Here is a 57,671-nt window from a genome sequence, read left to right as displayed (position 1 = left end):
CTCACCTCATACCTTGCGCCATGCATTCGCAACGCATCTGCTCAATCACGGCGCAGACTTACGCGTCGTGCAAATGTTACTGGGTCATAGCGATTTATCTACGACTCAAATCTATACACATGTAGCACAAGTCAGAATGCAACAATTACATGAAAAACATCACCCTAGAGGATGATAAAGCTTTCAAGCTCCACTCAAGTATTTCATATCAATCGTTTGATTTCGTTCACAAAGGTTAAGAAAGTTTTAACAATACACATTAGATTTTTTGGTATGCTTAGCAACTTCTGACTATAAATACTGATGAAATAAGGGTTATCTATGTCTTTTACCCGCTCTCAAATTTTTCTTGCCTGTACTCTGGCATCTAGCCTTTTGTTCAGTGCTTGTTCTAAAGAAAACAAACCACAAAAAGAAGATGCGCTCACAGCGACTGCACCTGCTACAGGGGAAGCTTCAACCATTATCGAGCGTAATGCCAAGCAGCGTTTGATCGAAACTTTGCAAAAACAATTTAAGAATGCAAATATCAGCGCCAAAATTTTAGATATCAAACCGACTGAAGTTCCAAATTTATATTGGGTAAATCTAGAAGGGATGACATCAGTTTATACAACAAGTGATGGTAAATATTTAATTCAGGGTGATGTAATCCGATTAGGAGGCAAAGAGCTTCATAATATTGGTGACTCACTTCAAGCATCAGAAAATAAAAAGCATCTTGCCGCTTTAAAAAATGAAGATCTTATTGTCTACCCTGCAAAAGGCAAGGCTAAGCACGTGATCTATGTATTTACCGATGCAAGCTGTCCTTATTGCCATAAGCTACATGAGCACATACCCGAAATTAATGAAAAGGGTATTGAGATACGCTATATCGCTTGGCCACGCGGTGAACAATTTATGCCGACCATGGAAGCTGTATGGTGTAGTGCAGATCGTAAAGCTGCCTTTAATCAAGCAGTACAAGGTATCAACATCGCTCCTGCTCAATGTAAAAACCCTGTTCGAGAGCAATATCAACTTGGCTTGAATATGGGTGTAAATGGTACACCTGCTATTTACAATGCTGATGGCGAGTACTTGGGTGGATATCTAACACCAGATGAATTAATTAAACGTCTGGATAAATAACATCCTTTGATGTGATGAATGATTAATCATCTGTCTCTTAAGAAAAGCGCTGCACTTATTGCAGCGCTTTGTTTTTTCACTAATTAATACTTTATCCACCTATGTTTAAAGACTGATCTACTCTTCTTTTCCAAACATCGCACTCTAATTCATTGAACAGGCACTAAAAGCGCTAGAGTCTGGCGTTTTTTTTAGCTATGATCTAGCTTCAACTAAATGATTAAATGATGAATGGAGTGTGACGTGAAACCAGTTCGCCTGGCAATACTCGGTCTAGGAACCGTAGGTGGAGGAGCCCTTAAACTACTACAAGAAAATGCCGCTGAAATTAAACGTCGCACCGGTCGAGAAATTCAAATTACCCACGTTGGAACACGCCGCCCTCGTCCAGATCTCGAATTAGAAGGGATTAAACAAAGCGCAGATTTACTTGATATCGTTCGTCAACCAGATGTTGATATGGTTGTTGAAGTGATGGGTGGTATACACCCTGCTTACGAAGTCATCATGGAAGCGATCAAACACGGCAAACAAGTCGTTACTGCAAATAAAGCTCTACTCGCTGAACATGGCAACGAACTATTTAAAGCAGCTGAAGATAATGCTGTGCAAATCGCTTATGAAGCAGCAGTTGCTGGCGGTATTCCAATTATTAAAGTCATCCGTGAAGGTCTTGCTGCAAACCATATTCAATGGTTGGCAGGTATCATTAACGGCACAGGCAACTTTATTCTGACCGAAATGCGTGAGAAAGGTCGTGCATTTGATGATGTATTAAAAGAAGCTCAAGAACTTGGCTATGCAGAAGCAGATCCAACTTTTGACGTTGAAGGTATTGATGCTGCGCACAAACTTACCATTTTAGCGTCTTGTGCGTTTGGTATTCCGCTTCAGTTCGATAAAGTCTATACCGAAGGTATTAGCAAAATTACTGCACAAGATGTGAAATATGCCGAAGATCTCGGTTTCCGCATTAAACACCTAGGAATTGCGCGTCGTGCTGAAAAGGGTATTGAACTACGTGTTCACCCAACACTCATTCCAGATGAGCAGCTTATTGCTAACGTAAATGGTGTTAAAAATGCCGTTTTAGTTCAAGCACATGCCGTAGGTCCAACACTCTATTACGGTGCTGGCGCTGGCGCTGGTCCAACTGCTTCTGCTGTTGTTGCCGATGTAATTGATATTGTCCGTGATATTTCTTATACCGAAGATGGTGCTGGAACTATTCCTCAACTTGCTTTTGAAGCATTAACAAATGTGCCAATTTTAAGCCGTGAAGAAATGACCACAGGTTATTACATCCGCTTAAATGCAGAAGATCAAACTGGCGTACTTGCAGATGTCACTACAATCTTAAGCCGTGCTGGAATTAGTATTGATGCCATCATGCAACAATCCCGTTTAAAAGACCTCATTCCAATCGTGATTCTGACCGATCCAATCGTTGAATCTAAAATGGATGAGGCACTTGCACAAATTCAAGCCTTACCTGCAATTCGTGGCGAAATCGTAAGAATTCGTTTAGAATCGCTCGATAGTTAATCAGGTTGAGGGAAAGATTCCCTCTCCCGCTTCACCTCTAATTGGAACACCATCATGTCTAATGCCAATCGTTATACTGGTCTTGTAGATCGTTATCGTGACCGTTTGCCAGTTTCGGCAACTACTCGTGCTATCTCTTTGGGGGAAGGCAACACCCCACTCATTAAACTAGAGAATATTCCACGTATTATTGGCAAAGATGTTGAAATTTATGTGAAATATGAGGGTTTAAACCCAACTGGTTCATTTAAAGACCGTGGTATGACCATGGCTGTAACCAAAGCGGTTGAAGAAGGCTCTAAAGCGATTATCTGTGCATCTACTGGTAACACTTCTGCTGCTGCTGCCGCTTATGCTGCACGTGCAGGTATCAAAGCGTTTGTTTTGATTCCAGAAGGCAAAATTGCAATGGGTAAAATGGCGCAAGCGATGATGTATGGTGCGATCACTATGCAAATCCGCGGTAACTTCGATGATGGTATGCGTCTTGTAAAAGAAGTCGCTGATCAAGCGCCTGTAACGATTGTAAACTCAATCAACCCTTACCGTTTGCAAGGTCAAAAAACCATTGCTTATGAAATCGTTGAAGCTTTAGGCCGTGCACCTGATTATCACTGCTTGCCTGTTGGTAACGCGGGTAACATCACAGCTCACTGGATGGGTTATACAGAAGCAGTAGCAAATCAACCTGCTGATCAGTTTGAACAAGTTATTTATGATGCAGCAACAGATCAGTTTACTGGTCCAAAACCTGAAGGTTTACCAACAATGGTAGGTTATCAGGCTTCTGGCGCAGCTCCATTCTTACGTGGTGCTCCAGTTGAAAACCCAGAAACAGTTGCAACTGCAATCCGTATTGGTAACCCACAAAGCTGGAACCATGCTAAAGCGGTAGTACGCGACTCTAAAGGCTGGTTTGATGAACTTCAAGACAGCGAAATTTTAGAAGCTCAGCGCTTACTTTCTATGTACGAAGGCGTATTTGTTGAGCCAGCATCTGCTGCTTCTATCGGTGGTGCGATTCGTGACATTAAAGCAGGTAAAATTGCTGAAGGTTCTGTAATTGTATGTACAGTGACTGGTAATGGCTTGAAAGACCCAGATACTGCAATCAAACAATGTGCTGATGCAGTCATGTTGTCAATTGATGCAACAATGAGCCAAGTAAAAGATTCGATTTTATCTAACATGTAAAATCTGAGTTTTCATAAAAACGGCTGTTGAACACAGCCGTTTTTTTATGCAAATTTTTTAATAGTCATAAAAAAACGCTTCTTGATAGAAGCGTTTTTAGAATAATTAAATTAAATACGTTTTGGTAAATTACTTAACCAACTCAATAGGTTAGTTGCATCATTATTACGTGCTTGCGAACTTGGCTCACCAAGCAATACAATCACTGCTGGACGTGAGTTTACAGTCGTATGCATCACAACACAGCGACCTGCTTCATTGATATAACCCGTTTTAGACAAGTTAATATTCCAACCACCATTACGCACTAGAGCATTGGTATTGTTAGATTTCAATACGCGATAACCCAAGTTAAAATCATAAGTTGGTGTGGTTGAAAATTGACGAATTAATCCATATTGAGATGCCGTACTCGCCAAAATTCCTAAGTCACGCGCAGAAGATACATTACGCGGATCTAATCCTGTAGATTCATAATAATGAGTTGCGTTCATACCTAAAGCACGTGCTTTAGAGTTCATTGCAGCAACGAATGCAGGACGACCACCCGGATAAGTACGCGCTAAAGCCGCTGCTGCCGGATTTTCAGACTTCATTAAAGCAAACAACAACACTTCTGCACGGTTCATCTTGTCGCCAACACGGAGTGTTGAACTTGAATTTTTACCGTTTGCCCCCGCAAAATCAATTTGCTCAAGCATAATTTCTTCTGACATGTTTAAACGAGCATCTGCCGTTACAACCGCTGTCATTAACTTGGTAATAGATGCAATTGGCACAGAAGCGTTCGTATTTTTACTAAATAACACTTCACCAGTTTGCGCATCCATCACTAACGCAGCGCGAGCACTTACACTCGGCTGAGCATTGTAACCAGAGGTATCGCGGATTTGAGCAAATTTTGGGGCAGATGCTACAACTTTCGGTGCATTACCACCACGTAAAGTTGTAGTTACAGATGTTGACCCTTGTATAGTTGGCTCATCATCTTCATCATTCAAAAGTTGACTAGCGTCAGCTGAAGACCAATTTAAACTTGCACTCCCACCACTACCTGAGGACGGGTTATTGACGAGTTCTGCAAAGCTTGTTGAACTCAAACTAAGCAAAATAGACATGCTTAGCACATGTATTAAAGACTTTTTAGAATTTTTCACGGCACAATACTCGACTCAGGGTGATACACATTTGCGCTTACTATAATTATGCCTTACATTTGAGGTATAAGGTATAACGCTTTTACCGACACAATTGTGCACAACTATTCGCTCACTATATAAGAATAGGATTGCTAATTTTGTCATTCCATTGCAAGCTAATTTTGCTTTATGTAACAAAAAACTTGTTTTTTGAAAGAAAGGAGGTCTTCTTGATTACAGTTTTAGTTGTGGATGACCATGAACTTGTACGTACAGGCATTTGCCGTATGTTAGAAGATCATGCCGATGTAGAGGTCATTGGACAAGCCGAATCGGGTGAAGAAGCAATTGCTATTGTTCGTCAGAAACATCCTCAAGTTGTGCTACTTGATGTCAACATGCCAGGCATCGGGGGCGTAGAAACAACGCGTCGTTTACTACAAACCGCACCAGATACAAAAGTTATTGCTGTAAGTGGTTTATCAGAAGAACCGTACCCTTCTCTTTTGCTTAAAGCAGGAGCTAAAGGCTACATCACTAAAGGTGCTCCAATTACAGAAATGGTTCGAGCAATCAACAAAGTCATGCAAGGTGGTAAATACTTCAGTGCAGATATTGCTGAGCAGTTGGCAAGTTCTTATCTATCGGACACACAACAATCACCTTTTGACGCCCTATCCGAGCGAGAAATGCAAGTTGCAATGATGGTTGTAAATTGTATTAGCGCTCAAGAAATTGCGGACAAACTTTTTGTAAGTGTCAAAACGGTGAATACTTACCGCTACCGTATTTTTGAAAAACTCGCCATCGATAGTGACGTTAAACTAACTCATCTTGCGATCCGGTATGGTCTGATCAAACCATAATCAAACTTATATGCAATTTCCCCTAAACTCATCGTTGTCCAATACGATTTTTCGTTTGGGCACGTGGTATGGTTTATATCGTCTTATTATTGCGGTTAGCCTCAATATTATTTTGGTTTTAACCGATGCTCAAATCGACAATAGTCTACAACAGCCCACATTATATTCTTACACACTGCTTGGCTATTCCATATTAAGCCTTCTTCAGCTTTTGTGTTTTAAGTTTATTGCAACTCAAGCAACAAAGCAGCTTATTTTATTTTTTGTAGTTGATGTTATCTGTCTGAGTTTACTTACATTTTCTGTAGGTGAACCAAATCTACAACTCAGCTTGCTGTATGTTATTGCTATATTCACCTCGGCAATTTTACTCAGCGCAAGAATGTCTTTACTCATTACATTACTTGCAGTCATTGCCGTTATTTACCAACGCTTTGTCGGTAGTTTATTTGACTACAATAATCTAAATACAATTGGTAATAGTGCCTTATTGGCCTTCTTATTTTTTGTGGTGCATGGGATTGGGCAAATTGCTGTTCAGCGCTTTAAATTACTTGAGGCACTTACCTTCCACCAATCAATAGAACTCTATCAACTACAAAATATTAACCGCTATATTCTGGAACAAATTGAAGAAGGTTACCTTGTTCTAGATGAAAACTACGACATTGTTCTAAGTAATCCGGCTGCCTGCTCTCTGTTAGGCATTCCGCCACAATTTGCCAGTGAAAAATATCCTTTAGCTAAGTGGCACCCCGATTTATTTGAAATTCTTAAGTTTGACAACCTACAAGAAGGTGATCGATTTATTTTTGAGTCTCGGCTGTCGGCTTACTCTATTAACATTAAAGTGCAGCATCTTGTGGTGCCGCAACAAGCATTGACGCTGCTCATTTTACAAGATGCACAACACATTAATCAGCAAGCTCAACAACTCAAACTTGCTGCTTTAGGGCAACTTTCAGCCAGTATTGCACATGAAATCCGTAATCCTCTGGCAGCAATTGTTCAGGCAAATGAATTACTTAAAGATAGTGATTTAGAGCAGCAAAATGCTTTACGCTATATGATTGGTAAGCAAACGAAACGCATTGATAGTATTGTTCAAGACACATTAGGACTTGCCAGCAGCGAAAGAACTCACCCAATCCAGATTGAATTAAACGACTTCATAAAGACATTATTAGATGAAGATTTATCGGATGTTAAACATTCTATACAGCTTAAAATCTCTGATTCATTCTTAAAATTATTATTTGACGAGAAACAACTCAGACAGGTGCTGATTAACCTTGTCAGAAATGCTTTACAACATAATGCACCCGATTCACCCCATGTTCTGATCAACATTCACTCACAGACAAATAAAATCTATATTGATGTGATCGATTACGGCGAAGGTGTTTCAAAACGTGATATATCTCAATTATTTAAACCATTTTTTAGTACCGAAATTAATGGAACTGGTTTAGGATTATATTTGTCTCATAGTTTTTGTGAGGCAAACCATGCAAAGCTCACGTATGTAGAGCAAAAACAAGGGGCATGCTTCCGAATGGAATGCCCAATAATATATTGATTTTTTATTAGGTTTTTGGGGAAATGGCAGAACAGCAACCACTAGTTTTGCTTGTAGACGATGAAGAAGATTTGTGCCTTTTAATGCAAATGACTCTTGCGCGAATGGGGATTAAAACACATCTTGCTTATCGGGTTGAACAGGCCAAACAACTCTTTACTCAGTTTCATTACGATGCATGCTTAACCGATTTAAACCTACCCGACGGTAGCGGTTTAGAATTAGTTAAACATGTTTCTCAAACTTATTCTCACACACCAATTGCAGTTCTAACTGCGTACGGCAATATGGATATTGCAATTGCAGCATTAAAGGCGGGAGCTTTTGATTTTGTAAGTAAACCTATTAACCAAATTCATTTAGATCAGTTATTAAAAAAAGCGCTAAATCAGCCAAAACCAGAGCATGAATTCGGTGAAACAACGTTGGAGAATGACCTATTAATCGGACGTTCTCCACCGATACAAAACTTACGTATTGCTATAAAAAAAATAGCTCGTTCCCAAGCTCCGGTGTTTGTGACAGGCGAGTCTGGTACAGGTAAAGAAGTTGTTGCTAATCTTATTCACCGTTTGAGTAACCGCAGCGAAGGTCCATTTATTGCGATTAACTGTGGAGCAATTCCAACTGAGCTCATGGAAAGTGAACTTTTTGGACATAAAAAAGGCAGTTTTACTGGAGCGACCCAAGACAAACAAGGCCTTATTTTGTCTGCTCATGGCGGCAGCTTATTTTTAGATGAAATTGCCGAATTGCCTTTAAGTATGCAAGTCAAATTACTTCGGGCAGTACAAGAGAAAAAAATTCGTCCAGTAGGTTCAGATCAGGAAATCGATGTTGATTTTCGGGTGATCAGCGCCAGCCACCAAGATTTAGAGTTATTAGTCCGACAAGGTAAATTCCGTCAGGATTTATTCTTCCGTATTCATGTTATGGATATCATGTTGCCGCCACTGCGTGAGCGCGGTGGAGATATTTTGTTATTAGCCAATCATTTTATTCAAAAGGTTTGTATGGAATGGGGAATTTCAAGCAAACAATTAACCACTACTGCTGAAACTTATTTATTGCAGCAAGATTTTCCAGGTAATGTTCGTGAATTAAGAAATATGATTGAACGAGCTATTACCTTAAGTGATGATGAATGTATTGATTTAACACACTTAGCACCTCCTCTCAGAGGCAGTAGCGTTAACTCTCAAATCACAACTAAACAAGTGAATGACACATCAACTGCGATTACTCAGAATCGGCCAAAATTACCAATGGAAGGCTTAGAACGCTACTTAGAAAATATTGAAAAAGATATTCTACTGAACGCGTTGGACATGACACATTGGAACCGCACCTTAGCAGCTAAAAAGCTAGGAATGACCTTCCGCTCTTTACGCTATAGACTGAAAAAGTTTGGCTTAGATACCGAATTAGGAGAGGAAGTATAAAAGACTATTTTTTCTTTAGAAATAAGTCTGCAACACGATCTAAATATACGTCTTCTTTCATTTCTGGGGGCAAAGGATAGCTCTGATTAGGCTGAATACCTTGCCCTTCAATCATATTGCCGTTTGGCGTGTAATAGTGTGAGACAGTCATTTGTAGTGCCGCACCACTTGGCAAAGGAAACAGTTTCTGCACTACGCCTTTCCCATAACTTTTTTCACCTATCACCCAAGCACGCTGGTGTTCTTTCATGGCCGCGGTAAAAACTTCTGCTGCCGATGCAGAACGATGATTAATTAATATACCTAATTTTATATTCTGAAATTCATTGCCGGGCAGAGCCTGAAATTGCTGATTACCTTCCGAACGGCTTTTAGTTGAAACGATAATCCCACTATTTAGAAATAAATCTGCCGACTCGACTGCTGCTGATAACAACCCACCCGGATTGTTTCGTAAATCGATTAAAACGGCTTTTAAACGTGGTGAACTATTTTCTTCAATTAACCGTTTAATTTCATTTGCCGTGTCTTGCTGGAATACTCTAATTTTTAGCACCAAAACCTGATTATGTAGCATTACAGGTTCTATATCGGTTTCTATTTTTTTATTACGAACTAAGTTGATGTTTCCATTTAAATCTTCTGCTTGTACTTGAAGCGTACTTCCGATAGAGCCATAAAGCAGTCCAAGCACCTGATCTTGGTTTAAATTTTTTAAGTCTTGATTATCAATCTTTAGAATCGCTTGACCATTTCTCAAACCTAATTTGTATGAGTCTGAACCAGTTTTAAGATCACGAATCATCCATTTATGGACATGCAATTCAGGGCTTAAAGCAAAATCAACCGAGGCGAGGTCACCTTCGGTATATTGAATCAATTGACGATATTCTTCTGCCGACAAATAACGCGAATAACGATCTAGCCCACTCACCAGCCCTTTAATAGCTTGTTGAAATAAGGCATCGTCGGACTTCACGTCAACGTAATTATCTCGAACGATTCCATAAATTTGAACAAACTGTTGAATCGACTCAATCGGTACCTCTGCATAACTATGTTCCGGTTCTTCCGAATCCGAATGCAAAGGTGACAATTTCTCTTTTACAACTGGCGCCGCAAAAGCAAATTGGCTGCAACATAGCAACATACTTACAATAAGTTTTTTATATTTAATGTGTTGCAGCATCCAATCACCTTTGGCTTATGCAGATAATGTAATCAGATTACGCCCTTGCATTTCAGCAGGAACAGGAATCTGCATTAAATTGAGAATCGTAGGTGCTACATCGGCAAGCACACCACCTTCTGCAATTGTTGCTTGTGTTGGGCCAACATAGATAAACGGTACAAGTTCCGTTGTATGTTGAGTGTGAACTTGACCACTTTCGTAGTCTTGCATTTGTTCTACGTTACCATGGTCAGCAGTAATGAGCATATGGCCTTTTTTCGCCATTACCGCTTCATAGACACGCCCTAGACAAAGATCGACTGCTTCAACTGCTTTAACTGCAGCATCAAAAATACCTGTATGACCTACCATATCACCATTGGCATAGTTCACAACCAATAAATCGTATTCACCAGAATTAATGGCTTTAACCAATTCATCAGTTACTTCATAAGCACTCATTTCAGGCTTAAGGTCATACGTCGCAACGTTTGGAGATGGAATCAAAATACGCTTTTCGCCCGGATATTCATCTTCACGTCCACCACTAAAGAAGAACGTTACATGAGCATATTTTTCAGTTTCGGCAATACGTAGCTGAGTTTTTCCAAGAGAAGATAAATATTCACCCAATGAATTTTTTAATGCTTCTGGCATGTATGCAACTGGCGCATCAATGCTAGCCTGATAACGCGTAAGCATCACAAATTTAGAAAGGTTTGGTACAACTTTGCGTTCGAAACCAGCAAAATCTTTTTCTACAAATGCACGAGTAATTTCACGAGCTCGGTCAGCACGGAAATTCATAAATACAACGCTATCGCCGTCTTCTACTTTAGCAACATCACCAATACGAGTCGCTTTTACAAACTCATCGTTTTCATTGGCTGCATAAGCTAACTCTAAGCCTTCCACTGCTGTTTGCGCAGTACGAAGTGCCTCACCTTCAGTCAACAAGCGATAAGCTTGCTCAACACGATCCCAACGGTTGTCACGGTCCATTGCAAAGTAGCGGCCAATCATGGTCGCGATACGGCCTTGACCTGAGTATTGAGCAAATAATGCATCAAGTTTTTCTAAAGACGGCTGAGCACTGCGTGGAGGTGTATCGCGGCCATCAAGGAAAGCATGTAAATAAACTTTTGCACCACGCTTTAATGCAAGCTCACACATCGCCACAATATGGTCTTCATGTGAATGAACGCCACCGTCTGAAAGCAACCCCATGATATGAACAGCACCACCAGCGGCTTTGGCTTTTTCAACAGCATCAATCAACACTTCATGTTTAAAAAAGTCGCCCGTACGAATATCTTTAGTAATACGGGTAAAGTCTTGATATAACACACGGCCTGCGCCAAGGTTCATATGGCCAACTTCAGAGTTACCCATTTGTCCATCAGGTAAACCAACATCTTCACCAGAACCAGAAATTAGACTATTTGGATGCTTTGCTGTCATTGCCGCCAAATTCGGTGTTTTTGCTGCAAGAAAAGCATTATCTTCAATCGCTTCACGGTGACCAACACCATCCATAATGACCAGAACGTGAGGGATCTTGCCAGCAGTTGCATCCGTCATAATCTATTTCTCTTTTGTCTACAATTTCGTCACGATATCTTACCGAATTTTCGGTCAAGACTCTATTTATTCCTATGGCTTTCACCAATATCTACGATTGATGAAAACCATGAATATCAATTATTACTAGCGAGCGCGGTAAAGCAAATAACTTCCGGCACCAAACATTAATAATATAGGTACAAGTACAAACCAAGCTGGAGATGGGGCATAAACCAAGCTGGCATAACCCAAGAAATCTTGCAAATAATAGAAACTCAAACCAATAAACAATGCGATTACCAAACGGAAACCCATCGATTGTTGGCGTAATGGTCCAAAAATAAATGAACATGCCACGAGAACCAGAGCAATCAACGAAAATGGCGAGGCAACTTTTTGCCAGAAAGCCAATTGATAGGTCTTTGGAACCTGACTATATTCATCCATATAGCGCATAAAGCTAATAAGTTGGCTTGGTGATAAATCCTCAGGATCTAAAGTCACCATGTGCACATATTTAGGCTGTAATGCTAAAGAAAGCGATTGTTCGTCATGGTCAGTCTTGATGGCATTGCCTGTCGCCAAAATATCCATTTGTTGTGCTTTCTTCAAAGCCCATTGACCATCTTTTACGAACTGTCCTTGCTGAGCATTGATTAATGATTGTAAGTAATAGTTCTGGTCAAAATCGACCACTTGAATATCTTTTAAATTGCCCTGAGAGTTAGCATAGTCGATATAGATAAATCGCTGCCCTTCACGTGACCAATAACCTTTCACTTCGCCTAAAGCAGCTACAGAGCGGTGACTTTTAACACTTTCTGCTTTTTCATTGGTATATGGAATAACCCACTCACTTAAAGCAAACGACAAAATAATAAGCAGTAAAGCTGAGCGCATCACCCAACCAACAATACGCCATAAGCTAATACCAGCAGAGCGCATAACAATAAGTTCGCTGCTGGTTGCTAGTGACCCTAAACCAATTACAGCACCAATCAAGGCAGAAATAGGCAAAATTTCATATAGATAACGAGGAGCACCCCACAACACATAGATGAGAGCTTGCCATGCGTTATAGTCTGGTTTGAGTTCACCCAACTCACCCAAGTATGTAAATAAGATCTGTAAAATCGACAAAACAACTGTGGTGCCAAACATTGCAAGCGCAGTGGTTTTCGTCACATATTTGGCGACTATTCGACGTGCTAACATTATAATTTCACTCGCTTGATCTGTTTCTTGATTTTAGGTGCCAACTTCTGTTTACGTGAAAATAAGGCAGCTGCAACGCCATAAACTACCAACACGGCAGGATAAGCCCAAATATCGAGTTCTTCTTTACTAATACGAGTCTTGATTGCAATCATTAATACAATCAGACTGGAAAAAATAAAAACCGCCGGAATAAGACGATAATAACGACCTTGTCTTGGACTCACCTCAGACAATCCCACAGAAAGCATTAAAGCAATAAGAATGGTGAATGGTCCAAACAAACGCCATCCCAACTCACTTCTTATGACTGGATCATTCGTTTTTGAAAAGAGTTTAGTCGTTGATAATGCTTCTACATCGCCACTTTCAAATTTAACATCTTTGTCATTTTCTAAACGTAGACGATAAGACTGAAACTCTGCTTGCGTATATTTTGGTTGTCCCGGAAATATTTCATAACGACGGCCTTGCACCAGATCAACCACATTGGCTGTATCATTTGCAACTTCTACACGAGTCGCTTCTTTTGCCAAGATCATGACATCTGGCTTATCTTCTTTAGTCGCACGTTGATAAAAGAAAATGTCTTTTAGATTTTTTCGATCTTCAGATAGTGAACCCGCATAAATCGTATAGGGTCCAGAAGAAATAAACTCTCTTGGGCGAACTAAATCGAAACCTGTACGAACAGCTTGGGTGGTGGTTAATTTTTCAAACTCACGCAGTCCCCACGGCGTCATCCAAAGCATAAGCACAGACTGACAAACCATATAAACCAGTGTCATTGGAATGAGTAATCGTGCTAATTGATGACGGCTCACACCACTACCGTTTAGTACTGCCATTTCATGGTCAACATATAAACGACCAAACACCAACATTAAACCAATGAAAAAACCCAATGGTAAAATAAGTGTTAGAAATTCAGGTAAACGATATCCAATGATGCTAAACAAGATACTGGCATCTAAACGCCCCTGCGCCGCCACACCAAAGTATTTGATCAGACGACCACCCATCATGATTAAGGTCAATAAAGAAATGACCACCAATGAGGTAGAGACAACTTGCTTGACGAGATAACGCCGAATAATCAAAGTAATACTTCCAAAAGGCTAATCGGGACGACTGCTAGTTTACCCGAATGTTAAAAATATAAAACCGCACATTGCAACGCTATGCTTGAAAGTGTTTCAATGTTTTAATTCATCATAACTTTCTATAGGCAATCACGACAGCCATGAAATTTACAACTTATACAACTTTTCCCGAACAGACATCTAATGAATCTTTGTGGGTTTTAGTTGATTCAGAACAGCTACAAAGCAACGTCAACACATATCAAATCAATAACCTAGAAAGCGTTCTTACTGCTACCCAATTTAAAGGCAACTTCAATGAAACTCTGCCTTTATTTGGTCAGATTTCAAATCAGCCTCACAGCCAATTACTTGGCTTAGGAAAAACAGCCGAACTTCAGACAGTTAAGCTCGCTAAACTTGCCCAAACGATTATCAAATCGACACAAAATAAATTTAAGCATATCGCAATTGATATTGCTGCGTTACCTGTCGAGCACCATTATTTATTTGCTTTAAGCTTAACTCAAGCAGCTTATGGTTATGATGAGTTTAAATCGAAAAAAAATGAATTTGTGTTACAACAGGTTGATTTAATTAGTTCAACGACTAGCCTAGATGAAAAACAACTGGCTTTAGTACATGCGGTACAGTCTGGTCAGTCTTATGCACGCGACCTTGGCAACCGTCCGGGTAATATTTGTTTCCCTGAATATTTGGCAGAACAGGCTCTAGCTTTAGCGGCAGAATTCCCTGACTTACTTAAAGTCACTGTTTTAAATGAGCAGCAAATGGCTGATTTAGGCATGTATGCTTTTCTTGCAGTAAGCAAAGGATCTGAACGTCCGGGCCGTATCGTAACTCTCGAATATCAAGCACAGATTGATCAAGCTCCGGTTGTTCTAGTCGGTAAAGGCGTAACTTTTGATACAGGCGGGATTTCTTTAAAACCAGGCCTTGGCATGGATGAAATGAAATTCGATATGTGCGGTGCAGCTTCTGTACTGGGTACCATTCGTGCATTATGCGAAGCAAAACTTCCTATTCATGTGGTAGGTGCAATTGCAGCAGCAGAAAATATGCCTTCTGGTAAAGCAACTCGTCCAGGTGACATTGTGACCACCATGAGCGGGCAAACTGTTGAAATTTTAAATACAGATGCTGAAGGCCGTTTGGTGCTGTGTGACACATTGACCTATATCAAACGCTTCAATCCAGCAGTAGTGGTTGATATTGCGACCTTAACAGGTGCATGTGTAGTCGCTTTAGGTAAAGTACTCAGTGGTTTGTTCTCACCAGATGATGCTTTGGCAGCCGAACTCCAACAAGCTGGCGAGCAATCTTTTGACCGTGTATGGCGCATGCCAGTCATTGAGGATTATCAAGAGTTACTAGATTCACCATTTGCAGATATTGCGAACATCGGTGGACCATATGGCGGCGCGATTACGGCTGCATGTTTCCTTGAACGCTTTACACGTGAGTATCGTTGGGCTCATTTAGATGTTGCAGGAACAGCATGGTTATCTGGTCCAGCTAAAGGCGCAACTGGTCGTCCAGTACCACTCCTCATGCAATTTTTAGCAAATCGTGTAAATACGAATGGCTAAAGTTAGTTTTTATCTGTTTGAAACCAGTGAAGAACGGCAAGTCGATAGTGCTTGCCGTTTATGCCGAAAAATTTTACAGAAGCATCCTAAAATCTGGTGGTATTGCCCAGATGTACAACTACAACAGATGCTTGATGAAAGATTATGGGAATTTGACCCAGTCAGTTTCATTGCGCATGGTGTTGACCAGACTGATGCTGCTGTATGTATTTCGGCTAAACAACCGCTTGAACAAGGCTTGTTAGTATTTAATTTTAACAATCATGCACTTGATCAAGTTGATCATTTTAGCCACATTATAGAAATTGTTGAAAATAATGAAACAGCCAAGCAAATTGGTCGAGAAAAATTTAAAATGTATCGCCGTTTGGGTATAGAACCGCGGACCTTTAAATTATAACGCGCTAAAATGTAAATACTGTTGATCAAGGAGAACCATGGTGGCATTAAATGTCGGGCAAGATTTTAAAAAAAGATGGTTAAATGCGCCTGAAGCTGTCCGTCATACCTATCAACAGGATCTGGCACGTATTTGCGATCTACTCGAACCCCAAACCCCTATTCAGCTTTGGGTTTTAAACGACGAAAAAGCGCAGTTAGAATCACAGCAAAAAATTGAACAAGCCTACGCAGACCTTAAAGCAGAGCTCATTGAGCAAGCACGTATTCGTCGTCAACTTGCTTTAGAAAAAGCACTTGCTGACAAACGTGCATCAGAAGCTGCTTATGCTGCGGAGTTGCAAGCAGATGAAATTCGTAAATTTAATGAACAGACTGAAACCTTACATACATTACGTAGTCATTTAGAACAAGAAGTTGCAGAACAAACTGCACGTTACCAAAAGAATCCGGAAACACCAGCCGTCAATTACTCTGCTGGCGTAAAACTTAGCATTACCGATGATCAAATCTTATCTGAGCTTGAAAGTTTACGCATTCGTTTAGAACTTGAAGCTGAAAGCTTAATTGAACAGTCTGTAACGGCTTTCCGAGCCAAGCTACATTCGGCAGCTCAAGAAGAAATTGAATACATTTTAAAGAATTCTAAGTTTTCTGATGAAAAAATAGAAAAGTAAATCTTTAAATATTTCTTTTGTCATAAAAGTGACACGTATATGTCACAGAATAGACATATAGATTATTCTTATAGATCAATTAATTATAAGAATGAAAAGTAGCTATTCAAGATAATTAATGAGGATAAGAGATGGACATTCTGCATCAGATTTCAAAGCAAGTTGAACAGCTAAATCAGGGTGAGCAATGGACGTTTTCAGCACAAGAATTTTATATGAGTCATAACGACTTTAACTCTTTATCTATCTTACTTACACGTGAGTCTGAAACCCGTGATTTTACAATTACTCGCACTCAGCATAACAAGCCATGGGTCGGCACACACTCGGTTACTCTAACCAAGCATTAAGTTTTCAAAATAAAAAAACCGGAACATGTGTCCGGTTTTTTATTTTAACGATCTAGCTTTTTATTTTAAAAAGCCATTCTCTGCTAAAAAAGCCATACTAATATTTGACTCTGTTTTTTGTTCAGCAGCTTTGTCACCTAGCAATAAACGCTCGATATAACGCGCTAAAACATCGACTTCAATGTTTACTTTACTGCCGACTTGCCACGTTCCAATGTTAGTACGTTCTGCTGTATGCGGAATTAAGTTCAAGCTTAAAATATTTCCACGTAAGTGGTTAATCGTTAAGCTAATCCCATCTACGGTCACAGAACCTTTTTCCGCTAAATATTTAGCAAGTTCTGCGGGTGCCGTCACTTCATAATAGATTGAGCGAGCATCTTCACGTACTACGGTAATTTCACCCACGCCATCAACGTGACCACTTACAATGTGTCCACCAAAGCGTGTTGTCGGTAACATTGCTTTTTCAACATTGACACGTTGCCCAACTTTCCAGTGACCCAAAGTCGTTCGGTTTAAACTTTCACGAGAAACATCAGCCGCATACCAATTATCGCCCCATTCAATCACGGTGAGACAAATTCCATTGGTTGCAATTGAGTCACCCAAATGCACATCTGACATATCCAGATCAGTCTGAATACGTAAACGCACATCACCACCTACGCTTTGCAGGCTTTCAACTTTTCCTAAACTTTCAATAATGCCTGTAAACATGGCTCAATCTCCAAATCTTTTTACACTGCTTAAATTGCAGCGCTTACCAAAGTGCGAGCTGTGTGCTATTACCTGAAGTATCTACACCACCTAGTTCGGCGAAGTGGTAAAGCTGGCCTAATAACTGACGTAATGGTGGTCCTGACTTGGCATGAGTATCAGTAATCACAATAAACTCAAGCACGCGTGCACGTTCAGACTGTCGCTGTTTACTTACTCGATAGCGCGGAACATCTTGTGTTAACAAGGTCACTTTACCCCGCTCCAGATTGGCCATAAGCAAATCTTTCGGCTCGATATTACCATCAGTTGAATAACTGGTCAGAATATAGCGGGCATTGATGGTTGAAAGTAGTTTTTCATACGCATCTTTCGCATATTTAGAAGAGTTATATGGGCTTGGACGTTCTTTACGCCAAGCTCTATCAATTCCACTCTTATAACCTTTGGTATCTGGTGAAGGTAAATCGACCTGATCCCATAAAGTTAATGCATTCAACACATGGTAATTACTACTATATGCATGCTGGTTATACGGTGGATCGAGATAGGCAACATCGACTTCAAAACCACTCATTTGATTTGCTAGATGCTGTGAATCTACACACCACATTTCAGCAGCCGGACGTTTACGGTCACCAATCTCGCAAAAACGGCTTGGTGTTAACCAAAGTAATGATTCAATTCGTTCTAACGCAGTTTGTGTACGTCCGCCCCACCCTTGGTGGAAGCTTTTAAATACGCCACTGGTGTTACTAACAAAACTTGCTGAATAGAGCAATGGTGCGAGCAATGCACTCATCTCTACATCATTAATTGCGCCTTGAGATTGCCATGTTGCAATCTGCTGGCGAATCGCATCAATACGCATACCATTACGGCGTTTAAAGAACAAACGGTCACGAGCTGGATCATAAATATCATCATTACGTGGACAAAGGTTATGTGTTACCCAACCTTTAACTTCAGGTAAGCGATTTAAATAATCGATTGCCTTCTGATACCCGCCTAGCTCTTTAAAAGCAGGAGCATCAATACAAGCTAAAATCGCATGATTTAACGCATGGCTATAAGGTTCCCAGTCATTCGCAATCACTCGGTAACCATTTTGACGCGCCAAACGAGATACTACGCCACTGCCGGCAAAGAAATCGGCAAAAATCGGAGGATTCTTTTTCTTGCTATTCAGCGTCCCTGTAATTTCAAGGGCTTCTAAAATTAGATGGAGCAATCGGCGCTTATTACCCAAGTAAGGAACAAGCTGATGGAAAAGATATTCGTCTGTCGTACGGGCTGCATGACGACGTTTGTGATAAACCGAAGGCTCTGGATTCATACTTTCTCTTGCGTAGGGATTAACCTTAAGCGTATATCTTGATCAAGTTGTGTCACATCAAGAAGTGTAAAACGAAGTTGTTGTGCCATATATTCAAACTCTGCATTGAACATGGCTCTTGCACTTTTCCCCAATAATGTCGGGGCAATATAACTGATCAACTCATCTACCAAACCTTCTTGTAAAAAGGCAGTAGATAATGTTGCACCAGCTTCTACCAATACATCATAAATTTGATATTGCTTAGATAGGGTCTGTAACAGCACTTTTAAAGGCTGAACTTCTAATTGTATCACGCCTAAATCGGCAAGTTCTTGACGATATGGCCCCATCACCATCACAGTTTCAGGGTTTTCTAAAATTTTAGCAGCAAGCGGCAAACGACCTTGGCGGTCTAAAATAATCCGTTTTGGCTGTGCAATTGTCTCAATATCAACACTGCCCAGAGTTCGCACATTAAGCTGACAGTCATCTGCAATCACAGTATCAATCCCTGTAATCACTGCTCCTGATATGGCACGCCAATGCTGTACATCTTGACGCGCAATTGCACCAGTAATCCATTTCGATTCACCAGATGCCATTGCAGTACGGCCATCTAGGCTTGAAGCTACTTTTAAGCGTACATAGGGCATGCCCGTAGACATCGCCTTTAAGAAACCCTGGTTTAATTTTTCTGCCAAATCTTCACAAATGCCAACTTCTACTTCAATTCCGGCATTTTTCAGAATCTGAACACCCTTACCCGCAACAAGTGGGTTTGGATCAGGACATGCCACAACTACCTTTTTAACCTGTGCCTTAACCAATGCTTCGGCACAAGGAGGAGTTCTCCCATAATGTGCACATGGCTCAAGCGTCACATACGCTGTTGCACCTTGAGCCTGCTTAGCTGCCTGACGTAAGGCAAAAACCTCTGCGTGTGGTTGACCTGCCCTAGGATGAAAGCCCTCACCGATTAACTGATCATCTTTGACAATGACACAACCAACATTTGGATTAGGCTTAGTCGAATATAGACCCCGTTTGGCAAGTTCAATAGCTTGCTGCATCCAATATTGATCTTTTTTCAACTCAGACATAAAAATCTCAAATAATTATTGTTCACGTTGCTGCATTTGCTCAATTTGTCGGCGAAAAGCTTCAACATCCTGAAAATCTTGATAAACAGAAGCAAATCGAACATAAGCGACATGGTCGAGTGCAAATAGAGATTGCATGACGACTTCACCAATTGTTCTAGACTTCACGTCACGCTCACCTAAACGGCGAATCTGCAATTGGATATCACTTAAAACAGTTTCTATCTGTTCTTGGGTGACCGGACGTTTTTGCAATGCATGCATTAACGAACGGCGTAGCTTGGCCTCATCGAAAGGTTCATTCTTTCCATTCGATTTGATCACACGGGGCATCACCACTTCATAGCTTTCAAAAGTGGTAAAACGTTCACCGCAACTTACACACTCACGACGTCGACGAATCTGACAGCCTTCGGCGGCTAAACGTGAATCGATGACTTTACTATCTGCGGCGTTGCAAAATGGACAATGCATAGCGGATTTATAGGGTCGATTACTTTGACCTAGTGTAGCAAAATTTCTACACTTACAGAACCAGCATTCTATAAGACAAAAAAAACAGTCCTGAGCAAGATCAAAGCATTGCTTTGATCACAGCGCAAGACTGTTCTTTTAAAACAGCAGATATATTACGAATTATTCAATACGTTCGCCATGTTGGCTTAAATCCAGACCCATGCGTTCATCATCAGCGTTAACACGGATACCAATCACAAGATCAATCACTTTAAGAATTACAAAAGTCGCTACACCACTGTAAATCATGGTTGCCAATACGCCCTCAAGCTGTACCCGCAATTGACCAGCGAAGGTTGGAGCTAAGGTAACGTTGGCTGCTTTAATAATTTCATCACTGTAAAATACGCCAGTTAAAATCGCACCGACAATACCACCTACAGCATGTAAACCAAACGCATCCAAAGCATCATCGGCTTTAAGTAAGCGTTTAAGTGCAGTAATACCCCAGAAGCACACTACGCCACCAATAAGGCCCATGACTAAAGCACCGCCTACACCGACGAAACCTGCTGCTGGCGTAATCACAACCAAACCAGCGACAGCACCAGAAGCACCACCTAATACAGACGCTTTACCACGAATCATACGTTCAACTACTAACCAAGAGAACGCAGCAGCAGCGGCAGCAACTTGAGTCACTAAAATTGCCATACTTGCACGAGCACCAGCGCCTAGAGCACTACCGCCGTTAAAGCCGAACCAACCTACCCAAAGTAAGCTTGCACCCACTACAGTTAAAGTCAGGTTATGCGGAGCCATGGATTCACGGCCCAAACCAATACGTTTTCCAAGCATGTAAGCAGCAACTAAACCTGCAACACCTGAGTTAATATGTACAACTGTACCACCAGCAAAATCTAATGCGCCTGCTTTAAATAACCAACCATCTGCCGCCCAAACCCAGTGAGTAATTGGTGCATAAACAACGAGTACCCAAACTGCAATAAAAACCATGAAAGCTGAATACTTCATGCGGTCTGCAATAGAACCACTTAGAATTGCAACTGTAATAATGGCAAAGGTCATTTGGAAAATAACAAAGAGACTTTCAGGAATTGTCCCACTCAATGCATCAAACGCGACTCCGTTTAGCATTGCTTTAGACAAATCACCAAAAAATGCACCTGTGCCAGAGAACGCGATTGAATACCCAGCAATCACCCACACTAAACTGACTAAAATTGCAGCGGACAGGCTGAACATCATCGTACTGAGTACATTTTTCTTACGTACCATACCGCCGTAGAATAGTGCCAACCCCGGAATGGTCATTAATAAAACCAATGCGGTTGAAACTAAAATCCAAGAGGTATCACCCGTATCAAGAGTAGGTGTCGGTGCTGGAGCTGCCGGAGTTTCAGCAACTGGTGCTTCTGCAGTGGTTGCAGTAGCTTGAGATGTTGATGTAGCCGCAACTTCCGATGTAGGCGTTGTTACAGCTTCTTCTGCCCAAACGGCAGTACCACCCAAAAGAGCGCCTGATAGACTCAGCGCCATAAGCATTTTTTTCATTCGTGTCCCCCAACCTCATTTGCGAGTTATTTTCTACTCAGCAAGCTTTGTGCCAATTAGACAGCATCTGGTCCAGTTTCACCCGTACGGATACGGATTACTTGTTCCAGGTTAGTCACAAAAATCTTACCATCGCCAATTTTTCCTGTGCTTGCTACACGTGTAATTGATTCAATTACCGCGTCGACCATTTCATCACTAATCGCAATTTCGATTTTTACTTTAGGTAAGAAATCAACCACATACTCCGCGCCACGGTAGAGTTCTGTATGTCCTTTTTGACGACCAAAACCTTTAACTTCAGTTACGGTAATCCCTTGTACACCAATGTCAGAGAGCGCTTCACGCACATCATCCAATTTAAACGGTTTTACAATTGCAGTTACAAGCTTCATGTTTGTTTCCTTCGGCTTCTTTTCACCAGTAAGGTTTTATGTTCAATTTTCATGCCAATATTTCAAAGGTTGAGGGAAATGAATCTATTGCATGAACTTTCTTTATAACCTATTTAGTGATCAAGATGTAGATGAGCTATTAAAAATAAAATGAATTTTCAGTATGTTTACATGCTGATTTAATGTTCTATTTGTACTAAAAGAATTGAAACCTATATCCCACCTTCAAGCAGTGGTAAACTGTAAACCATAAGGTAATACAACACTTTGGATATTTCATGCTAGAAACTTTATTACAGGCCATTCTGGAACAAATTGATGAGCCTAAAAAAGATTTGGAAAAAAATTTACGTGCATTATTAAATGAAGCAGTCGAAAAGTTAGATCTTGTTTCCAGACAAGAAATTGACCGCCAAAAGACCGCCCTTCAATCGGCCAACCAACGTTTAGCAGAGCTACAAAAACAAGTGGAATTATTAGAAGAAACTTTAAAGAATAAAAAATAAGCACCAATGTAGCGCACTTATACTTTACAACGATTAAAAATGAAGCACCATAATGGAACAACAAGATGTCTTTTTCTAAAATTTATACACGGGGACTTTTGGGTTTACATGCACCTCTCATTGAAGTAGAGGTACATGTGAGTCAAGGCTTACCTTCTCTTACCATTGTAGGCCTAGCCGAAGCGGCAGTAAGAGAAAGTAAAGACCGAGTTCGCTCGGCGATTATTAACAGTGGATTTCAATTTCCGACTAAACGACTGACCATTAATCTTGCACCAGCAGATTTGCCCAAAGATGGTTCACGTCTAGATTTACCAATTGCTTTAGGTATTTTAATTGCCTCTGGTCAGCTCCCAGAAAACTGTGCCGAAGATTTTGAATTTATTGGAGAGTTAGCACTTGATGGTCATGTAAGGCCAGTGTCAGGTACTTTAACTTTGGCAATGGCGTGTCAACAAGCCAAGCATAAAATGCTTTTACCGCTTGATAATAGTCAGGATATTAGTCACTTACCTGACTTTAAATGTTATCCAGTGAGCCACTTAAAAGAAGTTTGTGAACATTTTCTGGGCACAAAGTCTCTATCTTCGGTTGAGCCTACGGCCACTTCAAACCAAATGCCTTATAAATTTGACCTTGCAGATGTAAAAGGTCAGCTACGCCCACGCCGCGCACTCGAAATTGCTGCTGCTGGGGGGCACTCCTTACTTTTTAAAGGACCACCTGGCACAGGTAAGACGTTACTCGCCTCAAGGCTTCCCTCAATTTTACCGCCTCTATCTAATCAAGAAACGCTTGAAGTTGCTAGCATTTACTCTATTTCAAATACATCACATACTTTTGGTCAGCGACCATTTCGAGCGCCCCATCATACAGCATCAGCGATTGCACTCGTTGGGGGCGGTTCTCACCCTAAACCGGGCGAAATCACATTATCGCATTTAGGAGTACTTTTTTTAGATGAGCTCCCCGAGTTCGATAGAAAAGTACTAGAAGTCTTACGCCAGCCGCTTGAGTCAAAAGAAATCATTATTTCACGAGCAGCTCGGCAAATTACTTATCCGGCTAACTTCCAACTGATTGCGGCGATGAACCCATGTCCATGTGGTTATGCATTTAATCAAGATAGTCGTTGTCAGTGTTCACCTGAGAGTATTAAGCGCTATCAAAACCGTATATCTGGGCCATTACTTGACCGTATCGATTTACATATTGATGTACCACCGTTAAAGGCCCAAGAGCTACAAGATCCAACGCCTGTTGAAGATTCGAGTAGTGTTCGACAACGTGTGATTTATGCTTATGAACAACAGATTCAAAGACAAAATTGTTTAAATCAGGCACTTTCGCCGAAACAGCTAGAACAACATGCTGTACTTGATAGTACTTCTCAACGAATGATTGAAATGGCTCAACAACGTTTAAATTTATCGGCCCGCGCTTATCATCGTGTTTTACGCGTTGCTCGTACGATTGCCGATTTAGCTCAAAGTGAAGTGATTCAAAGTTCTCACCTTACAGAAGCATTATCGTATCGAGGAAATAGTTAACAAATGAAAAAACAGCGGATCGTGAGTCCGCTGTTTTTTCATATTTATATGAGTTGTTAATTAAAGAATTTATTACTGCCTATATAAAAAGGCAAAGAGGACGCTATGAAAATTTTGGCTATCTCCGGTAGTGCAAGAGAGGCATCTACAAATACAGCTCTATTGCGAGCAATGAAAGATATCGCACCGTCCAGCATTGAGTTTTCAGTTTTTGATCAAATTAATACTTTGCCTATCTTTTCTCCGGATGATGAGGGAGAAAAAACGCCTGCTGTAGTTGAAGAATTTATCAAATCTGTTTCTGCCTCAGATGGCATTATCATCTCAAGTCCTGAATATATCCGTTGTATTCCAGGCGGTCTCAAGAATGCAATTGACTGGATGGTTTCACGCACTGAAATCATAGATAAACCTATTGTTCTAGTTCATGCATCTAGTCGCGGCGACGATATGCTGGTTTCTTTAAGAAGAGTACTTTCGACAGTGAGTAGCAATTTTTTTGAAGATTTATTTTTACGCTTCTCTCTTCTCAGCAAATCTCCTGAACAAATTTTTGAAATACTACATACTGAAGAATATAAGTCACAAATTACACCGTTCCTACTTAGCTTTGTCTCAGAGATTCAAAAGTATCAAGATCAATTAGAGTGAACTTTTCATCGTGTTTTACAAGTAGTGCAGATCATTGCCGACTTGGCTCAAAGTGATGTAATTCAAAGCTCTCATCTTACAACAGCGCTGTCTATCAGAGATAATCAGCACTAAGATTAGAACAAAGGATTATGAGTCCACTGTTCTTTTATTAAGAACCTCATTTAACTTCTCGATTAAAGAAGTAATTTCTTGCTCGGATAAAGCTGCAAAGCCAAAGCGAATACAACGATTAGAAGAATCATCCTGTCTAAACTTATGCTCTGTATCCATGTTGAGTTCGTCTAATTTTAAGGCTTGCTCTTTAGTAAAAGATTTCTGGAATTTCACCCATAAAGCCATTCCGCCTGCTGGAGGTTGAATCTGGACATCACCTGAAAAAACTCTGCTAAATTCAGTTAAGGTATGGTCACGTCGTAACTGATATATTTTTTTCATTTTACGAATGTGTCGTTTGATTTCACCGCGCTGCATTAAATCTGCTAAAGCAAGTTCCGTAATGTTATTACCTTGTCGATCGATCAATAAAATATCTTCGGTAATGGATTGAATGACTGATGCAGATGCCACGATGTATCCCAAGCGAATACCGGGTGCAAAAACCTTAGATAATGAGCCAACATGAATGACCAGCTCAGAATGAGGCAAACTCGCTAAGGGTGGCATAGGCCGACTGTCATAGTGGAATTCATGATCATAATCATCTTCAATAATATAAAACCCCCATTTTTTTGAAAGCTCTAAGAGTTGAAGACGGCGACTCATTGGCATCGTGACAGTTGTGGGATATTGATGATGCGGAGTTGTATAAATGGCAGCAACTGAATGCTCTTGTAAAATCCATTCCAGATCTTCAATGACAATACCTTGTTCATCTAATTTGACAGAAACGACCTGAAACCCATTTGACTGAAACGCTTTAAAAGCAGAGGGATAATACAGCTCTTCAACTACAATCACTCCCTGTCGATTTGGCAATGCACGGGATGCAAGAAAAATTCCCATCTGGCTGCCACGTACAATACAAATCTCATCTTCGGCAACACTCATAAAACGTTCCATCGACAACATTTTTTGTAAGGCTTGTCTTAACTCAATCATTCCCCGTGGGTCACCATAACCCATGTACTGGTTTTGGGTAATTTTAATCAATGCATGCCGATAGGCTCTTGAAAATAACTCATACGGAATAAGCCTTGGGTCAGGCACACCATCGTTGTGTGGATATAAAGTACCTTCTTGAATAGTTGGCTTATGATTAACTTTTCGCTCATTTACAGACTCTATTTTTAGCTGCTTTTCCGGCAAAATATCTGCCACAAATGTGCCTTTTCGAGGACGAGTCACAAGCCAGCCTTGCGCCTCTAATTCTTCATATACTGCTTGTACGGTTTTTCTATTAATTCCCAATTCTTTTGACAAGCTACGAGACCCGGGCAACATAGTCCCTTGCACCAAGCGACCACTTAAAATCTCCTGACTAATCAAGTTGGTCAGTTTTAAAAAAACTGTTTTTTCTTCTCTTTCATCGATACGAAAATGTATTTGCCAAGGTCTTAGCATATTCGCCCCATCTGGACCATATAACTTGTAAAAACTGGATGTATTGATTCACCCAGTTGTTTTCTATTCTGCCTTCACCTACTTAATTTGGTCAACTGGACTGGAGAAGAGATGAAGACTGCTTCTGTAAACAAACAAGATCTGATGCAGCATGCACAGCAAGACATGCAAAAGTGGATTAGCGATTCAGATTTAACTGACCGTCAAAAGCTCGCACTCACTTGTCGTATTTTATTTGATCATGGCCATGATGTTGGTTTAGCGGGCCAAATTACATGTCGTAGTGGAAATAAAGATTCCTTTATTACTCAACGTTTTGGTTTAGGCTTTGATGAAATTACTGCCTCAAACTTGCTTGAGGTTAATCAAGATTTAGAACCAATCAATCGAGAAGGAATGGCAAACCCAGCCAATCGTTTTCATACGTGGATTTATAAAGAACACCCAGAGGTGAACTGCATTATCCACACGCATCCTACCCATGTAGCAGCACTCTCCATGCTTCAGATTCCGCTCATGATTTCTCAAATGGATGTCTGTGCACTCTACGAAGATTGCTCATTTGTAGGCCATTGGCCGGGTGTTCCTGTAGGTAATGAAGAAGGTATTTTGATTTCTTCTGCTTTGGGTAAAAACCGTGCTGTTTTGTTGTCTCATCATGGTCAACTGGTCACAGGAAAAACCATTGAAGAAGCATGCAACTTGGCTCTTTTAATTGAGCGTGCAGCTCAACTGCAACTGCTAGCGATGTCTGCTGGACAAATTCAGCCTATCCCCCATGATTTGGCAACAGAAGCTCATGACTGGGTATCTACCGACAAACGTAACAAAGTGAACTTTGCTTATTACGCACGTAAAGCTTTGAAAAAACATTCCGACTGCATTTAAAAAGAGACTTCTACCATGAAACTAAACGGTATTATTGGCTACCCTGTCACCCCATTTTCTAATGACAACACCATTAACCTTCCTGTTCTAAAGCAAATGTTGGATTTGCTTATTGAAAATGGCTGTGATGCGATTGCACCTCTAGGCAGTACTGGCGAAAGCGCTTATCTTGAATGGGATGAGTGGTGCTTAGTTGCCAAAACTTCAATTGAAAGTATTAATAAACGCTTACCTGTCATTATTGGGATTTCAGAACTCACGACGGATCAAGCCATCAAAAAAGCGCAGATTGCGCAAAGCTATGGTGCAGATGCACTGATGATCATTCCTGTATCGTACTGGAAGCTAACAGATCAAGAGATTTTTGAATATTATCAAGCGATTGCTGAAGCAACGACTCTACAAATTATGGTGTATAACAACCCTGCAACCAGTGGTGTTGATATGTCTCCAGAGTTAATCGTGCGTATGTTTAATCAGATTCCAAACATTACGATGGTGAAAGAAAGTAGCGGTGATATTCAGCGTATGCATCAAATTTATGAGCTATCAAAAGGAGAACTCCCGTTTTATAACGGCTGTAATCCTCTAGCTTTAGAAGCCTTATGTGCAGGAGCTAGCGGTTGGTGTACAGCAGCGCCTAATCTATTAGGTCAGCTCCCTCAACAACTTATTCAGCATGTGAAAAATGGTAATTTAAATCAGGCTCAAAAATCATTTTACCAGCAACTTCCTCTACTACGCTTTATCGTAAGCGGTGGTTTACCTAAAACGATTAAAGCAGGTTTGCAGCTAAAAGGGGTTTCTGCGGGTACGCCACGTAAACCTCTAATCAAAGCAAATGATGTTGAGCTTAGTCAATTAAAACATTTACTTGCTCAAATAGAGGACTAATTAAAAAAAGCGGGCAATAAACCCGCTTTTTTTACCGCATAAACTTAGAATGTTTTAGTTAAACTAAACACTAAGCCTGTGTCATAAGGTTTTTTACCAGCATCAGTCATACCAGAAGTGCTAATGTCTGTACCAACGACGTCTAGCTCAGCGACAATACCCAAAATGTTATAATTCACGCCCACTTTATAATCGATATAGCTATCGTCTTCACCTGGTCCACCCGCAACTACAAGTAAAGAGTCTTTATTTTTGAGTTTGTTATATCCAACTGAAGCGAGTCCAGTGAAGCCTGTGTCTGCAATTGGTGCTGAATAACCTAGGTTAAAGTACCAGAACTCATCAGAGTGCCCCCAATAATCATCTGAATAGCTTACGCCCACACTAAGTGCATCACCTTTAAATAAAGAATCAGCAAAAGTTAATTTTCCGTAAAATTCATTAAAGTCAAAACCCGTATCCCCATTGTATGGGTTAGTAAATTTTGAGTCAGAACCAATATAGCCGTAATGAATTACACCCACGTCATAGGTCGGTGCCAGCTTATCTGACAGTTTTAATGTATTTGTATAACCTAAAGAGATATCGGTTTCAGTTGAAACGCCAGGTGTATTAAAGTCAACGCTTGAACCCCACAGCGCGACATAGGCACCTGACTTATGAGAAAAAGTAAAACCACCTTGAATTGCTGGGTTATTTGACGATTGTGTAACACCGCGGAAGCGGTAGTCTGTAGTTGCCGCTACACTACCTGTTGCAGTGATACCATAAAAAGATGGTGCTTCTTCAGCCATAGCCATGGTTGAACCAGCTGCGAAAATACCAAGACCTAAGGTCTTAAGTGCAAATTTCATCATTTTGATCTCCCCCATAATGAATGCACGATTTATGTATATAAAACACATTGTGTTACTTAAGCTTTAGCAATTGCTGTGCCAAGTCCATATTCCCCTTCGCTGCATATCATTAATATTGAAATCAAAATATCTCTACAATAAAAATTCCATTTTATTTTTATAAAAATATATTCATAAAAAACAATATTATAAAATAAGACATCTATCCAATTAGAAACGAGCAACATGAGAAAACACCTTGTCGGAAATAAATTAGCGACGTCAGCAGTATCCATTTACTCAATGTAAAATTTCTATTTAAACTTAAATAAGAGATATAAAAATTACGTAAATTTCTTAAAGCCGAGCTTGTAATGGTCTGTGAATGGGCATTTCTTTTAATTAGATTTCTTTATTTTTTTCTGTTTTAAAACTTATGAACTATTTTGGGTCTTTTTTAAGCAATAATATGAGCAAAAAGAGTAATGCACAAAATTTACGCAGAATATCGCACTAAATTTGATCAAATCAACTAAATTCCATTAGCTTATTATAGTGATCTCTTTTTGCACATCATGCATTAAAAATAATGTTATATAGTAACATTTTAGAGAGCATTGAAAATAAACCGTTAAAAAAATCAACTTAAGAGAAGATTAAAAAGTAAACATATCCACCAAAAAAGAGTAAAAAATGAACACAAGAATCAACTATTTTTTGAGCTTAGAATATAAAATAAATGGTAAAAATCCACTAAAAAATAAATTACTTTTTTTATTTTAAACAATACATTAAGTATAAAAGCTTAATAGTAAATTTAGTAAACAACCAGTAACACATTAATCAATTTCTGCATAGCATATATAAAATAAAATCAACAAAAATATATCTTTTTTATAGATTACTTATACAATTGATTCAAATCCTAGGCCCTGAACAATAACAAGGCACAGGATTTATCGTTTTTATGAGGTTCTTTAAATATGCTAAATGCACAAAAACTTACATTAGCAGTTCTCATTTCTGCGGCAATAATTTCCTCAGCTCAGGCAAGTGAGCAAAGTGAGGCAAAAGGATTTGTTGAAGATGCGAACGGTTCTATTCTCTTCCGTACAGGTTATATCAGCCGTGATAAAAAAAATGGCGTGGATGACACCAGTTCATTTGCTCAAACAGCAATTGTAAATATCGAATCTGGCTTTACTCCCGGTATTGTTGGTTTCGGTGTCGGCGTTCTTGGTGATGGTTCATTTAAGATCGGTGAAAATAAAAACGCCGGCAATAACATGATTCCAAAATACAACGATGGTTCAGCTTACGATCATTGGGCTCGTGGTGGTGGTAGCGTTAAAGCACGTTTCTCGAATACAACAGTACGTTACGGTACTCAAGTACTCGATATTCCTGTACTCGCAAGTAACACAGCTCGTTTAGTGCCTGAATACTTTACAGGTACTTTATTAACCAGCCATGAAATTAAAGATTTAGAAGTAATTGCAGGTAAATTCACTAAAGATCAGTATTCTGACCAAGTGAACACAGACGGCCGTCATCTCGACCGTGCAATTGTTTGGGGCGCGAAATACAAGTTTGATGATAATTTAAATGCTTCTTACTATGGTTTGGATAGTAAAGATAAACTTGAACGCCATTATGTAAATTTAAACTATAAACAACCATTGGCTAATGACAGCTCATTAACTTATGATTTTAGTGGTTATCATACTAAGTTTGATGAAGGTGCTTCTACTTATTCACAAACTACTGATGACCTATCTAATCGTAAAAACAATATTTGGGCAATCTCTACAGCCTATAATACTGGCCCACACAACCTCACGGTTGCTTACCAACAAAACAGCGGCAATGTTGGTTATGACTATGGTGAAAATGCTGACGGTGGCCAAAGTATTTATTTGCCAAACTCTTACCTGTCTGACTTCATCGGTAACGATGAAAAATCTGCACAAATCCAATACAGTCTTGATTTTGGTAAGTTAGGTGTATTACCTGGTCTAAACTGGACAACTGCATTTGTATACGGTTGGGACATCAAAGTTAAAGGTTTAACTGATGATGCTGAAGAACACGAATTCTTTAACCAAGTGAAATACACAGTTCAAAGTGGTTTCGCTAAAGATGCGAGCCTTCGTATTCGTAACTCTTACTACCGCGCAAGCGATGCTTACCAAACGAATGCTTACATCGGTGACACGAATGAATGGCGTATCTTCCTTGATATTCCTGTGAAATTATTCTAATTCATAGATCTATCAAGCATAAAAAAACCTACGTCTGGCAACAGATGTAGGTTTTTTTATTAGGCTCAGAATCTCAATTAAGAAACTCTGAGCCTTATCAATTAAAGCTTATTTAGCAGCTTCAATTGCTTTTAGTACTTCAGCTTTAGCAACATCAGCACCTTCCCAACCACTGATTTTTACCCACTTACCTGGTTCTAAATCTTTATAGTGACTGAAGAAATGCTCAACTTGGCTAATCAACAATGGAGGAAGATCTGTATATTCCTTCACGTCTTTATAAAGTGGAGACAATTTTTCGTGTGGAACAGCGATTAATTTCGCATCGATACCACCGTCATCTTCCATTTTTAATTTGCCCACTGGACGGCAACGAATTACAGAACCAGCAGCAACAGGATGTGGAGTTACAACAAGTACGTCTAACGGGTCGCCATCTTCAGACAAAGTATTTGGAACATAACCATAGTTCGCTGGATAGAACATTGCTGTGCCCATGAAACGGTCTACAAACAATGCATCAGAATCTTTGTCGATTTCATATTTAATTGGTGCTGCATTTGCAGGAATTTCAATGATGACATAGATGTCATTTGGGGCATCTTTACCTGCTGGGATATCGCTGTAACTCATATCAATACTCTTTCGTTATGAAGTCAGATGTAAAATCCACTCGATTATAGCGTGGATATCATCAAAATGATGCCGATTATACAATGCGCACACGCGAAAGTTGATATGAATGATGACAGAATGACACTCAAGTCAGTTTAATCGTGACCACTAATAAGAAGATTGGACACAATATAGATAAGAACCAGACAATCGAGCGTAAAGTTGCCCAATTACTTAAATAGCAGATCCCATAAATAACTCTTAAAATAATATATGCCCAACCTAATCTCAGAATAAAATATTCTGGAACAACCATATATTCAGCCATTAAAATAGCCGTTAAGAATAAAGGTAGGCTTTCAAAACTATTTTGTTGTACGGCATTAGCGCGAGCAGCCAGACCAGTTGTTTTGGCAAAAAAAACTCTCGGATTTTGATTATCGGCAGGCTGAAAACCACCTGTAATTTTTGCAATTGCGGTAAATGCGTATGGCAGTAAACATGCCACTAAAATAATATAGATAATGCCGCTGATGCCCTGCATAGTGCCATCCATCACTGAAAATACTGTTGATCATGCTATCATAACATTGCGTTTTTACCTGAAATTTTATGCAATCACTTGTCAACACTGATGAATAGGGCCATGTATGCAACAACCTGATCAAAAAGAATTGTTTGAAGTCTTGGATAAGCAAAAACAGAATCAACTTCAGATAGATCGCATATTAAAGATCGTACTCCCTATTGTCGCTTTTTTACTGAGTGTGATTTGTGCAAATTTGAATTGGCAATCTACACTTGGTACCTTTGTTATTTTAACAATTACCTTTATTGCAGTCGGTATTAAACGACTTCCTTTGTGGCACTGGCTCATTGTGATTACCGTATATTGCTTAGCAGATAATTATTTAAGTTATGGTCAGCTTGATTTAACTCACATACGCCTGCAACTCGGCACAATGCTTGTTTTTGTGGGGATGGTCGGAATTGGACGCCCTTATATAGACCGCTGGTTTATGAAAAGTCATAAAATATAGAATAAAAAAAGCGCCCTAAGGCGCTTTTTTTATTAACTGATTAGGCTGGTTTACGTAAGTCTTTACGTAAAATTTTGCCTACGTTTGATTTTGGTAATTCATCCATAAACTCAACATAACGAGGACGCTTATAGCCTGTTAAGTTCTCTTTAGCAAAGCTCAAAACTTCTTCTGTAGTCAAGCTTTGATCTTTTTTCACAATAAAAAGTTTTGGCACTTCACCTGATTTTTCATCTGGAACACCAATCGCTGCAACTTCCAATACTTTTGGATGTTTAGCAATAACTTCTTCGATTTCACTTGGGTAAACGTTAAAGCCAGAAACCAAAATCATATCTTTTTTACGATCTACAATTTTTGTATATCCACGGCTATCCATAACACCGATATCGCCCGTACGGAAGAAACCATCTGCTGTCATGACTTTAGCTGTCTCATCAGGACGTTTCCAGTAGCCTTTCATGACTTGAGGTCCACGAATCGAGATTTCACCTTGCTCACCTAAAGCAACTTCTTTACCGTCATCATCTAAAATGGCAACTTCAGTTAAAGGTAACGGAATACCAATTGTGCCACTAAATTCAGTAGAAGCAGGTGGATTTGCAGTTGCTACCGGTGAGGTTTCTGACAAGCCATAACCTTCAATGATGGTTGTGCCCGTAATTTTCTTCCAAGCTTCTGCTGTAGAAGATAAAACAGCCATACCACCGCCCATCGCCATTTTTAACTTGCTATGGTCAAGTTGTCTGAATTCTTCATTATTGACTAAAGCATTAAATAATGTATTTACTGCTGGGAAGAATGATGGTTGATATTTACGCAGCTCGTTAATAACAGCTGGTAAATCACGAGGGTTCGGAATCAAGATATTTGCCTGACCTTTATACATACCGTACATAGCGCAAACCATGAACGCAAAAATATGATAAAGTGGTAATGCACAAACAATACGGTCACCTTTAGCGCCATCGTTTGCACCAAATTTACTTTGGAAAATACCATCACACTGAAGTAAGTTTGCGACAAGATTGAGATGAGTAAGCTCTGCACCTTTTGAAACACCAGTAGTACCACCAGTATATTGAAGCACAGCCGTATCACTTAAGGTTAAAGTCGGACGCTTGTAATTACTTGCATTTTCTTTATTTAATGCTGAATTAAATTTAACGTGTCCCGGAATATTCCAAGCTGGAATTTGCTTACGTACTTTACGTAATACAAAGTTCACCAGAGTACCTTTGAGTGTACCGAGCATATCTCCTACAGTAGCAATTACAACATGCTTCACTGGAGTTTTACCTAAAATGCTTTGATACACACTAGCGAAGTTTTCAATAATTACGAGTACTTCTGCACCTGAGTCATTTAATTGATGCTCAAGCTCACGTGCCGTATAAAGCGGATTAACATTCACTAATACCAAGCCTGCACGTAACACAGCTAATGCAACTACAGGATACTGCAACACATTCGGCATCATTACTGCAACACGAGTTCCTTTTGCTAACCCCAAATTTTGCAAATAGGTCGCGAACTTACGGCTTGCAAGTTCTAACTCATTAAATGACATCGCCTTATCCATGAAGATAAAGGCATCACGAGAACCAAATTTTTGGAAATTACTCTCAAAAATATCAACAAGTGAGGTATTTTCTGCAGGCAATTCTACTGTTTCTGGAATCCCTGTCTTTTGGTATTCTGCAAACCAAATTTTTTCCATAATGCCATTATCTCCGATTCGTAATCCTTAGTAATAACTGTTATTCAATGCCCCAGCTATTCTTTAGCTTCTTGGTGCCAGAACATATTTAAAACTTATTGGCACATTCATGACACTTTCGAACAAGATTATGAGACAGAAATTTTGACAATTTGACCCTGTCAATTTTTTTTGCATGGAGTACAAATTACGTACTCCAAATTGCTGTCCTTTTAATCATTATTCAATACCAACAAGTTCAGTTCATTGCTTGAACATGTTGCCATATATAGCGTATTTATGTTGCCAGACGCTAGCTTTATCTCTGAATCAACAGTTTATTTGCTTTTTGATATCCACGTGGTAAGAGCTGACCTTTTGAAGCTCGTTTACCTATGTATTTTTGTAGATCATCACCTTTTAATTTTAAATGTTGTTGACCTGCAACCACCTGAATTATTTCATCTAAGTTCAGGGTTGTCATGGATAAAATTTGCTCTTTCGCTTCAAGTTGTATCAACTTATTACCTTTACCCTTATTTAAGTTCGGCAGTTCAGCCAAATCAATAATTAAGAGTCGCCCTGCTGAACTGAGCACAGCCAAATGTGTCATATTTTGAGCAGATATTAATGGTAAAGCTTTTGATTTTTCAGGCACCGACAAGAATGTTTTACCGGCCTTAGCATTGGTATCTAGCTGTTTGGCTTGAGTTTTAAATCCATAACCTGATGTACTCGCAGCGATAAGTTCAGACGCTTCATCTTCTAGATAAACCTGAATAAACGACACGCCACTTGCAGGAGCAAGTTTGGAACTTAATGGTTCACCTAAACCTCTTGCTGATGGCAAGCTGCTGATAGGTAAAGCATAACTACGCCCTGTCTCATCAAGGAAATAAATCCGTTGATTGGTTTTGCCCACAGCGTGACTTAAATATTGGTCGCCAGCACGGTAGTTTAAATTTTCTGCATCAACATCTGCACCTTTTGCAGCACGAATCCAACCTGCTTCAGATAAAACAACCGTTACTGTTTCTGCAGGTACAAGGTCTTGCTCTTTAATCTGGACAGCTTCAGCACGCGCTACAATTGGAGAACGGCGCTCGTCACCAAACTTTTTCGCATCTTCTTTTAATTCACCGATAATCAGATTCTTTAAAGATTCTGGATTTTCTAATTGTTCACGAATAATGGCTGCTTTTGCTGCAAGTTCATCCTGCTCTTGACGGATTTCCATCTCTTCGAGTTTTGCTAAATGACGTAACTTGAGTTCTAAAATTGCTTCTGCCTGTATCTCATCAATCTTGAAATGTTCCATCAATACAGGTTTAGGCTGATCTTCTTCACGAATAATACGGATGACTGTATCAATATCAAGGTAAGCAATTAAAAGACCTGCCAAAATATGCAGGCGTTTTTCAATTCGGTTTAAATGATATTCCAAACGGCGAGTCACCGTTTTTTTACGGATCTCAATCCATTCCAGCAAAATACGACGAATCGATTTCACCTGAGGACGTCCATCCTCACCAATCATATTTAAATTAACACGATAGCTTGACTCTAAGTCCGTCGTTGCAAATAAGTGGCTCATCACCGCTTCAGCATCAATACGATTTGAACGAAGTACAATCACTAATCGTGTTGGATTTGCATGATCCGACTCATCACGTATATCCACCACCAATGGTAGCTTCTTAGCCTGCATTTGATCGGCAATTTGAGTAATGACCTTAGAACCCGATACCTGATAAGGCAACTCAGTAATCACGATTTCATTTTTTTCGATGGTGTACACCGCTCGCATGCGGTAACTACCACGACCAGTGGTCTGGATTTTGAGTAATTCTTCTGGTGGAGTAATAATTTCAGCTTTTGTTGGTAAATCTGGCGCTGGAATATATTCAGCCAATTTTTCATCTGAAGTTTGCGGATTACGAATTAAGGCAATCGTTCCTTTAATCACTTCACGTAAATTATGCGGCGGAATATCTGTCGCCATACCAACAGCAATCCCCGTTGTGCCGTTGAGTAGAATATTAGGAATACGTGCTGGCAACGTAATGGGTTCTTTTAATGAACCATCAAAGTTATCTTGCCAGTCAGTTGTGCCCTGCCCTAACTCATTTAACAATAACTCACTGTAGGCAGAAAGTTTTGCTTCGGTATAACGCATCGCAGCAAATGATTTAGGATCATCTGGCGCTCCCCAGTTACCTTGTCCTTCAATTAAAGGATAACGATAACTAAACGGCTGTGCCATCAATACCATGGCTTCATAACATGCCGAGTCGCCATGAGGATGGTATTTACCGAGTACATCACCGACTGTACGAGCTGATTTTTTTGGCTTACCACTATTTTTCAGCCCTAATTCGCTCATGGCAAATACAATACGGCGCTGTACAGGCTTTAAACCATCACTGATATGTGGCAATGCACGGTCCATGATGACGTACATGGCATAATTCAGGTAAGCCTGTTCAGTAAATTCGGCTACAGAGCGGTTTTCTGTCGCTTGATGCGCAAGGCTGGTCATAGTCAGCTTATCTTCCAAATCAGTCGTTATTTTAAATGAGTCTTATGCTAAGTGGGCTATGTTACAGACACAAGAGGGAGTCTGTCACCTGAGCGTCAAATTATGTCTCATCTCTCGATATTTTTAGTTACTTGCTATAAAGTTAGGCAAAACTAAAGCCCTATCGACTCTAATCTTTTTCCTTGGGTTTCTTCACCCAATATCAAAATTACAGCAGCAACCAAAAGCAAAACAACTGTAAACATCATAAAAACGTGGCTAAATCCGTTCTTAGCCACCATCATATGTGTGACAACGATCGGCGCCAAAATCCCGCCTAAACGCCCCATTGCGGAAGCCCAGCCAGAACCAAAAGCTCGAATATTGGCTGGATATTGCTCTGGCGTATAGGTATATAACACTCCCCATGCTCCTAAATTAAAGAATGACATGAGGCAGCCCCAAAACATAATGCTGTTCACACTGTCGGCTTGTCCAAAGAAATATGCAGACAATGCACAAAAGCCAATAAAAGAAGCCAGTGTAATCTTTCTTCCCAAGCGCTCTACAAACCATGCAGCTGCCAAGTAACCAGGTAGCTGTGCCAAAATCATAAGAAGAACATATTCAAACGATTTAACAATGTCATAGCCTTGTTTCACCAATAAACTCGGTAACCAAGTAAAAATACCGTAGTAGGAATAGACAATCCCAAACCAAATGAGCCAGAGCATTAAACTACGGCGTGCAAAAGGACCACTCCAAAGTTGTTTAAAAGAAACCTTTTGTCGTATAGCTACAGGCATGACTTCAATATGATGAACAATTTGAACACCCGCTTGAGCTTCTAATTTTTGAACTAATGCATGCGCTTCTTCAATACGGCCACGATTAATGAGATACGGTATCGACTCAGGGAGTTTTTTCCAAATCACTAAAATATAAATCAGTGGGAGGCCACCCATAAGAAATGCAATATGCCAACCAAACTTAGGAATAATAAAATAAGAAATTAATGCAGCAACTAACCAGCCTAAACCCCAAAAACTTTCAAGGAGTACAATAAAACGACCACGTACATGTGCGGGTATATATTCGCTAACCAGTGTTACAGCAACAGGCAACTGTCCACCAAGACCAACACCAACAATAAAACGAAAAATTAATAACCACTTTAAATCTGGCGCAAAAGCACATAAGGCCGTCGCGATACTATAAATTGCCATGGTAGTGGCAAATATTGTCTTACGGCCAAATCGATCAGCCAAAGCTCCCGAACAAACTGCTCCAATCGCCATTCCCACAAAGCCAATACTCACAATCCAGCCACTTTCGGCTGGAGTTAGCGCCCAGTCTTTGACTAAGGTTGTCATGATAAAAGCAATGATTCCTGTGTCCATCGCATCAAACATCCAACCTAGACCAACCACCCACAATAATGTGTAGTGAAATTTGCCGATTGGAAGATTTTGTATACGTGAAATCAGGTCCATAGGAATGACTCTACTGGAAAAAGTAAGTGAGCAAGACAATTATTTAATTGTTATAGCATGCTCACATAGCATTCTGCATGATTAATGTTCATCGGTTGAAGAAGCCGACTCTGCATCATCATCTTTATAAATAAACTTAGGCATTTCTAAACCAAAATAGATGGCAATCAAACGAAGGGTAAAACCGAAAATTAAGGTTGAAATGACGGTTAACTCTAAACTTAACCCTAAATCCTGACATACCCAGTAACAGATGACCGCCACCAAAGAAATACTCGCATAAAGTTCGCGACGGAAAACAAACGGGACATCGTTACATAAAATGTCACGTAAAATACCGCCAGAAACTCCGGTCAATACACCAGCTACAGCGGATACGACAAAACCGTGCCCCATCTGCAAGGCAATCTGGCAACCAATGATGGTAAACCCGATTAAACCTAAAGCATCGAGCACCAAAAAGATGTTATGTAAGTGACGCATCCATTTGGCAATAATGATTGTGACAAATGCAGCGCAACAAGTCAGAACCAAATATTCAGGATGTTTTACCCAAGTTAAAGGATAGTGGCCGAGTAGTACATCACGTACAGAGCCACCACCCAAGGCCGTCACACAGGCAATCAGTACGACACCGAACCAGTCCATACTCCGTCGCCCAGCAGACAATGCACCTGTCATAGCTTCCGCAGTAATCGCAATAATATAAATAACGGTGAGTAACATCGCCCTTTCCCTCAGGCCAAACGGTGGGCGTATTTTAAGGTAAAGTTATAGGAATTGTGCACAGCATTGTTTAAATTTTTTTCCAGAGCCACATACACACGGTTGTTTCATCGTGACATGCATATCTACCGTGGGGTCAAGAAAAAACCATTGTTGTTGCTGATATACAAAATGTGAAACCTCATGGTGAACCTGAGCTTTTTGTCCATCATGATAATGCGCCTTGAATTCAACCTGCGCATGCGTTTCGTCTAATTTTTCTTTGGCCTGAATAACTTCTAAACTCAACCATTGATTTTGTTTGCTCCAGTCTGCAATAGCCTCTTTATCAAGCGCAGCTTGCTGACCTAAAGCAGTTGTTTTCACAATATAGTCAATTTGTTGTAATGCAAAAGCACTATAACGCGAACGCATAAGCTGCTCTGCTGTTAGGGCTTTTGCTGTGCCTAAATGTAAAGGCTCACAACATTCTGCATAGCTGGCTTTTCCACATGGACAAGTGTGTTGAGTCATTCTGTGTTTCTCAAATAAAAAAATAGCTCAGATTTGAGCTATTTTATGATGTTTCTAGACTTGAAATGTCATTTAATCTTTTGATTCATCTTGTTCGATAGAAACAATATGAACTTTCTCGATTTTATGGCCTTCCATCGTCACTACTTCAAAGCGATAACCATCTGCTTCAACAGTTTCACCATTTTCAGGCAAGCGACCTAAATGGAATAACAAATAGCCCGATAAAGTAGAATACTGTTCACTTTCATCAACCAAATCACGACCTAATAACAAAGATACATGGCGAATGTCGGTTGAACCTTCAAGTATTAATGAACCATCTTCCAAGCTCTCAGCAGCCGCATCTAGTTCATCTTCATCTGGGAATTCACCCGCAATTGCTTCTAAGATATCGATTGGTGTTGCAATACCTTCAATTGAACCGTATTCATTTAAAACGATTGCCATTTGTAAAGGCGCTTGACGTAATTGCTCCATCACCATAAGTACTTGAGCATTTTCATGCACAATGACGGGTTCACGTAAATGCTTTTGGAAATCGACTACACCAGTTTCAATAAAGCCATTCAAAACTTTATGAGTGAGTGCAATACCCTCAATATTATCAAGCTCACCACGTGCAACAATCAAACGAGAGTGTGTCATTGACATTAAACGTTCTTTTAAAACTTCCGGTTCGTCGTCTAAATCAATCCATTCAAGTTCAGGTCGTGGAGTCATAACAGACTTTACAGGACGTTCTGATAAACTAAGAACACCTTGCACAAGTACACTATGATAAGCACCATTTTCTTCGTCAAAAACTTCATCTGCAAAAGCTTGTGTAGCCAATACATCTTCTTTATCAGAAGATTGTGTATCTGAGCTAGAACCACTGCTTTTACTTCCTAGCATACGTAAAACCGCAGAGGCAGTGCGATAACGCAAGTCTGTGGTTGTCACTAGCTTTTCCTGATTGCGGCGCATGCTCTGATTGATAATTTCTACCAAAACAGAGAAACCAATTGCAGCATATAAGTAACCCTTTGGAATATGGAAACCAAAACCTTCCACGACTAAAGAGAAACCAATCATCATCAAGAAACCAAGACACAGAATAACGACCGTTGGATGCTTATTGACAAAGTCCATGAGTGGTCTTGATGCCCACAACATGATTCCGACAGCAATTACAACGGCAACCATCATGATTGACAGTTCTTTCACCATACCGACAGCTGTAATCACACTGTCTAATGAGAACACAGCATCAAGCACAACAATCTGGACAATGACCATCCAGAATGCAGCATGAACAGGATTATCTTCTTTATGAAGTTGGTTACCTTCCATGCGCTCATGCAATTCCATGGTGCCTTTAAAGAGCAAGAACACACCACCGAACAACAAAATCAAATCACGGCCAGAAAATGGATGATTAAGAATATGGAAAAGTGGTTCAGTTAGTGTCACCACCCAAGCAATCGAAGCTAAAAGTACTAAACGCATTCCCAAAGCGAGCACCAGACCCACTACGCGCGCTTTAGCTCGCTGCTCTGGCGGCAGTTTTTCGGCCAAAATAGCAATGAAAACGAGGTTATCAATCCCCAGAACAATTTCGAGAACGATTAAAGTTGCTAAGCCCACCCAAGCAGCGGGATCAGACATCCATTCAAAGATCATCGATCCTGCTCCTGCGCTGACTGGATTTTATCTTTATTTGGCAACACAGCAGGCATGCCCATACAAAGGAGGGAAAATGTTTTTTTAGGACAAGAAATTAAAACGGAGCGACTACAACCACTACCCATATTTGTTCATATGTTGTTAAACGAATTTTTAGTATAGGCAAGATTTAATAGAAATTCATCATTTTTATTTGTTCATGAAGGGCATTCACCAAACCCATACAAAACATGAATCTTTCTTATAAATCTGCTTATAAAGTTGTCATATCTTTGGCTTAGTGTAGACAAGAAATATGAACGTGATAAGGTGAAAATAAAGCAATGAATAGCGTATTAACAATGGCAGTAAATGATTCATCCATAACAGCTGTAAAAACAAAACAACCTCTTATTGCATTATATTGTGGTTCACGTGTAGGAAATAATCCAATCTATCGAGAAAAAGCAATTGAGCTCGCTCGTGGAATTGCTGAGCAAGGCTTTGGTTTGGTCTACGGCGGTGCAAGCATTGGCTTAATGGGACAAGTAGCCGACAGCGTACTCGAAAATGGCGGTGAAGCTGTGGGAGTGATCCCTGATTTTATGCTTAACTATGAAGAAGCACACTCAAGATTAACCGAATTACACGTAGTAGAAACCATGCATGAGCGCAAAGCCATGATGGCTGAACGTGCAAGTGCATTTGTTGCATTACCGGGTGGTTTAGGAACATTCGAAGAGATATTAGAAATAGCCACTTGGGGTCAACTCAACCAACATCAAAAACCCATGATTTTATATAACGTAAATGGTTTTTATAATGCATTGATTGCTCAGTTAGATCATGCGGTTCAAGAGGGTTTTCTCCCACTTCAACACCGCGCTAAATTGATTATCTGCGAAGACGTTGATCAAATTTATAACGTGATAAAAAACTTAAAAATGCCAAAAAGATTTGTTGTCTAGTTGCCCACCTACTCTCCATAAAAAAGCGGTCCTGCCGCTTTTTTTGTTTTAACTATTTTCACCGTGCTTTCAAAAGCAATTAGATTTAGTAAAGGGGTACTCAACATTGTCTTACTTTTTTTACTTTCAATTTGTTTTACACTAGACCAAAACGTTAACTTTCAAATGTTATGAATGCCACGCCGACTCACCAAGCCTTGCAACCTGAATATCGCTTACTCGTACTTTTGGTTTCCATTGGCTTTTTTATGCAGGCTTTGGACACAACGATTGTAAATACCGCTATTCCTGCAATGGCTCATCATCTAAATGAAGATCCATTACGCATGCACAGCGTAGTAGTGGCCTATGTTTTATCAGTAGCTGCCTGTATTCCTTTAAGTGGCTGGTTAGCAGACCGCTTTGGTGTTAGAAATATTTTCTTATCAGCAATCGTTATTTTTACTCTGGCTTCTTTAGGTTGTGGTCTTTCTCAGAGCCTCAATGAGCTGTTAGTTTTCCGAGTTATCCAAGGCGTGGGTGGAGCATTATTACTCCCTGTTGGTCGACTATCACTTTTAAAAATTATTCCTCGAACTCAGTTCTTAGCTGCAATGAGCTTAATGAGTCTTGCAGGTTTACTCGGACCTTTGGCTGGACCAACTTTAGGCGGCTGGTTAGTTGAAGTTGCAACTTGGCACTGGATTTTTCTCATCAATATTCCCATGGGTATCTTAGGCATCTTAATGACATTAAAAGTCATGCCTAATTTAAAAGAACCTTCAGTCAAAACATTTGATTTAGGCGGCTTCATCTTATTAGTGGTAGCAATGATTGGATGGTCTTTGGGTATCGAACATCTGGCATCGCCTGAATATTCAAAATGGTTCAGCATTTCGCTATTGGTGGTTGGCATAATCGCAACACTTTGGTATGCCTATCATTCTCATACCCATCAAAACGCATTATTCCGCAGTCGACTCTTTAGAAATAAAATTTATGCGATTGGTATTTTAGGTAATTTCTTTGCCCGCTTTGGTGGGAATGCCTTACCTTTTGTTTTACCGCTCATGTTACAGGTCGCTTTTGGTTTTGAACCTTTTATTGCGGGTTTAATGATGATTCCTCTGGTCTTAGGTTCATTATTTTCAAAGCCAATCGTCAGACCAATTATTCAGAAAATTGGCTACCGACGTTTTTTACTCATCAACACAACGCTGGTCGGGCTATGTATTGCCTCTTTCGCCATCATGACAGTGGACACCCCAACTTGGTTTAGAGCCTTACACTTTTTCTTATTTGGTACATTAAATTCATTACAATTTGTTGGAATGAACACTTTGACCTTAAAAGATTTACCTCAACAAGATGCGAGTAGCGGTAATAGTTTTTTATCGATGATCATGATGCTATCAATGAGTATTGGCGTGGCGCTGGCAGGTACACTCATTAATGTATTTACCAGTTATTATGGTGCCGATCACGTGACAACAGCATTCCATGTCACCTTAATTTGCCTCGGTTGTATCAATGTCATTGCTGCACTTATCTTCTGGCAGATTCCCAAAAATACCCCCGTATAAGCCGTTGCACTTTTAGCGTGGTTTATCACTCTTGAATCACGTTATGATGTCGGCCTAACATCTTTAATGAGTTTTGCATGACCAAACTGGCTAAAACCTTTTTCACAGCACGGCACTACAATACCCTAATGGGAATTGGCTTGGCATGTGTTATGGGAGTTCTGGCTTATTTTGGTCTGTTCTATCAACAAAAAGCCGTGGCACAAGATTATCCAGTTCAGGGATTCGATGTCTCTCACCATCAAGGTGATATTGACTGGAAAAAAATATCACCAGAAAAGTTCCAATTCGTTTATTTAAAAGCGACTGAAGGTGGTGATTATAAAGATTCAAAATTTCAAGAAAACTGGCTCAAAGCTCGTGAACATGGGCTTCATGTAGGGGCTTATCATTTTTACCGTCTATGCCGTGATGGTAAAACGCAAGCAGATAACTTTATTGCGACTGTGCCTAAAAAATCAGATGCGCTTCCGCCAGTTATTGATTTGGAATACGACAGTAACTGTATTAATACATACACCAAAGAACAATTAATTAAAGAAATTGGCATCATGCATGATCGCTTAAAACAGCATTATGGCAAACAGCCCATCTTTTATATTTCTAGAACTTTTTATCACATTGTCCTAGTTGGAAATTTTTCTGGTACTCCTCTTTGGGTGCGCGATTATGAAGCTAAACCTGAACTCAAAGATAAAAGAAAATGGCTCTTTTGGCAGCATAGTAATCAGGGTAAAATTGAAGGGATAACAAAGCCTGTAGACTTAAATGTTTATGAGGGTTCAGTCAAAGAATGGCACCAATTTTTACAGCAGCAAGGCATCGTGAAAGCACAATAATATGCGCAAAATCATTCATATCGATATGGATGCCTTTTATGCATCAGTCGAGCTACGGGAACAACCTGAATTAAGGCATTTACCCGTTGTTATTTCATCTCATCATCCGCGAGCTGTGATTGCTGCTGCATCTTACCCTGCCCGAGAATTTGGTTTGCGTTCAGCCATGTCGATGAGTCAGGCAAGAAAACTATGCCCTCAAGTCGTTATTATTGAACCAAATTTTGAAAAATATCGCACAGTTTCAGCTCAAATTCACTCGATCTTTCAGCAATATACGCTACTTATTGAGCCTTTATCTTTAGATGAAGCTTATTTGGATGTCACTGAGAATTTAAAACAGATTGCGAGTGCAACTGAAGTTGCCATGCATATTCGAGAAGATATTTTCAGATTAACTGGACTGACTGCATCGGCAGGTGTAGCACCCAATAAGTTTTTAGCAAAAATCGCCTCTGACTGGAATAAACCGAATGGTTTATGCGTAATAAAACCTTCGCAGGTTGCTAATTTCATTCAAGATCTTCCACTTAAAAAAATTCCTGGTGTGGGTAAAGTCACTCAGGAAAAATTACAACAGCTTCAGTTACATACGCTAGGTGACTTACAGAAAGTTGAAGAGGCTATTTTAGTTCACCACTTTGGTAAATATGGTCAACAGCTCTATCTATATGCGCAAGGGATTGATCATAGACCTGTTCAAGCTGAAAGAGCTCGCCAACAAATTTCAAAAGAGACTACCTTTGATAGTGATTTTACTTTAGCTCAATGTCAGCCCTATTGGCAGGGATTAGCCGAAAAAGTCTGGCAAAGCTTAGAGAAAAAACAGCTCAATGCACGTGGTGTTAATGTCAAACTTAAACTCAAGAATTTTCAGACTTTACAACATAGTAAAAGCTTTAAAAGACCTATTCAGTCGCTACACGACCTAATCCAAGTTTTATTTTTATTATTAAATGAAATGCAGATTCCCGAACATTTCCAGTTCCGCTTAATTGGTATAGGGGTTTATCAGTTACAAACTCAATCAGATGACTTTCAACTTAACCTTTGGTGATTGACTAATTTTCACTCAAAAGAGTGGATTTTGAACAAAATCTATTCCCTTTTGCTCCAAGTTTAGAGTAACCTAATCAGCGCATATTCATTACCCATGTATTTGCAACATGCTTAAAGCAACCTTTACTTTTGGCATACCGTCCTGTGATTGGCGTGACGACCAAATCCGAATATTGCAGGGCACAAATGTGCCCTTTTATTATAATTTATTCTTTAATAAAAACATTTATATATTACAGTCCTGTTTGGTCATTTTAATTTTAGTTAATGGCACATTATCTTTATATAAATACTTTAAATTAAGTTGCGCTCCTTTATTTAATAATTCTTTCATTTTTATATTATCGCAAACACCTTTAACAATTTCAGGAACACCATTAACTTCCATTGCTTGTACCCATTCAGCAGGCATATCCGCAGACGTTATATGAATCAGACGATAATTCAACGTTAATTCTTTCCCTTGGGCCTCAACATGTTCTAAATTTGTTTCTCGATCTACTTGCATAGGCAAGTTTTTATTGATCATCTTGGCCCCAAAAGTTAACTGTAGCGGCAAATCATCCTTAATACTTTCTTTACACAAATTCTGAGGGACACTTGTAGAATATTCCTCTGTAATATATAACTGTTTATCCACCCCACGAGAAACCACCATATAGTAATCACGATCTGTAAAACAGTTCTTATTGCTATATCTCGTCGCTGAAATCTTTGCAGAGTTTTGACTCCTCGTCACTTTCACATCACTATAGTTAGATGTATATCCCAGCTTTTGAAGCATTTCTTGATTTTCTAAAAATAGTTCTTTTAGTTTTTTCCCAGACATACTTATGCTTTGTTCAATACCATCCGGTGTGATTTGTTTTTGATTAAGTTTGGCATTGTCTGCATAGAGTTCCATTCCTTTTGGATCACTCTCATTTGACAACTGTTTATATTTTTCAAAGAACAATATATATTCTTGATCAGGATTTATAGCATGCGTTATTGTTGTCATTCCCAATAATCCTCCCAATATAATAATCTCTATTTTTTTTTGCATGATCATGTCCAATATATTATTTTATTCAATGCAGATATTAGCAATTTATAATAAATCTTGTCATTAATTATTCTATTTAAATATAAAATTTACAATTTAATATAGTTCGATCAAGTACAATTCATTTTATTTTTTACTCGGTAATAAATATGACGGTAAAGCGTTTACACGTTACTTCACGTTACTGCGAAGTTGCAATTTCAGGTAATTTAGTACACTTAGCTGGGCAACTCGCAGATGATACAAGCGTAGATGTTACATCACAGACTCAGCAAACTTTAGATAATATTGATCGCTTATTGGCAGAAGCTGGAACCGATAAAACCCACATTCTTTCTGTCATGATTTTTCTAAAAGATATCGAAAAAGATTATGCAGCGATGAATGCTGTTTGGGATGCATGGATTAGTGAAGGGAACCCACCAGCGCGTACTTGTGTTGAGTCCAAACTTTATGCGCCAGACGTGCTTGTAGAAATGACGGTTGTTGCAGTACTTCCATAATTTTTATAAATATAAATCGAGATTAAATTGAGCAATATCTCTAGTTATATTGCTCAATTTTTTACTGCTTTTAAATAATGAGTGTCAGTATCTTATTAGGGCTTATCAAATTACCAAGCTTGCCCATACTTGTTATTCAAGATTAGACACAATTATTTTTAATCTTTATTGCACCGAACTTTTATCCAAATCTAACGTTACCTACTTTTTAAGACTTCACAAAAGCATTTGACATTCTTTCTAGCTGTGGCGTTGCATGTAAAGTTGCCATCTCTGTTTCTGGAGTCAATAAGTCTCTTCTTAGATCATGATAGTCAGGTACCTCACTATAATGCAGCACGCGATAACCAGCGAGTTGCAACAGACGACGTTCATATTGTTGATGCGCTCGGCGTAAACCATTTTCGCCAAGAACAACAACTACAACAACCTGATAATTTTGGTCAAGTACAACAAAATCAGCTGCCATATTTTGATATTTTCGTCGTGTATGCGCATATTTTGTAGTTAGTAGTGCATCAAAGGATACATGTGCCAATACTGTAAATTTAGGCAAAACTGTTTGTAGTCTGGTTAATGTTATTTGCTCATGACTCGTTAATACTGCACGGCGCTTCAAGGCACTATCATGTTGATGCCTTCGTGAAAGACTTTTCACTGCCATCACAACAGCCAAAAATAATAATAAGATCGTAATTAGATAATACATGGGCCTAATCCTTTAAGTTTTTTATAATGATTTTGCTAGATCACACTTTGTTTTAATTGATAACGACACAGCCGTTCTTTAAAAGGTTCACTTAGTAATTTCACTTGTAGTTATCAAGCTTGGCTTAAATTTAGCCACCCTCACATTATTTATAATCATAGAGTCAACAACAATCAAGTGCAGCTCGTCAGATTTATGGTATTTATCATTTTTCGTTACGTTTTTTGTACTTTAAATCTGCAAAAATCTCACTATGCGATTTAAATAGACATATTAAAAACAAAAAAGGCTCTGTTCAAGAGCCTTTTTTATCATTATCCACGAGCTTTTGATTTTGGTTTACTTTTACCACCAAACGGTCTTTTCTCACCTGTTTCACGAGGAGGCAAACCAGTGTGTTGGGTTAGAACCTGTCCTTTTTGTGGACGTTTTTGCCCTGCTACTGAGCGAGTCTGCCCCTGACCACGTTTTGCTGAATCTCCCGCCACAGACGAGTTCTTCTTACGTGCAGATTTATATTCACCTTCAGCAGTACCTTGTGGCTGATAGGTCGGAATCAAATGCTGCTTCGAATTACCAATTAAATCGGCACGACCCATTTCTTTTAAGGCCTCACGAAGTAATGGCCAGTTGTTTGGATCATGGTAACGTAAGAATGCTTTATGCAAACGACGACGCTTCTCACCTTTTACAATATCAACTTTTTCAGTATAGCGAGCTACTTTAGCAAGCGGGTTTTTACCCGAATAGTACATGGTGGTTGCAGTTGCCATTGGCGATGGATAGAACGTTTGTACCTGATCGGCACGGAAACCATTTTTCTTAAGCCAGATTGCAAGGTGCATCATGTCATAATCTGAAGTACCTGGATGCGCAGCAATAAAGTAAGGAATTAAGTATTGCTCTTTTCCTGCTTCTTTACTGAAACGGTCAAACATTTGCTTGAAACGATCATATGTCCCAATACCCGGTTTCATCATCTTCGATAAAGGGCCATTTTCGGTATGCTCTGGAGCAATTTTTAAATAACCACCCACATGATGTTGTACCAGTTCTTTTACATATTCCGGATTCAGTACTGCAAGGTCATAACGTAAACCAGAACCAATTAAAATCTTCTTTACCCCTTTAATCGCACGCGCTTTACGATAAAGCTGTACTAAAGGTGCATGATCGGTATGCAAGTTTTGACAAACACCCGGATATACACAAGAAGGTTTACGGCAGTTCTTTTCAATTTCTGGGTCTTTACAATGCAAACGATACATGTTTGCTGTTGGGCCACCTAAGTCAGAAATAATGCCTGTGAAGTTTGGTGCCGTGTCACGAATTTTCTCAATCTCACGTAAAATTGAGTCTTCAGAACGGTTTTGAATAATACGTCCTTCATGTTCTGTAATCGAACAGAAAGTACAGCCACCAAAACAGCCACGCATAATGTTGACCGAGAATTTGATCATATCAAATGCTGGGAAACGAGCATCGGCATAAGTTGGATGAGGCAAACGTGCATATGGAAGATCAAACACATAGTCCATTTCCTCAGTGGTTAGAGGAATTGGAGGAGGATTGATCCAGACATCACGCTCACCATGGCGTTGAACCAAAGCACGGGCATTACCCGGATTAGTTTCAAGATGCAAAATACGGTTTGCATGCGCGTAAAGCACGTGATCATTTGACACTTCTTCAAAAGAAGGTAAACGAATTACCGCCAACTCGCGTGGAGGCAACTTGTGTTTAATTGCTTTTGACGGTGCCGGCTTTAATTGAACGATTTGAGTGTCGTCATCTAGTTTGTCGCCTTCACGCACAATCGGATTTGCAACAATCTCTTTCTGGAAATCTTGATACTGAGCTAATGAGTTACCTTTTTCTTTTTCAACCTCACAACCATCAATATCTTCAGTCATGACATATGGGTTAATAATTGGGTCAACACGCCCAATCGTATCTACATCATTACTCGCAACTTCAACAAACTTTGCTTTCGATGCTTTGTTATGTTTATTAATAATAAATGCTGTACCACGAACATCTGTAATCTCGTGGATTTTTTCACCTTTAGCCAAACGGTGCATCACGTCAATAATGGCACGCTCACCATTACCATACATAAGCAAATCGGCTTTTGAATCCATCAAAATCGAACGACGAACTTTATCTGACCAATAATCGTAGTGTGCAATACGACGTAAACTGCCTTCAATTCCACCTAATAACACAGGTACATCAGGGAATGCTTCACGACAACGCTGGCAATATACCGTTGCTGCACGGTCAGGACGTTTGTTCGGCTCATTGTTTGGAGAGTAAGCATCATCTGAACGAATTTTACGATCTGCCGTATAACGGTTGATCATCGAATCCATATTACCTGCCGTCACACCCCAAGCAATGGTAGGCTTACCTAAAATGCGGAAGCTTTCAACATTGGTCCAGTCTGGCTGTGCAATAATTCCGACACGAAAACCTTGTGCCTCAAGTACACGCCCAATCACACCTGATACAAAAGATGGATGGTCAATATAGGCATCACCACAAACTAAAATGAAGTCACACGCATCCCAGCCAAGTTGATCCATTTCTTCTCGTGACATCGGCAAAAATGGTGCTGGTTCAAAACACGACGCCCAATATTTGTCGTAATCAAACAACGCTTTTGGCGCAGTTTGCATGGTGTAAGCAGTAGACATGGCTTGCGAATCTCGGCTAGCAGATGGAGGAGAGACATCTAAAGATGAAAGCCGATCATTTTAACATGAATTCCATTCATTTTCCCTGTTTATAAAACAAACGAAAACAAGGATATAAAAATTAATTTGATTAAAGTTTATTCAATATTTTATTCTTCTAATAAATGCGGCGGAATAAACTCCACCGCAGTTTTAACGCACTTATTTATAAGACTTAGAACAAAGCTTTGGGTAAGCGGATTTGAATAATCTCATTATCGTCAGCCAATTTTGCATTACGTCCTATAGAGCCTGGGAAGTTATTATCATTTAGAACAGTGAGGGTTGTACCATTTTCAATGATGACATCTTCAATGGTTTCAAATGGGAAGGCAAAAATCTGCTCTGTCCCAATATCCCCGACTCTTGCTGTGCCATAAAGTAAATTTGGATTGGCAATTTTAATTAAATCGACTAAATCTTCGCGGCTTACGGGTTGGCCTGACTCATTTAATTTAATACGAATTAGTTTTTTATATCCGCCTAAATTATTCTGAGTCGCATCACGCTCAATAATAATGCCTTCTTTATCATTAAAAAGTTGGAAGTCACCAATATTGGTTGCCTTACTGTCTAACTGGAACCAATAATATTTTCCTGTATAAGCTTTTTTCTTCAGGTCAAATTGAGAAATCAATAGCTGTCTTTCCGTTTCTCGAATTGATTTAAGCGGTTTCTCTACAAGAGGATAAAGATATTGACCGTCTGGCGAAATTGCCATTCCTTCAAAACCACCACTTTGCTGAACCAGAGGCTCTACAAAATTAATTTGCGCTTTATTAAACTGATTTTGAGGAGAGCGAAGTTCTTGTGTCGGATTTAGTGGATTTGGCAGAGCAATTGGAGCATCCAACAACACACCATCTGCAGAAAAATGAAGTAAATAAGGACCAAACTCATCCCCAATCCAATAAGTCCCATCACTAGTACGTTGCATTGACTCGGGGTCAAAATCAGCACCAGTTAATAAACGCTCAGCTGTATCACCATTGACGATAGTAAATGGAATTAACTTGTTTGGATCACGCAGTTGGATAAAGCTTTGCACAGTAACTTGACCCGTACCTTTAGCTTTAGTTTTGAAATCAGGCTTTAATTTATAGATACGAAGTAAAAAGTCTGATGAATTATCTTGAGTCCCAAACCCGTTATCGGCCATTGCCATATAACTGCCATCTTCATTTTTTAATGCAGCAGAAAAGCCCTGTACAGGTTGACCTTTAAATGGAGGATAAATTCCATTTGCACCTTTCACATATGCGCCAGAGTCTGGACCAGAAGCGTAGGTTTCTACGGGTAACTTAGCAAAAGAAATTAAGGTCGGTTCGGTAACATTTTCAGTGGGTGAGGTTTGTTCTTGATCGTTATCATTGTTACATGCCGTCAATCCTAAACTGGCACAGCATAATAATGCGACTAAAGTTTTTTTGCTCATGGTTTTATACAGTCGGTAAAAAATTAAGCAAATTTAATCAAGCTTATATGAAGTTTTTACTTCAAAAAGATGAAATCTTTATGGCGAAAATATGACAAGCTAACTATTCAATACACAGCAAAAATTGAATTTCTTTGATAAAAACTGATTAAAGTTTTGTTGGCTGGTATTCTCCGGCAATTGCTGCTTTCAAAAAATTCTGAAAGGTAGGACATAGCATATGATTTTCAGCAGGACACACTGCCGCATGTTGTAATCCCTGACTAATAAAATGTAATCGCTTTGCCATTTGCTCTAATTGTTCAGCTTTATCTTTTAGTTTTTGACGATCAAGATCAGGTTTACCATCTTGTCCAAACATTGCGGCGATCTCATTTAAAGAAAAACCCGCAGCACGACCTAAAGCAATTAATGCCAGTTGATCAAGCACCTGTTTACCATATTGCCGACGTAAACCTTGCCGCCCTATTGATTTAATTAATCCTTTCTCTTCATAAAAACGTAGCGTTGCTGTTGTTACTTTTGCCTTTTTCGCGACTTCACCAATATCCATAATACCCTCTTGACTTCAAGTGAACTTCAACTTGCACAATAAATTTATCACGTTTCATACATATAAAAGCAAGGTGTAAAAATGAATATCTTCACATTGTTGTTTCAAGCTTTATGCCTCTGCATCGGGGCAACAGTAATTATGGATATCTGGCTGTTAATACTAAAATTATTCAAAATTCCGACCTTAAACTTTGCCTTTCTCGGACGCTGGGTTGGTTGGATATTTCAAGGCAAATTCATACATAAATCTATTGCACAAAGCTCTCAAATTAAGGGTGAATATTTACTAGGTTGGATCGCACACTATAGTGTTGGGCTAATTTTTGCTTTGAGCTTTCTTTTCATTGTGGGCTCCGATTGGCTCATTCACCCTCAGTTTTACTCAGCGTTACTTTTTGGTTTAGTCACAGTTCTCATTCCTTTTTTCATTATGCAACCTGCAATGGGTAGTGGGATTGCCTCTTCAAAAACACCTCATCCATTTTTGAACTGTCTAAAAAGTTTGCTTAACCATAGTGTTTTTGGCTGTGGTTTATATCTCACTGCAAAAATCTTTCAAATTTAAAATAAAGGAAAATCTCATGAAAACCGTTGCTATTATTTACCATAGTCGCCAAGGTCATACTCAGTTTATTGCTCAGCAAATTCAAACTGGCGTATTAAGCCAAAAAAATATTAAAGTAGATCTACTAAGTGCTGAACATCTCATTGAAAACCCTGAAATACTTATCCAATACGATGGCTTAATTTGGGGATCTCCGACTTACTTAGGCGGAGTATCCTCGAAATTAAAACAACTCATGGATGCAACTGGTCCACTATGGAAAAAACAGAGCTTTAAAGGAAAACTAGCGGCTGGGTTTACCGTATCATCCCTTCCCTCAGGTGATAAACAATCGACATTAATTTCACTTTTTACCTTCTGTATGCAACATGGCATGTTATGGATCGGTAATCCAATTCTGCCCGAGCAACATCAAGGTGTACCTTATGCTGAAGCAGCTAACCGTCTTGGTTCATGGTCAGGATTAATGGCTCAGGCTGAACACGACAGTAGTCCCGATAGGTTTGATGAAGGAGACATTAAAACTGCTCGATTATTTGGAAATAATTTTGCAATGACCTTGAATGCTTATCTTGGAGTGTAAGATTATGACAGCACAAAGGATTTTATTTCCGCTCATATTATCTGCAATGATGTCATTTATAATTTCAGGAATTACGACTTTCAAAGCAGTAGAACCAGTTCAAAATTTCTTTTCATTATGGATATCCGCATGGGGTATTGCGTGGATATTTGCTTTCCCAAGTGTATTGATCTGTACTCCTGTAGCACAGAAACTAGTCGACATCGTATTTAAGAAAGTTGAAAAAGTATATCTGTAAGTTAAAACGTACAAAACTTGCGGTGAATTGCGGATATCCAGCTTTAGTATTTTTTTATAATATATGAAACATAGAGAGACAGGATGTCTCATTGAAGAAGAATAAGAACGCAGGAAGCGGTAGTTGACAGGAGTTAGCTACATAAGCTGAATACGAAGGAACCTCGACAGGATGTCGGGGTTTTTTCATTTTAATCATACAAAATTATCACTATTTTCTTGTGCGGAGCAACAGAACTTATATTGATCCATTAGTTACAGCTGAATACCATGATTTCATTTGAAACTTGATTATCGGTTTTATATTTTGCTTACCTCATCTTTATCTAACAATTATTTTAAACCAACTCAAATACACATTTTGAGCCTCAAATTTTTTACAATTGTTTTAATGACAATAATGACGGGATGTACGAGCTTAGGCCCGAATAGTGGTTCATTTTCATGGCGTTCAAATAAACTCTCGTCTGGTTTACAAAAAGCTTATTCTGTTCCACAAAGCACAGCGAATCGGTTATCTCCAATTATTATTCAAAGTGCTGATCAATATAATGTGCCACCTCTTTTACTTGCCGCAGTCATAAGACAAGAATCGAGTTATAATACTAATGCTCTATCACCTACGGGTGCAGTCGGTTTAACTCAAATTATTCCAAGCTATTGGCAACAAACTTGTGCCGGTAATTTGTATGATGAAACGACTAATATTCAATGTGGGGCGTATATTTTAAATCATTATTATCAGTCAGCAGATAGCTGGTTTAAAGCCACTGCTTATTACAACGTTGGACCTACAGGATATGAGCGAAGTTTCTGGACACGTCACAAAGCTAAGAAATATGCCCGATCTATTAAACGTCATCAAAAAGCTCTAAAAAGCGCCTTATAAATTAAGGTCAAATAAAAAGCCCATCTTTTGATGGGCGTTTTATACAAGTAATTTTATTCGTCAAATAAACCTTCAAATAGAACAGAAGATAAATAACGCTCTCCACTGTCTGGAAGAATAACAACAATCGTTTTGCCAGCATTTTCAGGACGTTCTGCAATTTTAGCAGCCGCAGCCAAAGCTGCTCCACTTGAAATACCCACTAAAATGCCTTCCTGCGTTGCACAATTTCTTGCCAACTGAATTGCTTCTTCACTAGTTATTGGTAAGACTTCATCAACAAGATCTAAATCAAGATTCTTTGGAATAAAGTTCGCACCAATTCCCTGAATTTTATGCGGTGCAGGTGTAATATTCTCACCATTTCTAGTTTGAGTAATAATTGGAGACTCAGCAGGTTCAACGGCTACAGAGTACAAAGGTTTATTTTGAACTTGTTCGAAATAACGAGAAATACCAGTAATTGTGCCACCAGTACCTACACCAGCAACCAAAATATCGACTTGCCCGCCTGTTGCTTGCCAAATTTCAGGACCAGTTGTATCCACATGGATTTGTGGATTTGCTGGATTTTCAAATTGTTGAGGTAGAAAATAAACATCTGGTTGTTCAGCTGCTAATCTCACAGCTTCATCAACTGCACCTTTCATCCCTTTCGCTGGTTCAGTTAAAACTAAATTGGCACCGAGTGCTTTTAATACTTTTCTACGCTCAAGACTCATGCTTGCAGGCATAGTTAAAGTAATTGGGTAACCCTTAGCCGCTGCAACAAAAGCCAATGCAATCCCCGTGTTACCACTGGTTGGTTCAATAATATGCATGCCTTCTTTTAACACACCACGCTTTTCTGCATCTGCAATAAGTGCCGCTCCAATACGACATTTCACAGAAAATGCAGGATTCCGACTTTCTACTTTTGCTAATACAGTTGCACCAGTTTTAATCAAACGATTGATACGAACTAAAGGTGTATTACCAATTGCTTCTGCATTATTTGAATAAACTGCGATCCCTAAATTATTGGGTGTTGGAAATTGCTGGTCGGTAGACATGTTATATCCTTATTAGATTTGGAATGATGCTGAATCATTATAAGCTTCTCTAATAAACAGGAAAGTAGAAAAGCTAAGTAATGCCTAAATTATCAAATTAACAACGTGTCTTGTCATAGATTTTTTTTAACAAATAACAATTTAAAAATACATTAAGAATCAAATTATTAGATTAGATAAATTTATTTTCCTATTTACGTACCACATTAAAAATAATAGGAACGCTGGCTAATATTTCACATTATTAAGACTACACTAATCTTCTGATCAAACATTAAAGCTAATATTTGTTCAATATTTTATGTAATTAAAACTACCAAACTTCACCCTCTCGCCATTCTGCGCAAATAGTATTCTCTTCTGAACGATGTGATAGTCGGTCTGTCAGCTGAGTACTCAAAGGATATAGCATAATTTCATAGTCATCAGTCAGATAAGTAGAAGTATCTTGTTTGATGTATAAATCTCCCCACCATGAAATCCAACCTAATTTTTTATAAAATGCTTCATCTTCTGGTTGTAATGCCGCAAGCTCATATTCCAAAGAAGTTAATGTATCAACTAAATGTCTTAATAATTGTGATGCGAACCCCTTACCCCGCATCTTGTAGTCAGTAGTCACTACTCTATATAAGCAGTTTTCACATTGAAACTGCCATGTATGGTGAAAACTCTATCTGTCCATAAAGCATGTGACACAATATTATCATCTAATATGCCTACTATATGAACAGCACTTTGCATGAAGGTATATTGACTCCAAGGATCTTCATCAAAAGCAGAAAAACATAGCTCAGCAATCTGTTGTCGCTGTTGCTTATTTAATCCATTGCATAGGTATATTTAAAAAAATAGAAGGGAGTTATGGGCTAAAAATATCATTTTTAGGCAGTTAAAGCATTACTCCCCTTTTCCAGCATAAAAAAACACCCCTGGCCTATTGGACAGGGGTGTTTGAATAATGAGCTGGCGATGACTTACTCTCACATGGGAAACCCCACACTA

The 57,671-nt window shown here is 39.4% G+C and carries 55 protein-coding genes and 2 pseudogenes (1 of these 57 running past the window's edge); 28 read left to right on the top strand and 29 right to left on the bottom strand.

All coding sequences use genetic code 11. From position 1 onward, the window contains the following. The 4 genes from xerD to thrC form a co-directional block, all read left to right on the top strand. A protein-coding gene (gene xerD, locus AC07M3_RS17555; RefSeq protein WP_494567880.1) for a site-specific tyrosine recombinase XerD crosses the window boundary here: on the top strand, positions 1-175 show its final stretch. The gene continues 746 nt to the left of window position 1, outside the view; 175 of the gene's 921 nt are visible here — the last part of the coding sequence; the start codon falls outside the window, past its left edge; its stop codon occupies positions 173-175. 146 nt (positions 176-321) lie between these two features. After that, positions 322-1,134, top strand: coding sequence for a DsbC family protein (locus AC07M3_RS17550; RefSeq protein WP_494567881.1), 813 nt, complete (start codon positions 322-324; stop codon positions 1,132-1,134). A 243-nt stretch (positions 1,135-1,377) separates the two neighbouring features. Further along, positions 1,378-2,679, top strand: a complete 1,302-nt coding sequence (locus AC07M3_RS17545; protein WP_004640662.1) for a homoserine dehydrogenase — start codon at positions 1,378-1,380, stop codon at positions 2,677-2,679. A 54-nt stretch (positions 2,680-2,733) separates the two neighbouring features. Continuing rightward, the gene (gene thrC, locus AC07M3_RS17540) at positions 2,734-3,873 is read left to right on the top strand and encodes a threonine synthase (RefSeq protein ID WP_003654438.1); all 1,140 of its coding nucleotides are present in this window, start codon (positions 2,734-2,736) and stop codon (positions 3,871-3,873) included. Positions 3,874-3,983: 110 nt separating this feature from the next. Here thrC and pbpG read toward each other — a convergent pair whose 3' ends face one another. Continuing rightward, positions 3,984-5,030, bottom strand: a complete 1,047-nt coding sequence (pbpG, locus tag AC07M3_RS17535; protein WP_003654437.1) for a D-alanyl-D-alanine endopeptidase PBP7/8 — start codon at positions 5,028-5,030, stop codon at positions 3,984-3,986. Between the two features lie 212 nt (positions 5,031-5,242). On the opposite strand from pbpG, the gene gacA reads away from it, so the two are divergent. Genes gacA through AC07M3_RS17520 form a run of 3 tightly spaced genes read left to right on the top strand, consistent with a single transcriptional unit; the run spans position 5,243 to position 8,899 of the window. After that, the gene (gacA, locus tag AC07M3_RS17530; protein WP_003654436.1) at positions 5,243-5,878 is read left to right on the top strand and encodes a response regulator transcription factor GacA; all 636 of its coding nucleotides are present in this window, start codon (positions 5,243-5,245) and stop codon (positions 5,876-5,878) included. 10 nt (positions 5,879-5,888) lie between these two features. Continuing rightward, positions 5,889-7,457 (top strand): sensor histidine kinase, encoded by a 1,569-nt coding sequence (locus tag AC07M3_RS17525; protein ID WP_494567882.1) that lies wholly within the window; start codon positions 5,889-5,891, stop codon positions 7,455-7,457. A 23-nt stretch (positions 7,458-7,480) separates the two neighbouring features. After that, positions 7,481-8,899: a sigma-54-dependent transcriptional regulator gene (locus AC07M3_RS17520; protein ID WP_494567883.1), complete on the top strand. Its 1,419-nt coding sequence runs from the start codon at positions 7,481-7,483 to the stop codon at positions 8,897-8,899. 4 nt (positions 8,900-8,903) lie between these two features. Here AC07M3_RS17520 and AC07M3_RS17515 read toward each other — a convergent pair whose 3' ends face one another. From AC07M3_RS17515 to lptF, 4 genes are all read right to left on the bottom strand, one after another. Next, entirely contained in the window at positions 8,904-10,088 is a 1,185-nt protein-coding gene (locus AC07M3_RS17515; protein ID WP_092709625.1) for a S41 family peptidase, read from the bottom strand. A gap of 15 nt (positions 10,089-10,103) precedes the next feature. Next, positions 10,104-11,651, bottom strand: a complete 1,548-nt coding sequence (gene gpmI, locus AC07M3_RS17510; RefSeq protein ID WP_494567884.1) for a 2,3-bisphosphoglycerate-independent phosphoglycerate mutase — start codon at positions 11,649-11,651, stop codon at positions 10,104-10,106. Between the two features lie 126 nt (positions 11,652-11,777). Next, a complete protein-coding gene (gene lptG, locus AC07M3_RS17505; protein WP_092709631.1) occupies positions 11,778-12,848 on the bottom strand; it encodes an LPS export ABC transporter permease LptG in 1,071 nt (356 codons plus the stop codon). Then, positions 12,848-13,948, bottom strand: coding sequence for an LPS export ABC transporter permease LptF (gene lptF, locus AC07M3_RS17500; RefSeq protein WP_092709634.1), 1,101 nt, complete (start codon positions 13,946-13,948; stop codon positions 12,848-12,850). Before lptF ends, lptG begins: the two co-directional genes overlap by 1 nt. Positions 13,949-14,091: 143 nt before the next feature. Between lptF and AC07M3_RS17495 the strand changes: the two genes are divergently transcribed. The 4 genes from AC07M3_RS17495 (at position 14,092) to AC07M3_RS17480 (ending at position 16,966) form a co-directional block, all read left to right on the top strand. After that, on the top strand, positions 14,092-15,540 hold the full coding sequence (locus tag AC07M3_RS17495; RefSeq protein ID WP_494567885.1) for a leucyl aminopeptidase: 1,449 nt from the start codon (positions 14,092-14,094) through the stop codon (positions 15,538-15,540). Then, positions 15,533-15,940: a DNA polymerase III subunit chi gene (locus AC07M3_RS17490; protein WP_133748034.1), complete on the top strand. Its 408-nt coding sequence runs from the start codon at positions 15,533-15,535 to the stop codon at positions 15,938-15,940. The genes AC07M3_RS17495 and AC07M3_RS17490 overlap by 8 nt, the downstream gene beginning before the upstream one ends. Before the next feature lie 37 nt (positions 15,941-15,977). Then, positions 15,978-16,616: a cell division protein BlhA gene (blhA, locus tag AC07M3_RS17485; RefSeq protein ID WP_005037342.1), complete on the top strand. Its 639-nt coding sequence runs from the start codon at positions 15,978-15,980 to the stop codon at positions 16,614-16,616. Positions 16,617-16,747: 131 nt separating this feature from the next. Continuing rightward, positions 16,748-16,966 carry a hypothetical protein gene (locus tag AC07M3_RS17480; RefSeq protein WP_003654423.1) on the top strand — a complete coding sequence of 73 codons (219 nt, stop codon included), beginning with the start codon at positions 16,748-16,750 and terminating at the stop codon, positions 16,964-16,966. 60 nt (positions 16,967-17,026) lie between these two features. On the opposite strand, the gene AC07M3_RS17475 is transcribed toward AC07M3_RS17480, so the two are convergent. From AC07M3_RS17475 to glnK, 6 genes are all read right to left on the bottom strand, one after another. Continuing rightward, positions 17,027-17,686 carry a riboflavin synthase gene (locus AC07M3_RS17475; protein WP_494567886.1) on the bottom strand — a complete coding sequence of 220 codons (660 nt, stop codon included), beginning with the start codon at positions 17,684-17,686 and terminating at the stop codon, positions 17,027-17,029. Positions 17,687-17,729: 43 nt separating this feature from the next. Beyond that, a complete protein-coding gene (locus AC07M3_RS17470; protein ID WP_003654420.1) occupies positions 17,730-19,022 on the bottom strand; it encodes a DNA adenine methylase in 1,293 nt (430 codons plus the stop codon). After that, entirely contained in the window at positions 19,019-20,104 is a 1,086-nt protein-coding gene (gene ribD, locus AC07M3_RS17465) for a bifunctional diaminohydroxyphosphoribosylaminopyrimidine deaminase/5-amino-6-(5-phosphoribosylamino)uracil reductase RibD (protein WP_494567887.1), read from the bottom strand. Before ribD ends, AC07M3_RS17470 begins: the two co-directional genes overlap by 4 nt. Before the next feature lie 15 nt (positions 20,105-20,119). After that, on the bottom strand, positions 20,120-20,578 hold the full coding sequence (gene nrdR / locus AC07M3_RS17460; protein ID WP_003654416.1) for a transcriptional regulator NrdR: 459 nt from the start codon (positions 20,576-20,578) through the stop codon (positions 20,120-20,122). Positions 20,579-20,740: 162 nt separating this feature from the next. Then, on the bottom strand, positions 20,741-22,135 hold the full coding sequence (locus AC07M3_RS17455) for an ammonium transporter (RefSeq protein WP_494567888.1): 1,395 nt from the start codon (positions 22,133-22,135) through the stop codon (positions 20,741-20,743). A gap of 56 nt (positions 22,136-22,191) precedes the next feature. Then, positions 22,192-22,530 (bottom strand): P-II family nitrogen regulator, encoded by a 339-nt coding sequence (glnK, locus tag AC07M3_RS17450; RefSeq protein WP_000780326.1) that lies wholly within the window; start codon positions 22,528-22,530, stop codon positions 22,192-22,194. A gap of 278 nt (positions 22,531-22,808) precedes the next feature. On the opposite strand from glnK, the gene AC07M3_RS17445 reads away from it, so the two are divergent. The 4 genes and pseudogenes from AC07M3_RS17445 to AC07M3_RS17430 all read left to right on the top strand — a co-directional run. Continuing rightward, on the top strand, positions 22,809-23,036 hold the full coding sequence (locus AC07M3_RS17445; protein ID WP_003654412.1) for an accessory factor UbiK family protein: 228 nt from the start codon (positions 22,809-22,811) through the stop codon (positions 23,034-23,036). Positions 23,037-23,101: 65 nt separating this feature from the next. Continuing rightward, positions 23,102-24,586, top strand: coding sequence for a YifB family Mg chelatase-like AAA ATPase (locus AC07M3_RS17440; RefSeq protein WP_347019051.1), 1,485 nt, complete (start codon positions 23,102-23,104; stop codon positions 24,584-24,586). A gap of 105 nt (positions 24,587-24,691) precedes the next feature. Continuing rightward, entirely contained in the window at positions 24,692-25,237 is a 546-nt protein-coding gene (locus tag AC07M3_RS17435; RefSeq protein WP_307013503.1) for an NADPH-dependent FMN reductase, read from the top strand. 15 nt (positions 25,238-25,252) lie between these two features. Further along, positions 25,253-25,351, top strand: a pseudogene (locus tag AC07M3_RS17430) (hypothetical protein); the annotation flags it as partial. A 15-nt stretch (positions 25,352-25,366) separates the two neighbouring features. On the opposite strand, the gene pdxR reads toward AC07M3_RS17430, so the two are convergent. Beyond that, positions 25,367-26,800 carry a MocR-like pyridoxine biosynthesis transcription factor PdxR gene (pdxR, locus tag AC07M3_RS17425; protein ID WP_494567889.1) on the bottom strand — a complete coding sequence of 478 codons (1,434 nt, stop codon included), beginning with the start codon at positions 26,798-26,800 and terminating at the stop codon, positions 25,367-25,369. Between the two features lie 111 nt (positions 26,801-26,911). Between pdxR and AC07M3_RS17420 the strand changes: the two genes are divergently transcribed. Next, positions 26,912-27,688 carry an aldolase gene (locus AC07M3_RS17420; protein WP_494567890.1) on the top strand — a complete coding sequence of 259 codons (777 nt, stop codon included), beginning with the start codon at positions 26,912-26,914 and terminating at the stop codon, positions 27,686-27,688. A gap of 15 nt (positions 27,689-27,703) precedes the next feature. Beyond that, positions 27,704-28,582 carry a dihydrodipicolinate synthase family protein gene (locus tag AC07M3_RS17415; protein WP_494567891.1) on the top strand — a complete coding sequence of 293 codons (879 nt, stop codon included), beginning with the start codon at positions 27,704-27,706 and terminating at the stop codon, positions 28,580-28,582. A 44-nt stretch (positions 28,583-28,626) separates the two neighbouring features. Here AC07M3_RS17415 and AC07M3_RS17410 read toward each other — a convergent pair whose 3' ends face one another. Then, entirely contained in the window at positions 28,627-29,439 is an 813-nt protein-coding gene (locus tag AC07M3_RS17410) for a TorF family putative porin (RefSeq protein WP_045437199.1), read from the bottom strand. 56 nt (positions 29,440-29,495) lie between these two features. Further along, positions 29,496-29,666 (bottom strand): hypothetical protein, encoded by a 171-nt coding sequence (locus tag AC07M3_RS17405; protein ID WP_494567892.1) that lies wholly within the window; start codon positions 29,664-29,666, stop codon positions 29,496-29,498. Between the two features lie 735 nt (positions 29,667-30,401). Here AC07M3_RS17405 and AC07M3_RS17400 point away from each other — a divergent pair. Further along, positions 30,402-31,679 carry an OprD family outer membrane porin gene (locus AC07M3_RS17400; protein ID WP_494567893.1) on the top strand — a complete coding sequence of 426 codons (1,278 nt, stop codon included), beginning with the start codon at positions 30,402-30,404 and terminating at the stop codon, positions 31,677-31,679. Positions 31,680-31,787: 108 nt separating this feature from the next. Here the strand turns inward: AC07M3_RS17400 and ppa are convergent, their stop codons facing one another. Together ppa and AC07M3_RS17390 are read right to left on the bottom strand one after the other, a co-directional pair. Further along, positions 31,788-32,312, bottom strand: a complete 525-nt coding sequence (gene ppa, locus AC07M3_RS17395) for an inorganic diphosphatase (RefSeq protein WP_003654399.1) — start codon at positions 32,310-32,312, stop codon at positions 31,788-31,790. Positions 32,313-32,439: 127 nt separating this feature from the next. Continuing rightward, positions 32,440-32,838 carry an MAPEG family protein gene (locus AC07M3_RS17390; protein ID WP_494567894.1) on the bottom strand — a complete coding sequence of 133 codons (399 nt, stop codon included), beginning with the start codon at positions 32,836-32,838 and terminating at the stop codon, positions 32,440-32,442. 106 nt (positions 32,839-32,944) lie between these two features. Between AC07M3_RS17390 and AC07M3_RS17385 the strand changes: the two genes are divergently transcribed. After that, positions 32,945-33,334, top strand: coding sequence for a hypothetical protein (locus tag AC07M3_RS17385; RefSeq protein ID WP_494567895.1), 390 nt, complete (start codon positions 32,945-32,947; stop codon positions 33,332-33,334). A gap of 40 nt (positions 33,335-33,374) precedes the next feature. Here the strand turns inward: AC07M3_RS17385 and AC07M3_RS17380 are convergent, their stop codons facing one another. The 6 genes from AC07M3_RS17380 to AC07M3_RS17355 form a co-directional block, all read right to left on the bottom strand. Continuing rightward, entirely contained in the window at positions 33,375-35,054 is a 1,680-nt protein-coding gene (locus AC07M3_RS17380; RefSeq protein WP_003654394.1) for a long-chain-fatty-acid--CoA ligase, read from the bottom strand. 298 nt (positions 35,055-35,352) lie between these two features. Continuing rightward, a complete protein-coding gene (gene parC / locus AC07M3_RS17375; RefSeq protein WP_209831403.1) occupies positions 35,353-37,572 on the bottom strand; it encodes a DNA topoisomerase IV subunit A in 2,220 nt (739 codons plus the stop codon). Between the two features lie 152 nt (positions 37,573-37,724). Then, positions 37,725-39,044 carry a niacin transporter NiaP gene (gene niaP, locus AC07M3_RS17370; protein WP_005037373.1) on the bottom strand — a complete coding sequence of 440 codons (1,320 nt, stop codon included), beginning with the start codon at positions 39,042-39,044 and terminating at the stop codon, positions 37,725-37,727. 81 nt (positions 39,045-39,125) lie between these two features. After that, positions 39,126-39,770 (bottom strand): trimeric intracellular cation channel family protein, encoded by a 645-nt coding sequence (locus tag AC07M3_RS17365; protein ID WP_005045261.1) that lies wholly within the window; start codon positions 39,768-39,770, stop codon positions 39,126-39,128. A 45-nt stretch (positions 39,771-39,815) separates the two neighbouring features. Further along, entirely contained in the window at positions 39,816-40,283 is a 468-nt protein-coding gene (locus tag AC07M3_RS17360) for a YchJ family protein (protein ID WP_494567896.1), read from the bottom strand. Between the two features lie 72 nt (positions 40,284-40,355). After that, positions 40,356-41,948: a TerC family protein gene (locus tag AC07M3_RS17355; RefSeq protein ID WP_494567897.1), complete on the bottom strand. Its 1,593-nt coding sequence runs from the start codon at positions 41,946-41,948 to the stop codon at positions 40,356-40,358. A gap of 326 nt (positions 41,949-42,274) precedes the next feature. On the opposite strand from AC07M3_RS17355, the gene AC07M3_RS17350 reads away from it, so the two are divergent. From AC07M3_RS17350 to dinB, 4 genes are all read left to right on the top strand, one after another. Next, positions 42,275-42,898 carry an LOG family protein gene (locus tag AC07M3_RS17350; protein ID WP_005037381.1) on the top strand — a complete coding sequence of 208 codons (624 nt, stop codon included), beginning with the start codon at positions 42,275-42,277 and terminating at the stop codon, positions 42,896-42,898. A 170-nt stretch (positions 42,899-43,068) separates the two neighbouring features. Then, positions 43,069-44,460: a multidrug transporter subunit MdtD gene (mdtD, locus tag AC07M3_RS17345; protein WP_005037383.1), complete on the top strand. Its 1,392-nt coding sequence runs from the start codon at positions 43,069-43,071 to the stop codon at positions 44,458-44,460. A 77-nt stretch (positions 44,461-44,537) separates the two neighbouring features. Then, positions 44,538-45,299: a glycoside hydrolase family 25 protein gene (locus AC07M3_RS17340; RefSeq protein WP_494567898.1), complete on the top strand. Its 762-nt coding sequence runs from the start codon at positions 44,538-44,540 to the stop codon at positions 45,297-45,299. 1 nt (position 45,300) lies between these two features. Further along, positions 45,301-46,356: a DNA polymerase IV gene (gene dinB, locus AC07M3_RS17335; protein ID WP_494567899.1), complete on the top strand. Its 1,056-nt coding sequence runs from the start codon at positions 45,301-45,303 to the stop codon at positions 46,354-46,356. Between the two features lie 228 nt (positions 46,357-46,584). Here the strand turns inward: dinB and AC07M3_RS17330 are convergent, their stop codons facing one another. Next, positions 46,585-47,403 carry a hypothetical protein gene (locus AC07M3_RS17330; RefSeq protein WP_494567900.1) on the bottom strand — a complete coding sequence of 273 codons (819 nt, stop codon included), beginning with the start codon at positions 47,401-47,403 and terminating at the stop codon, positions 46,585-46,587. A gap of 149 nt (positions 47,404-47,552) precedes the next feature. Between AC07M3_RS17330 and AC07M3_RS17325 the strand changes: the two genes are divergently transcribed. Continuing rightward, on the top strand, positions 47,553-47,906 hold the full coding sequence (locus AC07M3_RS17325) for a RidA family protein (protein WP_005037389.1): 354 nt from the start codon (positions 47,553-47,555) through the stop codon (positions 47,904-47,906). Between the two features lie 208 nt (positions 47,907-48,114). On the opposite strand, the gene AC07M3_RS17320 is transcribed toward AC07M3_RS17325, so the two are convergent. The 4 genes from AC07M3_RS17320 to AC07M3_RS17305 form a co-directional block, all read right to left on the bottom strand. Then, positions 48,115-48,615 carry a DUF2726 domain-containing protein gene (locus AC07M3_RS17320; RefSeq protein WP_092709699.1) on the bottom strand — a complete coding sequence of 167 codons (501 nt, stop codon included), beginning with the start codon at positions 48,613-48,615 and terminating at the stop codon, positions 48,115-48,117. Positions 48,616-48,929: 314 nt separating this feature from the next. After that, positions 48,930-51,311, bottom strand: a complete 2,382-nt coding sequence (locus tag AC07M3_RS17315) for a YgiQ family radical SAM protein (RefSeq protein ID WP_494567901.1) — start codon at positions 51,309-51,311, stop codon at positions 48,930-48,932. Positions 51,312-51,525: 214 nt separating this feature from the next. Then, a complete protein-coding gene (locus AC07M3_RS17310) occupies positions 51,526-52,785 on the bottom strand; it encodes an esterase-like activity of phytase family protein (protein WP_494567902.1) in 1,260 nt (419 codons plus the stop codon). Positions 52,786-52,933: 148 nt separating this feature from the next. After that, positions 52,934-53,338, bottom strand: a complete 405-nt coding sequence (locus tag AC07M3_RS17305; protein WP_231762107.1) for a helix-turn-helix domain-containing protein — start codon at positions 53,336-53,338, stop codon at positions 52,934-52,936. An 81-nt stretch (positions 53,339-53,419) separates the two neighbouring features. Here AC07M3_RS17305 and AC07M3_RS17300 point away from each other — a divergent pair, with 81 nt between their 5' ends. From AC07M3_RS17300 to AC07M3_RS17285, 4 genes are all read left to right on the top strand, one after another. Next, complete coding sequence (locus tag AC07M3_RS17300; protein ID WP_494567903.1) at positions 53,420-53,905, top strand: DUF2938 domain-containing protein; 486 nt, start codon at positions 53,420-53,422, stop codon at positions 53,903-53,905. A 16-nt stretch (positions 53,906-53,921) separates the two neighbouring features. After that, on the top strand, positions 53,922-54,488 hold the full coding sequence (locus tag AC07M3_RS17295) for a flavodoxin family protein (RefSeq protein ID WP_494567904.1): 567 nt from the start codon (positions 53,922-53,924) through the stop codon (positions 54,486-54,488). A 4-nt stretch (positions 54,489-54,492) separates the two neighbouring features. Continuing rightward, positions 54,493-54,726: a DUF2798 domain-containing protein gene (locus AC07M3_RS17290; protein WP_494567905.1), complete on the top strand. Its 234-nt coding sequence runs from the start codon at positions 54,493-54,495 to the stop codon at positions 54,724-54,726. Positions 54,727-55,005: 279 nt separating this feature from the next. Then, the gene (locus AC07M3_RS17285; RefSeq protein WP_494567906.1) at positions 55,006-55,614 is read left to right on the top strand and encodes a lytic transglycosylase domain-containing protein; all 609 of its coding nucleotides are present in this window, start codon (positions 55,006-55,008) and stop codon (positions 55,612-55,614) included. A 53-nt stretch (positions 55,615-55,667) separates the two neighbouring features. On the opposite strand, the gene cysK is transcribed toward AC07M3_RS17285, so the two are convergent. Together cysK and AC07M3_RS17275 are read right to left on the bottom strand one after the other, a co-directional pair. Then, positions 55,668-56,666, bottom strand: coding sequence for a cysteine synthase A (gene cysK / locus AC07M3_RS17280; RefSeq protein ID WP_494567907.1), 999 nt, complete (start codon positions 56,664-56,666; stop codon positions 55,668-55,670). A 313-nt stretch (positions 56,667-56,979) separates the two neighbouring features. Beyond that, a pseudogene (locus AC07M3_RS17275) lies at positions 56,980-57,509 on the bottom strand (GNAT family N-acetyltransferase). Positions 57,510-57,671: the final 162 nt, after the last annotated feature.

It is taken from the genome of Acinetobacter sp. GW821-FHT09D10 (genome assembly GCF_059416285.1).
This window is presented reverse-complemented; position numbering and strand designations above follow the sequence as displayed.

What these genes read in the sequence shown, in the direction of transcription:
- AC07M3_RS17365 (WP_005045261.1), bottom strand. Translation starts at nt 39,770, where the DNA reads ATGTTACTCACCGTTATTTATATTATTGCGATTACTGCGGAAGCTATG.
- AC07M3_RS17320 (WP_092709699.1), bottom strand. Translation starts at nt 48,615, where the DNA reads ATGTATTATCTAATTACGATCTTATTATTATTTTTGGCTGTTGTGATG.
- dinB (WP_494567899.1), top strand. Translation starts at nt 45,301, where the DNA reads ATGCGCAAAATCATTCATATCGATATGGATGCCTTTTATGCATCAGTC.
- blhA (WP_005037342.1), top strand. Translation starts at nt 15,978, where the DNA reads ATGGTGGCATTAAATGTCGGGCAAGATTTTAAAAAAAGATGGTTAAAT.
- AC07M3_RS17290 (WP_494567905.1), top strand. Translation starts at nt 54,493, where the DNA reads ATGACAGCACAAAGGATTTTATTTCCGCTCATATTATCTGCAATGATG.
- AC07M3_RS17385 (WP_494567895.1), top strand. Translation starts at nt 32,945, where the DNA reads ATGCAACAACCTGATCAAAAAGAATTGTTTGAAGTCTTGGATAAGCAA.
- AC07M3_RS17490 (WP_133748034.1), top strand. Translation starts at nt 15,533, where the DNA reads ATGGCTAAAGTTAGTTTTTATCTGTTTGAAACCAGTGAAGAACGGCAA.
- AC07M3_RS17435 (WP_307013503.1), top strand. Translation starts at nt 24,692, where the DNA reads ATGAAAATTTTGGCTATCTCCGGTAGTGCAAGAGAGGCATCTACAAAT.
- AC07M3_RS17310 (WP_494567902.1), bottom strand. Translation starts at nt 52,785, where the DNA reads ATGAGCAAAAAAACTTTAGTCGCATTATTATGCTGTGCCAGTTTAGGA.
- AC07M3_RS17325 (WP_005037389.1), top strand. Translation starts at nt 47,553, where the DNA reads ATGACGGTAAAGCGTTTACACGTTACTTCACGTTACTGCGAAGTTGCA.
- AC07M3_RS17340 (WP_494567898.1), top strand. Translation starts at nt 44,538, where the DNA reads ATGACCAAACTGGCTAAAACCTTTTTCACAGCACGGCACTACAATACC.
- AC07M3_RS17495 (WP_494567885.1), top strand. Translation starts at nt 14,092, where the DNA reads ATGAAATTTACAACTTATACAACTTTTCCCGAACAGACATCTAATGAA.
- AC07M3_RS17295 (WP_494567904.1), top strand. Translation starts at nt 53,922, where the DNA reads ATGAAAACCGTTGCTATTATTTACCATAGTCGCCAAGGTCATACTCAG.
- AC07M3_RS17550 (WP_494567881.1), top strand. Translation starts at nt 322, where the DNA reads ATGTCTTTTACCCGCTCTCAAATTTTTCTTGCCTGTACTCTGGCATCT.
- AC07M3_RS17400 (WP_494567893.1), top strand. Translation starts at nt 30,402, where the DNA reads ATGCTAAATGCACAAAAACTTACATTAGCAGTTCTCATTTCTGCGGCA.
- ppa (WP_003654399.1), bottom strand. Translation starts at nt 32,312, where the DNA reads ATGAGTTACAGCGATATCCCAGCAGGTAAAGATGCCCCAAATGACATC.
- AC07M3_RS17300 (WP_494567903.1), top strand. Translation starts at nt 53,420, where the DNA reads ATGAATATCTTCACATTGTTGTTTCAAGCTTTATGCCTCTGCATCGGG.
- AC07M3_RS17355 (WP_494567897.1), bottom strand. Translation starts at nt 41,948, where the DNA reads ATGATCTTTGAATGGATGTCTGATCCCGCTGCTTGGGTGGGCTTAGCA.
- AC07M3_RS17515 (WP_092709625.1), bottom strand. Translation starts at nt 10,088, where the DNA reads ATGCTGCAACACATTAAATATAAAAAACTTATTGTAAGTATGTTGCTA.
- mdtD (WP_005037383.1), top strand. Translation starts at nt 43,069, where the DNA reads ATGAATGCCACGCCGACTCACCAAGCCTTGCAACCTGAATATCGCTTA.
- AC07M3_RS17405 (WP_494567892.1), bottom strand. Translation starts at nt 29,666, where the DNA reads ATGTTGCTCGTTTCTAATTGGATAGATGTCTTATTTTATAATATTGTT.
- thrC (WP_003654438.1), top strand. Translation starts at nt 2,734, where the DNA reads ATGTCTAATGCCAATCGTTATACTGGTCTTGTAGATCGTTATCGTGAC.
- AC07M3_RS17380 (WP_003654394.1), bottom strand. Translation starts at nt 35,054, where the DNA reads ATGGAAAAAATTTGGTTTGCAGAATACCAAAAGACAGGGATTCCAGAA.
- AC07M3_RS17390 (WP_494567894.1), bottom strand. Translation starts at nt 32,838, where the DNA reads ATGCAGGGCATCAGCGGCATTATCTATATTATTTTAGTGGCATGTTTA.
- AC07M3_RS17350 (WP_005037381.1), top strand. Translation starts at nt 42,275, where the DNA reads ATGAATAGCGTATTAACAATGGCAGTAAATGATTCATCCATAACAGCT.
- AC07M3_RS17520 (WP_494567883.1), top strand. Translation starts at nt 7,481, where the DNA reads ATGGCAGAACAGCAACCACTAGTTTTGCTTGTAGACGATGAAGAAGAT.
- AC07M3_RS17315 (WP_494567901.1), bottom strand. Translation starts at nt 51,311, where the DNA reads ATGTCTACTGCTTACACCATGCAAACTGCGCCAAAAGCGTTGTTTGAT.
- lptG (WP_092709631.1), bottom strand. Translation starts at nt 12,848, where the DNA reads ATGTTAGCACGTCGAATAGTCGCCAAATATGTGACGAAAACCACTGCG.
- glnK (WP_000780326.1), bottom strand. Translation starts at nt 22,530, where the DNA reads ATGAAGCTTGTAACTGCAATTGTAAAACCGTTTAAATTGGATGATGTG.
- AC07M3_RS17470 (WP_003654420.1), bottom strand. Translation starts at nt 19,022, where the DNA reads ATGAATCCAGAGCCTTCGGTTTATCACAAACGTCGTCATGCAGCCCGT.
- AC07M3_RS17455 (WP_494567888.1), bottom strand. Translation starts at nt 22,135, where the DNA reads ATGAAAAAAATGCTTATGGCGCTGAGTCTATCAGGCGCTCTTTTGGGT.
- niaP (WP_005037373.1), bottom strand. Translation starts at nt 39,044, where the DNA reads ATGGACCTGATTTCACGTATACAAAATCTTCCAATCGGCAAATTTCAC.
- AC07M3_RS17525 (WP_494567882.1), top strand. Translation starts at nt 5,889, where the DNA reads ATGCAATTTCCCCTAAACTCATCGTTGTCCAATACGATTTTTCGTTTG.
- AC07M3_RS17475 (WP_494567886.1), bottom strand. Translation starts at nt 17,686, where the DNA reads ATGTTTACAGGCATTATTGAAAGTTTAGGAAAAGTTGAAAGCCTGCAA.
- AC07M3_RS17410 (WP_045437199.1), bottom strand. Translation starts at nt 29,439, where the DNA reads ATGATGAAATTTGCACTTAAGACCTTAGGTCTTGGTATTTTCGCAGCT.
- ribD (WP_494567887.1), bottom strand. Translation starts at nt 20,104, where the DNA reads ATGTCTGAGTTGAAAAAAGATCAATATTGGATGCAGCAAGCTATTGAA.
- AC07M3_RS17480 (WP_003654423.1), top strand. Translation starts at nt 16,748, where the DNA reads ATGGACATTCTGCATCAGATTTCAAAGCAAGTTGAACAGCTAAATCAG.
- AC07M3_RS17445 (WP_003654412.1), top strand. Translation starts at nt 22,809, where the DNA reads ATGCTAGAAACTTTATTACAGGCCATTCTGGAACAAATTGATGAGCCT.
- cysK (WP_494567907.1), bottom strand. Translation starts at nt 56,666, where the DNA reads ATGTCTACCGACCAGCAATTTCCAACACCCAATAATTTAGGGATCGCA.
- parC (WP_209831403.1), bottom strand. Translation starts at nt 37,572, where the DNA reads ATGACCAGCCTTGCGCATCAAGCGACAGAAAACCGCTCTGTAGCCGAA.
- AC07M3_RS17305 (WP_231762107.1), bottom strand. Translation starts at nt 53,338, where the DNA reads ATGGATATTGGTGAAGTCGCGAAAAAGGCAAAAGTAACAACAGCAACG.
- AC07M3_RS17415 (WP_494567891.1), top strand. Translation starts at nt 27,704, where the DNA reads ATGAAACTAAACGGTATTATTGGCTACCCTGTCACCCCATTTTCTAAT.
- gpmI (WP_494567884.1), bottom strand. Translation starts at nt 11,651, where the DNA reads ATGACGGATGCAACTGCTGGCAAGATCCCTCACGTTCTGGTCATTATG.
- AC07M3_RS17330 (WP_494567900.1), bottom strand. Translation starts at nt 47,403, where the DNA reads ATGCAAAAAAAAATAGAGATTATTATATTGGGAGGATTATTGGGAATG.
- nrdR (WP_003654416.1), bottom strand. Translation starts at nt 20,578, where the DNA reads ATGCATTGTCCATTTTGCAACGCCGCAGATAGTAAAGTCATCGATTCA.
- AC07M3_RS17360 (WP_494567896.1), bottom strand. Translation starts at nt 40,283, where the DNA reads ATGACTCAACACACTTGTCCATGTGGAAAAGCCAGCTATGCAGAATGT.
- AC07M3_RS17420 (WP_494567890.1), top strand. Translation starts at nt 26,912, where the DNA reads ATGAAGACTGCTTCTGTAAACAAACAAGATCTGATGCAGCATGCACAG.
- pdxR (WP_494567889.1), bottom strand. Translation starts at nt 26,800, where the DNA reads ATGCTAAGACCTTGGCAAATACATTTTCGTATCGATGAAAGAGAAGAA.
- AC07M3_RS17440 (WP_347019051.1), top strand. Translation starts at nt 23,102, where the DNA reads ATGTCTTTTTCTAAAATTTATACACGGGGACTTTTGGGTTTACATGCA.